Source organism: Stagnimonas aquatica, from assembly GCF_003730135.1.
In the GTDB taxonomy this organism is placed as follows: domain Bacteria; phylum Pseudomonadota; class Gammaproteobacteria; order Nevskiales; family Nevskiaceae; genus Stagnimonas; species Stagnimonas aquatica.
Genome location: NZ_RJVO01000005.1, coordinates 112734 through 169735, shown reverse-complemented (window position 1 = coordinate 169735; position 57002 = coordinate 112734). Strand labels below are relative to the sequence as shown.

Annotated in this window: 43 protein-coding genes, 1 tRNA gene and 2 riboswitches (2 of these 46 cut by a window edge); of the genes, 18 read left to right on the top strand and 26 right to left on the bottom strand. The window is 68.5% G+C overall.

Going from position 1 to position 57002, the window contains the following annotated elements:
* From ED208_RS12035 to ED208_RS12020, 4 genes are all read left to right on the top strand, one after another.
* Nucleotides 1-472 carry the 3' portion of a WecB/TagA/CpsF family glycosyltransferase gene (locus tag ED208_RS12035; protein WP_123212153.1) on the top strand. 272 nt of this gene lie to the left of the window's left edge, so 472 of the gene's 744 nt are visible here — the last part of the coding sequence; its start codon lies off the left edge, out of view; it ends in the stop codon at nucleotides 470-472.
* A gap of 67 nt (nucleotides 473-539) precedes the next feature.
* Nucleotides 540-1919: an undecaprenyl-phosphate glucose phosphotransferase gene (locus ED208_RS12030; protein ID WP_123212152.1), complete on the top strand. Its 1380-nt coding sequence runs from the start codon at nucleotides 540-542 to the stop codon at nucleotides 1917-1919.
* A gap of 287 nt (nucleotides 1920-2206) precedes the next feature.
* On the top strand, nucleotides 2207-3142 hold the full coding sequence (locus ED208_RS12025) for a glycosyltransferase family 2 protein (protein WP_123212151.1): 936 nt from the start codon (nucleotides 2207-2209) through the stop codon (nucleotides 3140-3142).
* Between the two features lie 4 nt (nucleotides 3143-3146).
* Nucleotides 3147-4355 (top strand): porin family protein, encoded by a 1209-nt coding sequence (locus tag ED208_RS12020; RefSeq protein ID WP_158608534.1) that lies wholly within the window; start codon nucleotides 3147-3149, stop codon nucleotides 4353-4355.
* 6 nt (nucleotides 4356-4361) lie between these two features.
* Here ED208_RS12020 and ED208_RS12015 read toward each other — a convergent pair whose 3' ends face one another.
* The 7 genes from ED208_RS12015 to ED208_RS11990 all read right to left on the bottom strand — a co-directional run bounded on the left by ED208_RS12015 (nucleotide 4362) and on the right by ED208_RS11990 (nucleotide 12276).
* Entirely contained in the window at nucleotides 4362-5732 is a 1371-nt protein-coding gene (locus ED208_RS12015) for an HmuY family protein (RefSeq protein WP_123212149.1), read from the bottom strand.
* Nucleotides 5729-7699, bottom strand: coding sequence for a TonB-dependent receptor plug domain-containing protein (locus tag ED208_RS12010; RefSeq protein WP_123212148.1), 1971 nt, complete (start codon nucleotides 7697-7699; stop codon nucleotides 5729-5731). The genes ED208_RS12015 and ED208_RS12010 overlap by 4 nt, the downstream gene beginning before the upstream one ends.
* Nucleotides 7689-7835, bottom strand: a complete 147-nt coding sequence (locus ED208_RS17345) for a hypothetical protein (protein ID WP_158608533.1) — start codon at nucleotides 7833-7835, stop codon at nucleotides 7689-7691. Before ED208_RS17345 ends, ED208_RS12010 begins: the two co-directional genes overlap by 11 nt.
* Nucleotides 7832-8569 (bottom strand): HugZ family pyridoxamine 5'-phosphate oxidase, encoded by a 738-nt coding sequence (locus tag ED208_RS12005; protein ID WP_123212147.1) that lies wholly within the window; start codon nucleotides 8567-8569, stop codon nucleotides 7832-7834. The genes ED208_RS17345 and ED208_RS12005 overlap by 4 nt, the downstream gene beginning before the upstream one ends.
* Nucleotides 8570-8877: 308 nt before the next feature.
* Nucleotides 8878-10278, bottom strand: a complete 1401-nt coding sequence (locus ED208_RS12000) for a multicopper oxidase family protein (RefSeq protein WP_123212242.1) — start codon at nucleotides 10276-10278, stop codon at nucleotides 8878-8880.
* Nucleotides 10278-11732, bottom strand: coding sequence for a TolC family protein (locus tag ED208_RS11995; RefSeq protein WP_123212146.1), 1455 nt, complete (start codon nucleotides 11730-11732; stop codon nucleotides 10278-10280). The genes ED208_RS12000 and ED208_RS11995 overlap by 1 nt, the downstream gene beginning before the upstream one ends.
* A 130-nt stretch (nucleotides 11733-11862) precedes the next feature.
* On the bottom strand, nucleotides 11863-12276 hold the full coding sequence (locus ED208_RS11990; RefSeq protein ID WP_123212145.1) for a hypothetical protein: 414 nt from the start codon (nucleotides 12274-12276) through the stop codon (nucleotides 11863-11865).
* A 61-nt stretch (nucleotides 12277-12337) separates the two neighbouring features.
* On the opposite strand from ED208_RS11990, the gene ED208_RS11985 reads away from it, so the two are divergent.
* On the top strand, nucleotides 12338-13045 hold the full coding sequence (locus ED208_RS11985) for an LOG family protein (protein WP_123212144.1): 708 nt from the start codon (nucleotides 12338-12340) through the stop codon (nucleotides 13043-13045).
* Between the two features lie 31 nt (nucleotides 13046-13076).
* Here the strand turns inward: ED208_RS11985 and ED208_RS11980 are convergent, their stop codons facing one another.
* On the bottom strand, nucleotides 13077-13334 hold the full coding sequence (locus ED208_RS11980; RefSeq protein ID WP_123212143.1) for a hypothetical protein: 258 nt from the start codon (nucleotides 13332-13334) through the stop codon (nucleotides 13077-13079).
* Nucleotides 13335-13409: 75 nt separating this feature from the next.
* Complete coding sequence (locus ED208_RS11975) at nucleotides 13410-14036, bottom strand: TIGR04282 family arsenosugar biosynthesis glycosyltransferase (protein ID WP_123212142.1); 627 nt, start codon at nucleotides 14034-14036, stop codon at nucleotides 13410-13412.
* A gap of 290 nt (nucleotides 14037-14326) precedes the next feature.
* On the opposite strand from ED208_RS11975, the gene ED208_RS11970 reads away from it, so the two are divergent.
* A tRNA-Ala gene (locus ED208_RS11970) sits at nucleotides 14327-14402 on the top strand.
* A 61-nt stretch (nucleotides 14403-14463) separates the two neighbouring features.
* Here the strand turns inward: ED208_RS11970 and ED208_RS11965 are convergent.
* The 8 genes from ED208_RS11965 to argA all read right to left on the bottom strand — a co-directional run bounded on the left by ED208_RS11965 (nucleotide 14464) and on the right by argA (nucleotide 25642).
* Complete coding sequence (locus ED208_RS11965; RefSeq protein ID WP_123212141.1) at nucleotides 14464-14997, bottom strand: hypothetical protein; 534 nt, start codon at nucleotides 14995-14997, stop codon at nucleotides 14464-14466.
* A gap of 55 nt (nucleotides 14998-15052) precedes the next feature.
* On the bottom strand, nucleotides 15053-18361 hold the full coding sequence (locus tag ED208_RS17720; protein WP_123212140.1) for a UvrD-helicase domain-containing protein: 3309 nt from the start codon (nucleotides 18359-18361) through the stop codon (nucleotides 15053-15055).
* Between the two features lie 117 nt (nucleotides 18362-18478).
* A complete protein-coding gene (locus ED208_RS11955) occupies nucleotides 18479-21235 on the bottom strand; it encodes a PD-(D/E)XK nuclease family protein (protein ID WP_123212139.1) in 2757 nt (918 codons plus the stop codon).
* 16 nt (nucleotides 21236-21251) lie between these two features.
* Nucleotides 21252-21575, bottom strand: a complete 324-nt coding sequence (gene fdxA / locus ED208_RS11950) for a ferredoxin FdxA (RefSeq protein ID WP_123212138.1) — start codon at nucleotides 21573-21575, stop codon at nucleotides 21252-21254.
* Between the two features lie 117 nt (nucleotides 21576-21692).
* Complete coding sequence (locus ED208_RS11945; protein WP_123212137.1) at nucleotides 21693-22415, bottom strand: 16S rRNA (uracil(1498)-N(3))-methyltransferase; 723 nt, start codon at nucleotides 22413-22415, stop codon at nucleotides 21693-21695.
* Nucleotides 22412-23815 (bottom strand): adenosylmethionine--8-amino-7-oxononanoate transaminase, encoded by a 1404-nt coding sequence (gene bioA, locus ED208_RS11940; protein WP_123212136.1) that lies wholly within the window; start codon nucleotides 23813-23815, stop codon nucleotides 22412-22414. Before bioA ends, ED208_RS11945 begins: the two co-directional genes overlap by 4 nt.
* A complete protein-coding gene (locus ED208_RS11935; protein ID WP_148044749.1) occupies nucleotides 23808-24314 on the bottom strand; it encodes a hypothetical protein in 507 nt (168 codons plus the stop codon). Before ED208_RS11935 ends, bioA begins: the two co-directional genes overlap by 8 nt.
* A gap of 8 nt (nucleotides 24315-24322) precedes the next feature.
* A complete protein-coding gene (gene argA / locus ED208_RS11930) occupies nucleotides 24323-25642 on the bottom strand; it encodes an amino-acid N-acetyltransferase (protein WP_123212134.1) in 1320 nt (439 codons plus the stop codon).
* Nucleotides 25643-25726: 84 nt separating this feature from the next.
* On the opposite strand from argA, the gene ED208_RS11925 reads away from it, so the two are divergent.
* Genes ED208_RS11925 through ED208_RS11910 form a run of 4 tightly spaced genes read left to right on the top strand, consistent with a single transcriptional unit; the run spans nucleotide 25727 to nucleotide 30056 of the window.
* Nucleotides 25727-26284: a UPF0149 family protein gene (locus tag ED208_RS11925; protein ID WP_123212133.1), complete on the top strand. Its 558-nt coding sequence runs from the start codon at nucleotides 25727-25729 to the stop codon at nucleotides 26282-26284.
* Nucleotides 26285-26305: 21 nt separating this feature from the next.
* Nucleotides 26306-27643: a Xaa-Pro aminopeptidase gene (pepP, locus tag ED208_RS11920; RefSeq protein ID WP_123212132.1), complete on the top strand. Its 1338-nt coding sequence runs from the start codon at nucleotides 26306-26308 to the stop codon at nucleotides 27641-27643.
* Between the two features lie 32 nt (nucleotides 27644-27675).
* A complete protein-coding gene (gene ubiH, locus ED208_RS11915) occupies nucleotides 27676-28887 on the top strand; it encodes a 2-octaprenyl-6-methoxyphenyl hydroxylase (RefSeq protein ID WP_123212131.1) in 1212 nt (403 codons plus the stop codon).
* Nucleotides 28884-30056, top strand: coding sequence for an FAD-dependent monooxygenase (locus tag ED208_RS11910; protein WP_123212130.1), 1173 nt, complete (start codon nucleotides 28884-28886; stop codon nucleotides 30054-30056). The genes ubiH and ED208_RS11910 overlap by 4 nt, the downstream gene beginning before the upstream one ends.
* Before the next feature lie 15 nt (nucleotides 30057-30071).
* Here the strand turns inward: ED208_RS11910 and ED208_RS11905 are convergent, their stop codons facing one another.
* From ED208_RS11905 to ED208_RS11880, 5 genes are read right to left on the bottom strand one after another with little or no spacing between them, the layout of a single operon-like run.
* Nucleotides 30072-31259 carry a glycosyltransferase gene (locus ED208_RS11905; RefSeq protein WP_123212129.1) on the bottom strand — a complete coding sequence of 396 codons (1188 nt, stop codon included), beginning with the start codon at nucleotides 31257-31259 and terminating at the stop codon, nucleotides 30072-30074.
* A gap of 5 nt (nucleotides 31260-31264) precedes the next feature.
* Nucleotides 31265-32029 (bottom strand): SapC family protein, encoded by a 765-nt coding sequence (locus ED208_RS11900; RefSeq protein ID WP_123212128.1) that lies wholly within the window; start codon nucleotides 32027-32029, stop codon nucleotides 31265-31267.
* A 6-nt stretch (nucleotides 32030-32035) separates the two neighbouring features.
* Nucleotides 32036-33091, bottom strand: a complete 1056-nt coding sequence (locus ED208_RS17340) for a FecR family protein (protein WP_158608532.1) — start codon at nucleotides 33089-33091, stop codon at nucleotides 32036-32038.
* 16 nt (nucleotides 33092-33107) lie between these two features.
* Complete coding sequence (locus tag ED208_RS11885; RefSeq protein ID WP_123212125.1) at nucleotides 33108-40841, bottom strand: two-partner secretion domain-containing protein; 7734 nt, start codon at nucleotides 40839-40841, stop codon at nucleotides 33108-33110.
* Nucleotides 40842-40852: 11 nt separating this feature from the next.
* The gene (locus tag ED208_RS11880; protein WP_158608531.1) at nucleotides 40853-42469 is read right to left on the bottom strand and encodes a ShlB/FhaC/HecB family hemolysin secretion/activation protein; all 1617 of its coding nucleotides are present in this window, start codon (nucleotides 42467-42469) and stop codon (nucleotides 40853-40855) included.
* A 278-nt stretch (nucleotides 42470-42747) separates the two neighbouring features.
* Nucleotides 42748-42837, top strand: a riboswitch (glycine riboswitch).
* A 1-nt stretch (nucleotide 42838) separates the two neighbouring features.
* Nucleotides 42839-42905: riboswitch (glycine riboswitch) on the top strand.
* Nucleotides 42906-42933: 28 nt separating this feature from the next.
* Here ED208_RS11880 and gcvT point away from each other — a divergent pair.
* Genes gcvT through ED208_RS11840 form a run of 8 tightly spaced genes read left to right on the top strand, consistent with a single transcriptional unit; the run spans nucleotide 42934 to nucleotide 50009 of the window.
* Nucleotides 42934-44016 carry a glycine cleavage system aminomethyltransferase GcvT gene (gcvT, locus tag ED208_RS11875; protein ID WP_123212123.1) on the top strand — a complete coding sequence of 361 codons (1083 nt, stop codon included), beginning with the start codon at nucleotides 42934-42936 and terminating at the stop codon, nucleotides 44014-44016.
* A 37-nt stretch (nucleotides 44017-44053) separates the two neighbouring features.
* Nucleotides 44054-44443 (top strand): glycine cleavage system protein GcvH, encoded by a 390-nt coding sequence (gene gcvH, locus ED208_RS11870; protein ID WP_123212122.1) that lies wholly within the window; start codon nucleotides 44054-44056, stop codon nucleotides 44441-44443.
* Nucleotides 44444-44482: 39 nt separating this feature from the next.
* Nucleotides 44483-45844, top strand: coding sequence for an aminomethyl-transferring glycine dehydrogenase subunit GcvPA (gene gcvPA, locus ED208_RS11865; protein ID WP_123212121.1), 1362 nt, complete (start codon nucleotides 44483-44485; stop codon nucleotides 45842-45844).
* Between the two features lie 24 nt (nucleotides 45845-45868).
* Nucleotides 45869-46369, top strand: a complete 501-nt coding sequence (gene tpx, locus ED208_RS11860) for a thiol peroxidase (protein WP_123212120.1) — start codon at nucleotides 45869-45871, stop codon at nucleotides 46367-46369.
* A gap of 9 nt (nucleotides 46370-46378) precedes the next feature.
* On the top strand, nucleotides 46379-47869 hold the full coding sequence (gene gcvPB / locus ED208_RS11855) for an aminomethyl-transferring glycine dehydrogenase subunit GcvPB (protein ID WP_123212119.1): 1491 nt from the start codon (nucleotides 46379-46381) through the stop codon (nucleotides 47867-47869).
* Nucleotides 47869-48228, top strand: a complete 360-nt coding sequence (locus tag ED208_RS11850) for a diacylglycerol kinase (protein WP_123212118.1) — start codon at nucleotides 47869-47871, stop codon at nucleotides 48226-48228. Before gcvPB ends, ED208_RS11850 begins: the two co-directional genes overlap by 1 nt.
* Before the next feature lie 18 nt (nucleotides 48229-48246).
* A complete protein-coding gene (locus ED208_RS11845) occupies nucleotides 48247-49182 on the top strand; it encodes a carbohydrate kinase family protein (RefSeq protein ID WP_123212117.1) in 936 nt (311 codons plus the stop codon).
* Between the two features lie 26 nt (nucleotides 49183-49208).
* Complete coding sequence (locus tag ED208_RS11840) at nucleotides 49209-50009, top strand: DUF547 domain-containing protein (protein WP_199720606.1); 801 nt, start codon at nucleotides 49209-49211, stop codon at nucleotides 50007-50009.
* 16 nt (nucleotides 50010-50025) lie between these two features.
* On the opposite strand, the gene ED208_RS11835 is transcribed toward ED208_RS11840, so the two are convergent.
* The 4 genes from ED208_RS11835 to nuoL form a co-directional block, all read right to left on the bottom strand.
* Nucleotides 50026-52464: a penicillin acylase family protein gene (locus tag ED208_RS11835; protein ID WP_123212116.1), complete on the bottom strand. Its 2439-nt coding sequence runs from the start codon at nucleotides 52462-52464 to the stop codon at nucleotides 50026-50028.
* A gap of 144 nt (nucleotides 52465-52608) precedes the next feature.
* Nucleotides 52609-54060, bottom strand: coding sequence for an NADH-quinone oxidoreductase subunit NuoN (nuoN, locus tag ED208_RS11830; protein ID WP_123212240.1), 1452 nt, complete (start codon nucleotides 54058-54060; stop codon nucleotides 52609-52611).
* Nucleotides 54061-54071: 11 nt separating this feature from the next.
* On the bottom strand, nucleotides 54072-55655 hold the full coding sequence (nuoM, locus tag ED208_RS11825) for an NADH-quinone oxidoreductase subunit M (RefSeq protein WP_123212115.1): 1584 nt from the start codon (nucleotides 55653-55655) through the stop codon (nucleotides 54072-54074).
* Nucleotides 55656-55662: 7 nt separating this feature from the next.
* Nucleotides 55663-57002, bottom strand: the 3' portion of a protein-coding gene (nuoL, locus tag ED208_RS11820; RefSeq protein ID WP_123212114.1) for an NADH-quinone oxidoreductase subunit L. The gene runs 571 nt beyond the window's last position; 1340 of the gene's 1911 nt are visible here — the last part of the coding sequence; the start codon falls outside the window, past its right edge; the stop codon is at nucleotides 55663-55665.

The following is a 57002-nucleotide window of genomic DNA, read 5'->3' as shown; positions in this document are numbered from 1 at the left end:
CGAAAGGCTGGCCGCCCGGGGCGCGAAGTTCTACTTCCTGGGTGGGCCGCCGGGCGTGGCCGCCGCCGCCGCCGAGGTGCTGCGCGGCCGTCTGCCTGGCATCCAGGTGGTCGGCGCCCGCGACGGCTTCTTCAGCGACGACGAGGCGGTTCTGGCCGAGATCAACGCCTCCGGCGCCGACATCCTCATCGTCGGCACCGGCGCTCCCCGCCAGGAGCTGTGGCTGAACCGCTACCGCGACCGCCTGCAGCCGCAATACCGCTGGGGCGTGGGCGCGTTGTTCACCTGGATCTCGGGCCATCAGGCGCGGGCGCCGATGCTGTTCCAGAAGCTGTATCTGGAATGGTTCTGGCGCCTGCTGCACGAGCCGCAGCGGCTGTTCGTGCGCTACTTCGTACACGACCTGCCGTTCCTGCTCAGCCTGCCGCTGAAGGGCGTCAAGGCGGTGCCCGGCAGCCCGGAGCGGCCCTGAGAGATGCGACCAGCCTCAGGTCACAAGGCATAATCCCCAGCGCTCCAATTCCCAGCCCCTCGCGTCCGTGAACTCCAGTTCCAGCCAGCATGCTGCGTTCCTCAACGGCGCCGCCTACGCCCTGGCCGTCAGCCTGTACCTGTACCTGCTGGCCTGGGGCTACGGACAGCCCTTCGACGCGCCCTATCAGTTGCTGCAACTGATCGCCGGCGTGCTCAGCTTCCTGCTGCTGCGCCGCCACGACCTGATCGCGCCCTGGCATCCCGGCCAGGCCGGCAGCACCGGCACCCGGGTGCTGATCGACTGGGGCTGGATCGTTGCGCTGCTGCTGTTCCTCGGCTTTTTCAGCCGCAGCGCCGAGGACTTCTCGCGGGTGGTGCTGTTCAGCTGGTTCCTGACCACGCCGCTGCTGCTGCTGGGTCTGCACCTGCTGGCTGCCGCCGTCGCCCGGCGCATGGTCCCGGAGCTGGCTCAGGGGCGCAGCACGGTGATCGTGTTCGCCAACGATTCCGCCCGAGTGCTGGCCGAGAAGCTGGCGCGCGCCAGCGGCTACCGGCTGATCGGCTACTTCGACGACCGTGACGAGGTGCGTACCGGCGGCGGCATTCCCGGTGTGCCGCTGCTCGGCAAGGCGCGCGATGCCGCCCAGTACGTCAAGGATCACGGCGTGCAGGTGGTGTTCGTGGTGCTGCCGGACTCCGGCTCGCGGCGCGCCCTGCAATCGCTGGACGAACTGGGCGACACCACCGCCTCGCTCTACTACGTGCCGGACTTCTTCGTGTTCTCGATGCTCAAGGCCAAGCTCGGCGAGTTCGAGGGCGTGCCGGTGCTGCAACTCGCCGAGACGCCGTTCTACGGCGCCGACGGCCTGCTCAAGCGGGTGTTCGACATCGTCTTCGGCATCCTCGCCCTGATCGCGCTGACGCCGGTGCTGATCGGCATCGCCATCGCGGTGAAGCTGTCCTCGCCCGGCCCGGTGCTGTTCAAGCAGGTGCGCTACGGCCTCAACGGCCAGCGCTTCGAGGTCTACAAGTTCCGCTCGATGGTGGTCAATAACGAGGCCGACACCAAGCAGGCCAGCCGCAACGACAACCGCATCACCCGCGTCGGCGCGATCATCCGCAAGACCTCGCTCGACGAGCTGCCGCAGTTCTGGAACGTGGTGAAGGGCGAGATGAGCGTGGTCGGCCCGCGCCCGCACCCGGTGGCGCTCAACGAAAGCTCGCGCAAGGAAGTGAAGCGCTACATGCTGCGCCACAAGGTCAAACCTGGCGTCACCGGCTGGGCGCAGGTCAACGGCCTGCGTGGCGAGACCGCCAACATCGAGCTGATGGAAGAGCGCATCCGCTTCGACCTCGAATACATCCGCAACTGGTCGCCGCTGTTCGATCTCAAGATCATCGTGCGTACGGTGGTGCTGGTGTTCCGCGACGACATGGCCTTCTGAGCCGTGAATAAACCTACTGCGCTGCCCGCTCGCGTGTTTGGCTTAAGCCGCCCCTTCGGCGCGGCCCTCGTGCCAAACACCATGCGGTGCTCGCAATCCTCACGCACCGCGGCCGCGACACGGCGTCGCGCAGCGTGGGTGCGGGAGCGGCTGCGCATGCCTGCTCCCACCCAAGGGCCGCTACGCGGTCGCTGGGTCGCAGGCATGGTGCGCTGCGGTTGCTGCGCTCCTATTCGTTGCGAGCGGACATGCTCGCTACGGTTTCTTCACGACTCAGAGCGCAAAGCATGAGCGAAATGCCCCTCCAGCCCGGCCGGCGCATCGTGCCGCTGGTCATCATCATGCCGGTGCGCGACGAGCAGAAGTACCTGCGCCTCACGCTGGAGTCGCTGGCGGCGCAGAGCTGGCAGCCGCAGGAGGTGATCGTCGTCGATGACGGCTCCACCGATGCCACGCCGGACATCGTCCGCGAGTTCGCCGCCGCGCATCCCTGGATCCGGTTGGTGAAGCGCGACAACCGTGGCTTCCGCCAGGTCGGCAAGGGCGTGGTGGTGACCTTCGACTACGGCCGCACGCAGATTCAGAATCCCGACTGGCGCTACATCACCAAGCTCGACGGCGACATGTCGTTCGGGCCGCGCTACATCGAGAAGGTACTTGGCAAGCTGGAGGCAGACCCCAAGCTCGCCGCCTGCTCGGGCAAGGTGTTCCGGCCCGAGGGTGATGGCTATGTCGAAGAGTTCATGCTCGACGACATGGTTGCCGGCCAGTTCAAGATGTACCGGCGCGAGGCGTTCGAGGCCATCGGCGGTTTCCGCCAGACCATCCTCTGGGACACGCTGGACTGGCACATGTGCCGGATGAAGGGCTGGAAGACGCTGTCGTTCCACGATCCGGAGGCGCGGCTGATCCACCACCGCATCATGGGTTCCTCCGACAAGAACGTGTACAAGGGCCGCGTGCGCCAGGGCCGTGGCAACTGGTTTGCCGGTTATCACCCGCTGTACATGCTCGCGTCGGGCGTCTTCCGCATGCGCGAGCAGCCCTATGTGATCGGTGGGCTGATCCTGATCGGCGCTTACTTCCACAGCCTGCTGCGCGGCGACCCGCAGTTCGACGAGGGCGACTTCCGCCAGCAGTTGCATGCCTGGCAACTGAGCCAGCTCAAGAGCCTGCCGCGCCGCCTGTTGCGTGGCCATGTTGCCGGCGAGCAGCGGGACTAGCTCCGTGCGCCCAAGCGCCAGTAGCGCCTGGGTGCTTGCCGCCCTGCTGGTGGCGCCCGCCCCGGCATGGGCGCTGAGTCTGGAGCTGAAGCCGTCCGTGCACGCGGAGCTGCGCTATGACGACAACATCTTCCGCGCCTCCGAGACCCCCAGCGCCGGTGCGGCCAGCAAGGTCGGCGATGCGCTGAGCCAATACGGCGCCGGCGCCCGCCTGACGCTGCGCCACAGCCTGCAAAGCCTGGAGCTGCGTGGCGAGTTCGACCAGGTGGACTACCGCGAGCAGAGCCAGCTCGATCACCAGCGCTACCGCCTGGCCGCCGAGGCCAGGCTCGCCTATGGCTCCGACTGGCGTGCCGATCTCAAGGCCGAGCGCCAGCGGCGGCTGGAGAACTTTGCCTACCGCGACGACACCCAGCCCGGTTTCGTGCGTCTGGACAACGCGAGCGCCGAGCTGCGCTACGCCCTGACACCGCGCTGGAGCGCCAGCGCCAAGGCCGACCGTTACGCCAGCCGCGCCAGCCTGCTCAGCTCGCAGGACTACGACCTCACCGAGACCGGCGTCGAAGCCGGCGGCCAGTACCGGCGCGATGGCTATTCGTCGCTGGGTCTGTATCTGCGTCAGGTGGAAGGCGAGTTCCCCAACCGCGTGGTGGTCGCCGGCGACGGCCGCGAGAAGGACTACAGGCAGCGCTCGCTGATCCTGCGCGCCGGCTACACGCCCAGCGGCCTCTCCGATCTCGCCGCCCAGCTCGGCTACACCCAGCGCCGTCACACGCAGGCGGATGTCGAGGATTTCTCCGGCTTCACCGGGCGGCTGGCCTACAGCCGCCGGCTTTCCGGGCGCACGCGGCTGAAGGCGGAGGTCTATCGCGATCTTTTCTACGTGGAAGAGGTGAACGCCAACTACGTCGAGAACCTGGGTCTGAGCCTGAGCGCCGACTGGCGCTATTCCGTCAAGCTGGCACTGGCCGCCGCGCTGGAGCGCGTGCAGTCCGACTACCGGGGTAGCAGCGGCATTGCCAGCCTTGGTGAGGCGCGAAGCGACGACCTGCTGCGCCTCAGCCTGGGCGCCGACTACCAGCCGTTCTACCGCTTCAGCATCCTGCCCGAGTACCGCTACGAGCGACGCGGCTCCAACGCGCTCAACAGCGACTACCGCGACAGCATCGTCGGCATCGATTTCAGCTATCGCTACGGCGCCGCCTGGGACTAGCCTCGGTCAGGGCGCCGCCACCGGCGCGTACTCCAGCGAGGGATGCGCCGAGCTGCCGCTGCCGTCGTAGTAGCCGAGCATGCGCAGCTTCCAGTACTGGCCATCGCGGCCGCGCAGCACATAGACCACCTCGCGCGGCGAGATGTAGTGCATGCCCTTGCCGTCGTTGCAGAAGCCCGAGTAGTAGTACCAGCCGTGATCGCCGTTGATGCCGCCGCAGGCGGCGTCACCGCTGCGCTCGGCGGCGGGGTAGGTGACGAAGGCAAGCGCGCCCTCGGCGTCGCTGTGATAGCTGCTGTCGGTCACTGTCGGCGCCTGCACGCGCGCCGCCCAGTCATCGCGCAGTCCGTCGTGCAGCAGCACGCTGCCGCTGCCGGACACACCGCTGTTGAGCTTCAGATCGCTGCGCTTGAGCGCGATGTCCCAGCCCAGCGGATCATTGCCAGGGTTGCTGGGGACGACCTGCGTATGGTTGGCCAGGTCGAGATGCACCCAGGCGTCCTCGTCGCTGGCATCGACGGCCACCGTGTAGCCGCTGCCGCTGGCGGCGAATTGCGCGCGGCCAAGTGGCGCCACCGGACTGTCGGCGCCGCCGCAGGCATTGCCGGGAATTTCCAGGAACTCGTATTGCGGATGGCCGGTCGCGCCGCCAGCCCCGGTGTAGCCGAGCAGGCGCAGCTTGTAGTAGCGGCATTCGACCGTGCGCAGCACATAGGCGACGTTGCCGCGCGCGCTGATCTCCGAGCCGGCGGCGAGGCCGCTGTTGCGATACCAGCCGTAGTCGCCGGCGCCGGTCGCGGTGCTGGGTTCCTGGTCGGCTTCGGGATAGCTGTTCATCGCGTAGGCCACACCCGCCGTGGGATCGGTGACCGGCAGCCCCAGGGACTGCAACAACTGCAGCAGGGCGACCAGCGCACCCAGTTCACTGGTGCTGGCGTCGGTCTGGTAGCTCACCGCCGTGGTGGTCGGCGCGGCGCTGACGCTGTCGAAGGGATAGCGGCTGCCCTCGGCGCTCTTGTCGCCGTAGACGATCACCGCCTGGCCACCGGGCGGTGTGCCGGAGACGCCGCCGTTGAGCTTGATCTCCGGCCCCCGGTGGGCGAGGTCCCATTCGTCGCTGGCCTCGGGACTGGCCGGAAACACCTGGGTCTGGCTGTCGAGGTCGATGTAGATCCAGTCGCTGCCGCTGGCATCGACGCTGGCGTGGTAGAGCCCGCTGTCGGTCTTGCTGAAGACCACTTGCGGGCCGCCCGGACCGGGCAGGGCCTCGGCCGGGGTTTCCGGCTCCTCGACGGTCTTGTCCGGCGAGATGTCGCCGGCGCAGGCGACCAGCAAGAGGCTCAGGGCGGAGAGCAGGGAGGCGGGGGTGTGTTTCATTCAAAACTCCAGCGGAGTTCCAGATAGGCGTTGCGCGGCGCGATGGGCAGGAAGCGCACATCGCCCTCGTCCAGCAGGTTCTCGACGCCGACGGCGAGCCGCCAGTGCTCCCAGGCCTTGAGTTCGGCGCGGGCATCGAACAGGGCGTAGTCGCTGGCGACACCGGCGCCGGTGGGCGCGCCGCCGGTGTCCAGCTCGACGCCGAATACCCGCTTGCCGATCCAGACGCCGCGCAACTGCCAGGCGCTGCTCGCGCGTTCGTAGCGCAGGGCGGCGTTGGCGCGGTGGCGGGCGCGGCCGCTCAGTGCCTCGCCGCTGTCCTCGTCGCGGCTGCGCAGGTAGCCGTAGCCGAGTTGCAGCTCCAGCGGCTGCCAGGGCCGCCAGCGGCCTTGCAGGTCGAGACCGTTGAGCGTCGCGCGGGCGACGTTGACGTAGCTGAAGACGATGGGTGGGCCGCTCTCGGTCTGCACCACGTCGATCAGGTCGCTGACCCGGTTGTGATAGGCAGACAGGCTCAGGTTGAGGCGGGCGCTGGGCAGCCAGGTGAGCCCCAGGTTGTAGCCGCTGCTGCGCTCCGGTTGCAGATCGGGATTGCCGTCGACGCGGTAGCCGACTGCGGCATTGCTGAAGCGCAGCAGCAGTTGCTTGAAGTCCGGCGCGCGGTAGCCGCGCCCGTAGCCGGCGCGCAGGAACCAGTCCGACGCGAAGTCCCAGCGCAGCGCCAGCTTGGGCGAGAGCTGCGAGCCGAACTGCGAGTCGCGGTCGTAGCGCAGGCCGGGCACCAGGCGCAGGGTTTCCGAGTAGCGCCAGTCGTCCTGTAGGTACAGCGACTGGCGGTCGCGCTCGCCTTTCTGGGCGAGACGGTCGGCGTCGAGCTGTTCCAGCGAGGTCTCCGCACCCAGGCTGAAGCCGTGCGCGCCCAGGCGGTGGTCGTACTGCGCGCCCAGCGAGCCAAGCTGGTTGAGGGTTTCCTCGTCAAGATCGTTGCTGCCGTCGCCGCCGCGCTGCTGTTGGAGGAACTGGTCGAAGTAGCGGTTGTAGTAGAGGTCCAGCGCCAGTTGTCGTCCGGCGCCGAAGTCGTAGCGCGGCGCCAGGCCGGTGCGGATGTCCTCGACGCGTTTGCGGGTGTCGTAGACCCGGCCGCCGGTGCCGGCGTCGATGCGGTGGCTGTCGTCCAGCGCCCAGCTCCCGCTCAGGCCGAGGCTGGCGCGCTCGCTGAACTGCCAGTCCGCCTCGCTGCCGGCGAAGCGGGTTTCGCCCTCGATGCCATCGGTGCTGGCGGTGGATTCGTCGAGGTCGTAGGGCGCGATCTTGAAGTAGCCGGCATTGCTGTGGCCGCGCAGCGCGCCCAGCGTCCAGCCAGCGTTGCCGAGCAGCTCACGGTTCTCGCCGCTGTCGATGCGCGCGCTCAGCGTGCCGCCGGGGCGGCCGTCGCGGCGGGTGATGATGTTGACCACGCCACCCATGGCGTCGGCGCCGTAGAGCGCGGAGGACGGGCCCTTGACGATCTCCACCCGCTCGATGGCGTCCAGCTGCAGGCGGCTGAGGTCGATGGCGCCGTTGATGCGGCCGATCATCCGCCGGCCGTCGACCAGCACCAGGATCTGGTCCGAGGCCAGGCCCTGGATCTCGATGCTGGTGCCACGGCCGGCGACCCGGCTGACGTAGACGCCACCCTCGCGCTCCAGCAACTCGGCCAGATCGCGGGCGCCGCTGTTGGCGATCTGCCGGGCGCCGATCAGTTGCACTTCCACCGGGCTGCGGCTGAGCGGCTGCTCGGTGCGGGTGCCGGTGACCACCACCGGGTCCAGCTCGACGCTGTGGACCCTGCGCTCGCCAGGATCGGCGGGCGCGGCGGCCTCCGGCGCCAGGGCCTGCACCGGAATCGCCTCGCGGTCGCTCCCCGTTTGCGCCGAGGCGGCGGAGCAGAGGGCCAGCAGCAGGCAGGAAGCATGGCTAAATCGCATCGCTGTTCATCCACCAGGCCAGTGCCAGTGGCACGGTCAGCCAGAGCAGGCCCTTGATCAGAAAAAACCAGAAGCCGAGCTGCGCCAGGCGGCGCAGATCCTCGCGGCTGGGGCGGCGCAAGGCGGGGGCTTTCATGCACCCGCGCCGACGGTCTCGCGGGCACGCTTGGCGAGGGCGACCAGGGCCATCCGCACTTCGGTGGCGGTTTCCACCGGGGTATCGAAGCCGATGCGCAGCAGGCGCTTGCCGATACGCAGCTCGAAACCTTCGGCGTCGATGCCGGCGATCTGCGGCTGCTCGTCGCCGGCCAGCGGGAAGCCGTGGAGGCGGCAGTAGTCGCGCATTGCCTCGACATGGTCGGCGTTCATGTGCGCGGCCATGCCGTCCTCGCCACGACCGGCGAAGGGATTGGCGCGGCAGAAGGTCTCGGCGCTGATCCAGTGGATGCGGCCGAAGCCACCGATGTAGCGCACCCGCACCGGCTCGATGCGGAAGAAGCGGAAGTCGTGCTGCGCGTGGTAGGCGCGCGACTGCGGATAGCGACGCTCGTAGCGGGCCTGGGCGATCTCCAGTTCCTCGGCCGGCACCGGCCGGGCGTCGCCGAGGATGGTGACGCGGCCGGCGGCCTGGGCATCGTCGCCGCCCTCGGCCAGGGTCAGCGAGACGCGACTGTCGGCGAGGATGTTCCTGGTGTGCTGGGCGATGTCGCTGATCAGGATCACCGGCCGGCCCTGGGCGTCGCTGGCGTAGGGGGTGATCGAGCCGAAGGGGTAGCCGGGCACGTCCAGCGAGATGGTGGACAGCACGCCCTCGGTGCAACGGGCGTAGAGGGCGCGGGCAAGCGGGGCGGATTCGGCGGAGCTGCTCATGGATGTCGGCGGGTGGGGTGGTGGCACGGCTGACCCACGGCCGACGGTCTCGACGGTCAGCGGTAGGGCGGGGCGGAAATACGGTAGTGATTCACAAATCTAAATGCAAATTAGGTGCATTAAATAAACCACAAACCGATTCTTTCCCCGGTAGCCGCTCGGTTCTTGTGCCGGCTGCGATCAACCTGCGCCTGGGCAGCGCCTGGGATGCAATCAGGCTGCGCCGCTGGCCGGCGGCGTCTCGGTCCCGGCTCGCCGCCGCAACGCCGTGGCGACCAGCCGGGATCTGCTTGCGGCGAAGCGGCGGCCTAGCCTCCGTGTCGACGGTGCGCGGCGTGCGGATCCGCTTGCAGGACCTCCGCCGGCGCGGTCAGCGCCACAGTCCGGCGAACCGGACTGCCGAAATCCGGGTCGCTGGAGATGCGGCGCGCCTGCTCCCTGGCCGGACTGCGGTACCAGCCCGGATCGCGGTAGTCGCCCGGCGCGAGGTCGTCGCGCACCTTGATGAGGGTGAACATGCCGCCCATTTCCAGCGGCCCCAGCGGGCCTTCGCCGGTCATCATCGGCAGGGTGTTGTCCGGGCCCGGCAGCATGCCCATCGCGACGTGGCCGCCGTGTTCGGACATGCCGTCCTTGCCCATCGCCATGTAGCCGGGCAGCAGCTTGCGGATCTCGTCCTCGACGCCCGACTGATCGACGCCGATGGCATTGGGAATTTCGTGCCCCATCGGCCCCATGGTGTGGTGCGACATGTGGCAGTGCAGCGCCCAGTCGCCGGGCACGGCGACGAACTCCAGATCGCGGACCTGGCCGACGCCAACGATCTCGGTCACCTCGCGCCGCCACTGCGCGCGCGGCCAGCGGCCGCCATCGCCGCCGGTCACCTCGAAGCGCACCCCGTGCATGTGGATGGGGTGGTTCCACATCGACAGATTGCCGACGCGGACGCGCACCCGCTCGCCACTGCGCGCCACCAGCGGCTCGATGGCGGGGAAGGTCTTGGAATTGAAGGTCCAGAGGTCGAAGTTCTGCATCACCGAGGGGTCGGGCCGCGAGGTGCCCGGATGCAGCGCCCAGTTGTGCATGAGGAAGGCGTAGTCGCGGTCAATCGCTTCGCGCTGGCGCGGGTGGACGATGAACAGGCCCATCATGCCCATCGCGATCTGGGTCATCTCGTCGGCATGCGGGTGGTACATATGGCTGCCGTGCTGGCGCAGGCTGAACTCGTAGACGTAGGTCTCGCCCGGCTGGATGTGCCGCTGGCTCAGGCCGCCGACCCCGTCCATGCCGCTGGGCAGCAGGATGCCGTGCCAGTGCACGGTGGTCGGCTCACCCAGGCGGTTGGTGACGTAGATACGCACGCGGTCACCTTCCACCGCCTCGATGGTCGGGCCGGGCGTGCTGCCGTTGTAGCCCCAGCACTTGGCCACCGAGCCGGGCGCGAACTCGTGCTCGACCTCCTCGGCGACCAGGTGGAACTCCTTGACGCCGTTGACCAGCTTGTAAGGCAGTGTCCAGCCGTTGAGCGTGCGTACCGGGGTGTAGCTGCCGTCGGGCCTGCTTGGCGGAAGCGGCGCCGATGCCGGCTCGTCGGCCTTAGGGATCGAAGTGTGCGGATGCGCGGGGGGGTCGGCGGCGCGGGCGAGGCCGCTGGCGGCGAGGGCGGCGGAGCCCCAGCCGAGTCGGGACAGCAGATGGCGGCGCGAAATCATGGCGCGTCTCCGTGGTGATGGGCGTGGGAGGTTTCGTCGGGGATGCCGGCGCCGGGCAAGCCGCTGCCGGCGTCCACCCGTGCCTCGGTCTTCGTCTCGGGCTCCGGCAGGCGGCGGCCAATGGCACGGCTCAAGGCACTGCGCGCCAGCCAGTAGTCGCGCACCGCGTCCAGATAAGCGCCATAGGCCGCGTACTCCTGTTGCTTGGCCAGCAGCAGGTCGAAGGCGCCGACCAGCATGTAGTTGAGCTCGCGCTGGGTCTGCGCCACCACCGCCTCGCGCTGCGGGATCAGCTCCTCGCGCAGCCTGCGCAGTCGGCGCTGCGCCGACTGCCACTCGGCGTAAGCGGTGCCGACCTCCTGCTGCACGTCCAGCTCGCTGGCGCGCAGTGCCGCTTCGGCACTGGCGAGCTGGGCCTGCGCCTGGGCCTTGCGGCCGCTACCCCAGTTGAACAGCGGCAACTGCCAGGACAGGCCGGGACCGAGCAGGCGGCTGCCATCGGTTTCGCGCTCGTACTCGGCGCCCATTTCCAGCGGCCCCAGCAGGCGCTCGCGCCGCTCCAGGCCGGTCGCGAGCTGCACGCTATCGAGCCGCCGCCTGGCCGCCGCCAGGTCGAGCCGGGAATCAGCGGCGAGTTGCAGTAACTCCGGTAGCGTCAGGTTCTGCTCGGGGGGGGGCGGCAGGCCGGGCGCCAGCGTCCAGCCCTGATGGTCGGCGGTCAGCCCCATGCGCCGTTGCAGCCGGCCGCGCGCGGTACTGGCTTCGGCGCTGGCGGTCTCGGCATCCAGGGCGGCCTGGCTGGCGGCGGCCTGTTCGGCGGCCAGCGCGCGCCGGCTCAGGTTGCCGGCCTCGAAATAGCGCTGCGCCAGATCGGCGGAGGCGCGGGCCGCGCGGGCAATCGCCTGGCGCATGGCGGCGGCCTGCTCGGCACCGGCCGACTGATACCAGGCCGCTTCCGCCGCATAGGCGATGCCCAGGGTCTGGTCGGCGACCTCCAGCTTGGCGGTCTCGAAGCGCGCGCTGGCAAGGCGGCTGCGGATGGGCAGGAACAGGAGTTCGGTGAAGTTGAACGCCAGGCCCAGGCTCAGTTGCGGGCGGATCGCCGCCGGATCGTCGGAACTCAGACGCGCCGCGCTGAGCACGGGGTTGGACAGCCGGGCGGCGTCATAGACCTCGGCGGCGGCGAAGCCGAGGCTGGCGAGGTTGTGGCTCAGCTCGGGGCTGTTGAGCAGGGCCAGGCTGACCGCGTCGTCCGGCTGCAGCGGCTGGCTCAGCAGCCGCGACTGGAGTTGGCGGAGGTCGCCGCTGGTCTGGGGCAGGCCGCGCGCGGCGGTGGTTTCGGCGACCGCGGCGCGGCCCCAGTCGCTGGGCAGGCTGGCACAACTGGCCAGGCCCGCAGCCAGCAGGGCCGCGCACAGACGGCCATGAGAAAGGACGTGAAAAGTGGACAAGGCAAGACTCCATCACAGAGAACACCGCTGCCTCGGGCAGCGGGATGGAGCGGCGGGCGGGGATCAGAAGCGGCACAGCCCAGTCCCAGTTGCCTGGAGGCTGCACGCAGGACGCCGCCGGCCGCGGCGCTCAGGCGGTCTTGGGGTCCGGCGGTCGCAGCTGCCTGCCCTGGTGGGCTGGCAAGGGTTCGGAACTGCCCTGGATGGCGGCGAGCCGGTCGCGTGGTGGCTGTGGCAGCCAGGGACTGAACGCCAGGGGCAGGGCCATGCCGCCACCCGGCATGCAGTGGTTGGCGGCGCAGGGGCAGCCGCAGTGACAACCGGGCTGTCCGGTTGACGGGGCGTCGGTCTGACTTCCGGTGGCCGCCGCAGGGTGGTGATCGCCGTGACCCATGCTGGCGTGATCCATGCTCTCCGTGGCGGCGGTGGCCGTCGTGGCGGATTGCGCATGCCGGCATTCAGGCGCCGCCGCGCGCGCGATGCCCGGCAGGGCCAGCAGATGGCTGGTCAGCAGGCAGAGCAGCAGGAGGCGGCGCAGGAACATGAGGGCGGGGCGGCGAGTCTGTCCCCTAGACTCTACGCCTCTCCACGAGTTCCCGGCCAGCATGAAACTGATCAAGGCGTACCAGAACAATGCCTTTCTCAACGGCGAGGACGCCCGCACCGTGCGCATCCTCTGCGAGTACCTGGAGCCGCTGTCACGACTTCAGCGCGAGGGTGTGAGCCGCGCCGTCGTCGCCTTCGGCTCCGCGCGGCTGCGTCCGCAGACGGCGGACGCCCGGGATCGCGACTGGTTCCGCCAGGCCGCCGACCTCGGCGAGCGCCTGGCGGCCTGGACCTGCGAGAAGCACGCGGTCGATCAGCGCTACCACCTGGTGACCGGCGGCGGCCCCGGGATCATGGAGGCCTTCCAGGAAGGCGGCGCCCGCATCGACCGCCGGCTCAACGTCGGTATGGGTATCTCGCTGCCCTTCGAGCAACACGGCAATCCCTACCTCGATGCGCCGCTGGCCTTCGAGTTCCACTACTTCTTCATGCGCAAGTTCTGGTTCATGAACCTGGCCAAGGCGGTGGTCGCCTTTCCGGGCGGCTTCGGCACCCTGGACGAGCTGTTCGAGGTGCTGACCCTGGTGCAGACGCGCAAGGCCGAGCCGATGCCCATCGTGCTCTTCGGGCGCGAATACTGGGAGGAGGTGCTGAATCTGCCGCTGCTGGCGCGGCGCGGACTGATCTCGGAGCAGGACCTGGAGCTGTTCCGGGTGATCGACAGCGTCGAGGAAGCCTACGGCTATCTGACTGCGGCGCTGGACTGAAAAGGGCCGCCAGTGGCGGCCCTGCGAGCGGCTAGCGGCGGCCGGGACGCGGCCGTTCCTCGCGGAACAGATAGGACTCGAGATCCTGATCGACCAGTTTCTTCAGTTCGCGCGCTTCGCGGTACTTCTCGACATCGCGCCAATCGCGGCGGGCCTCGCCGGTGGCCGGGTCGATGTCCGGCACATCCTCGGAGTACGACTCCTCGCCGACGAAGTCGTCGTAGGTCTTGGCCACAGCCTCGGCGGCGGCCTTGGCTTCCTTGGCTTTCTTGCTGGGACGTCCTGCCATGACGGTCGGGGCTGGTCTGATGAACGAAACGGGCGCGTTTTTAGCAGTCTTTCCCCTTAAAGGGAAGTCCGTTCGTCACTGCGGCCGTTCTGGATGAAATTTGTTCACCAGTGGCGCCAGCTCTCCGGCCCGGCGCGCACGTCGCCAGTCCGCCGGGGTATCGAAGTCTGCGCGCGCCGGGCCCAGCTCCCGGGTCCGGCCGACCCGCCGCAGGCGGCGCAGGGTCTGGGCGCGCTCGCGGCCGCTGCTCCAGGCGATGCCGGCTAGCGAGGGCAGGGGGCGGCGCGCGCCGATCAGACCATAGCCGCCGTCCGGGGCCGGGATCAGCAGGTAGTCGCAGTCCGCCAGCGCCGCCGCCGCGCGCCGCAGATCGTCCGGTTCCAGCGCCCAGGCGTCGGAGCCGAGCAGCAGCGCTGGCCCTGTGGCCAGCGCGCGGCGCATCTTCGCGCCCAGATCGCCTGGCCCCTGGCGCGCCAGCCGCAAGCCCCAGCGGCGTTGGCAGGCATGGAAATGCGGATGCCGGCTGTCCGGCGCGCAGCAGAGCGTCAGCATTTCGGTGCCGAAGGCCGCAGCCGCAGTCGCTAGCGCCCGCTCCAGCAGCCGCCGCTGCACCCAGGCAGCGCCGCGCGCACCCAGGCGCGGGATCAGCCGGGTCTTGCAGCGGCCTGGCACCGGCGCACGGGCGAACACCAGGACTCTCATTCGCGGTGTCGCCGTGGAACCGGCTTCAGGACAAAGGCTGGCCTTGCGATGAACAGGCGACGCATGGGGGCACCGGTAGCGCTACTGCGGGATTCTTGGTTTTGACGGCAGGATGGTAAGCGGCCTGCGCCCAGGCTAGAGCGGACGGTCTGACGCCTCTCCCCGCAGCCACGAAGGGGCAGGTGAAACTGGAAAACCCTGTGGTATTATCGCGCCCCTTCTGGCAGTTGGCTCTGGATTTTTCGGGCTCAAGCTGGTGGGGATCGCCGCAAGGCGGTTTGCGTCAGTGGGGGGCGGTAGCTCAGCTGGGAGAGCGTCGCGTTCGCAATGCGAAGGTCGGGAGTTCGATCCTCCTCCGCTCCACCAAACGCAGATATCAGAAGTAATTTAAAGGCCTCGCCGAAGCGGGGCCTTTTCGTTTTTAGCTTCAGCTGAGGGTAGAGGCTTCAGTGGGCTCGGGGTTGACCAAGGATTGCAGCGCGCGCACCGCCAGGGTGTAGGCATCCAGCAGATTGCGGCGCAGATACAGCCGATAGCCGCCGAAGAACAGCGCGATGTCGTCTTCGAAGTCGCTGCCCCGCAGTGTGCCGTCGATCTTCACCGCCTCCGGCACCAGCCCAACGACCAGGGCGAAGGAAAATTTGTTGCGCTCGAAGAATTCCTGACCAGCAGAAACATGGCAGGCGGCGTCTCGGCATCTGGCAACCAGTTCGGTGACATCCGGCACCGATGTCCAGGCCGGCAGGTGATCGGCCAGCGTGATGCGCAGGCCCATCGCATCCGCCTTCTGCAACATGTCGTTGATATAAATGAGCAGCTCGGTGATCGCGGATTTGAACAGCGGACTCTTGACGCCGTCGCTGGTGAGAATGCCGCTGGTTCTGACTTCCTCGATGCGCAGGAAGCTGATGCTGAGCTCTTGCTTGGTGAACCAGGACATCGGTTCCTTGGACTGCGTCATGTCGCCTCGGTGCGGGAATGTGGACGCCGCAGTCTGCGGACTTTCCCCCACATGCTCAAGCGCTAGGATCCAACGGCAGCCACTGTGCCTTGGGCGTCCAGATCACCCCGGCCAGCACTGGGCGGCCGGGCCAGAGGCGCCGCACTGCGTCGACGTAGCGCAGCAACTGCTCGCGGGCGCCTTCCAGCACGCTGGCGGCGTCGCCGGTGCGGTGGGTCTTGTAGTCCAGCACCCAGAGCCGCTCGCCGTCATCGACCAGACGGTCGATCACGTTCATCTGCAGGCCCTCGTCGCCGAGCACCGGTAGGCTGACCTCGTTCCAGGCGCGCAAGCCGGGTGCGAAGTGCGCCTGCAAGGCGGGCGCGGTGAGCACCGCCTCGGCCTCGGCCAGCGCCGCTGCGTACAGGGACGGGGCGATGGCGGTGCCCAACTGGCTGGCGACTCTGACCGGCAGCCGCGCGCGATCAACCTCCCCCGGCGTGCTCAAGGCTTGCAGCAGCGCGTGCACCAGTTGCCCGCGCAGCACCGCCTCGGGCGCGATGGCGAGACTGCTGTCGGTGGCGGGTTTCTGCGCCCGCAGGGGACGCAGCAGGGCGGGATCCAGGCGCTCGGTCGAGCTGCTGGCCGGCAGCTCCTGCACTGCAGGTGCCTGCCCGCGGCTGTAGTGCAGCAACTGCGGCGGCGTGTCGGCGGAATCGTTGGCGGCGGCGGTGAGCGCCTGTGCGGCGGCCCGGCAGCGGGCATGCCAGCTGTCCTCGGCCTCGCCGCGCGCCGGCGCGAAGCCGGAGACGAACAGGTACTGCCGGGCGCGGGTCAGCGCCACGTAGAGCAGGTTGAGATCCTCGCGCTGCTCGCGCGCCTGCTCAGCGTCGACGAGCGCTTGCGAGAGCGGGTCGCGGTCGTTCTTGCTGCCGGTGAGTACCACCAGGCCGGGGCGTTCGGCGCCGATGGGCCATTCGATGCGCCAGCCGGCGCGCGCCGCGCGGGCCCCGGGCGCGGTGTTGACCAGGAACACCGCCGGTGCCTCCAGACCCTTGGCCGCGTGCACGGTCATCACCCGCACGCGCGCCTCGCCGCCCGCCGGCGGCGCCTCGTCGGGGGCGGCGTCGCCGCGCAGGCCGGCGCAGTGGCGCAGGAAGCCGGCGAGGGTGGGATAGCGGCCGTGATCGCTGTCCAGCGCCAGTTGCAGCAGCGCGGCGAGATTGGCGGCGACCGCGCTGTCCTGCGGACGGGCGGCGCGGCAGCGGCGGACCAGATCGCCCTCGTCGGCGATGCGGTCGAGCAGATCGTGTGGCGGCAGCCGTCGCGCCAGCCCGCGCCAGCGGCTCAGCAGGCGCTGCGCGCGCGCCAGCGCCGGTCGCTCCAGGCAGTCGTCGAGAGTGGCGAACCAGGTCTGCTTGGCGTCCTCGGCGCGACGGGCGAGGGCCAGCAGGTCGTGGTCATCGACCGAGAACAGCGGCGAGCGCAGCGCCTGCGCCAGCTCCAGGTCGCGGTGCGGCGCGTCCAGCACGGCGAGCAGGGCGAGCAGGTCCTGCGCCAGCGCGGTGTCCAGCAGGGTGCCACGGGTGGCACTGAGATAAGGGATGCCGGCCGCGCCGAGGGCGCGTTCCAGGGCGCCGAGATGGCGGCGCTGGCGCGCCAGCACCATCACGTCGCCGTAATGCAGCGGGCGGCTGGCGCCGTCGCGGCCGGTGACCGGGGTGCGTGCCGCGATCAGGGCCTGGATGCGCGTCGCCACCCACTCGCCCTCCTGCGCGGCGCGACGGTCTTCGCCGGTCTCGCGCGGCGTGGTCAGTGGATTGCGCAGGCCGCCATCGTTGTCCGGGCTGTCGCGCTCCCCGGCCGCAAACAGCGGCATCACTTCCACCGCGCCGTACAGACCTTCGCGCCGGGTCTCGTGCGCGTCGAAGCCGATGCGCGCGCCGGCCTCGCCGAGGAACAGGGTGTTGGCGAAGTCGATGATCGCCGGCGCGCTGCGCTGCGAGGCATTGAGCGGCAGGCGCACCGCCGCCAGTTGCTGCTCCAGCGTCTGCGCCGCCAGCTCCAGCAACTGCGGCTCGGCGCGGCGGAAGCCGTAGATGCTCTGCTTGGCGTCGCCGACCACGAAGGCGCTGCGGCCGCGCGTGGGGTCGGCGGCAAACTCGTCGAGGATGGGCTTCAGCAGCCGCCATTGCAGCGGGCTGGTGTCCTGGAACTCGTCGAGCAGCAGGTGCTCGATGCGGGCGTCGAGCTTGTAGCGCACCCACTCGGCCTGCTCGGCGCTGCTCAGCAGACGGCAGGTCTGCCATTCCAACTCGGGGAACAGCAGCGCGTTGGCGCGGCGCAGGATCTCGTCCAGCGCCGTCATCGCCGCCAGGCCCAGCGTCAGCGCGGCGCGCGTGCGGCGGTAGGTGCTGTGCCGGCGCAGCGCCTCCAGGCTCAGGCCCAGGGCTTCGAGCAGGGCGGCGTGATGGTCGAGCGCGGTGGCGGCCTGCTGCTCGGTGTAGCGCTTTTTCGGCGGCTTGAAGCTGTAGGGGGCGCTGCCATCCTTCTTGTAGAGCGCCGTTAGCAAGGCGGCCAGCCGCTCGGGTCCTTGCAATTCGTGGGCGCCGGCCAGCGCCGCCGCCTTCACGTACTGGGTGTCGCCCAGCTCCTGCAAAAGGCCGTGCAGCATGCTGATGCGAAAGCCGCAGCTCGCGGCGTCGACGGCGCCGTACGGGTCTTCGTCGGCGCTGTAGGGCAGGCGCGTGGCGAGCGCGGTGGAGAGCGTTTCCAGCGGCGCTTCGCTGCCCTCGGTTGCCGCCCAGAGTTCGGCACGGCGTTGCAAGAGGCCGCGCAGCAGCTCGCGCAGCTCCCATTCGCCGACGCCTTCTTGGGCCAGTACGTCCAGCGCCTGCGCCTCGGCGCTGTCTGGCGCGCGGTGCAGACGGGCCAGGACCTGCTCGATGGCCTGGGCCAGGTATTCGTCCTCGCGCTCGGCGAGCGTGAAGCCGGCCGGTACGCCGGCCTCCAGCGGAAAGCGGCCGAGCAGTTCCTGGCAGAAGGCGTGCAGGGTGCTGGCGCGCAGCGGCAGCTCGGCGTGTACGTAGTCCTCGAACAGGGCACGCGCGCGCTGTCGGTGGGCGTCGTCGTCCGGCGCCTGCAACTCGGCGAGCGCGGCGCTCAGGCCGGCCTCGTCGGCATAGGCCAGCTCTTCGAGACGGGCGACCACGCGCTCGCGCATTTCCGCCGCCGCCTTGCGAGTGAAGGTGAGCGCGAGGATGCCGCCCGGCACGGCGCCGGCCAGCAGCAGGCGGACGATGCGGCCGGTGAGCGTCCAGGTCTTGCCGGTGCCGGCGCTGGCCAGCACTGCGCTGCTGCGGCTGGGGTCGAGGGCGGGATTCATGATCCGAACCTCGCGGTCGTGGTAGCTGTCTCTGCCTTCCCTGGCGCGGCTTCAACTGCTTCGATAAACCCCGGCCCGTGCATCCCTGCACGGGCGCGAACGGGCATGGACAGCCATTCAAGGCTGTCCATGAAAACCCCCGTTCGCCCAGTCGCCGCGCCGACAGACGCCGAAAAATTCGCATCGCTCGCAGACGCTGTCGGCGCCATTGGCTGGCAGCGGCGCGCCGTTGCGCAGGCTGGACGAAAGCACTTGCAGGCGCTCGCTGATCGAAAACGCCAAGTCTTGCAGTGGCTCGCCGTCGAGGCCGGCGCTCTTCTGCTCCTTGAGGTTCCAGTACTCGATCTGGGTCACCGGCTCGGTGAGCAGGCTGTAGTGACTCAACTGCACCGCCTCGCCGGCGAGCATGGCCTTGCGGCTGGGCGTGAGGCCGGTCTTGTGGTCGATGACCCGCTTGCGCAGACCTTCGTCTTCCAGGCGGTCGGCGCGGCCGCGCAGGCGCCAGCCGTCGCGCAGGGTGTCGAGGTCCTTTTCGACGCTCACCACCGCCCCGGGCCACTCGCAGAGCTGCTCCGCCAGCCAGGGGATGGCGGCGCCAAACTCGCTGCGCCAGAGCCGCGCCAGCGGCCGCGCCGCCAGATCGGCGGCGAACACCGCGTCGGCGAGCGCGTGCAGGTGCTGCTCGATGGCCGGCAGGGCGGCAGCGTCGCGCGGGCCGTCCCAGGGCGGCGGCAGGCCCGGCACCGCCTCCTCGAAGGCGCGCAGCAGGCGGTGCACGCGGTCGCCGTAGTCGCGGCGGTCCACCGGCGCATCGGGCGCTTCGAGTAGCTCCAGGCCCAGGGCGTAGCGGGCGTGGAAGGCGTAGGGGCAGTCGATCAGGGTCTGGTGGCCGCGCGCCGACAGCGCCCGCTCCCACAGCGGCGCGGTGGCGGCGGGCGCCGGTGGCGCCAGGTTGGCGTCCGGCAATGCCGACTCGGCGGCGATCTCGGCCAGCGGCGCGCGCGCGGCCAGGGCGCGGTCCTGCGCCAGCGGCGTGCCCGCCGCCGCCGCAAAGGCTGCCAGCGCCGCCAGCGCCGGATGCAGTTGCGCGGTTTCGCCGGCCTCGCCAGGGGCGTAGATCAGCCGCACCTGGGGGGCGGCTTCCAGCAGCCGGCGCAGCCGCGCCAGCCCCAGGGCCTGGCGTTCGGCGGCCGTGGTCAGGCCCAGTTCGCGGCGCACGCTGCGGTTGAAAAAAGGCGCCTGGCCGCCCTCGGCGAGCAGGGCCGGGGTGGCGCCGAGCAGGATCAGCGCATCCGCGCGCAGGCCCTGGGTCTGCGCCAGCGTCAGCAGTTGCACCCGCGATTGCGGATCGCCGGTGTTGAAGCTGGCGTCTTCCAGCGCTGCGTCGAGCAGGGCGCGGAAGGCCGGCCAACTGGGGCTGAGGCCGGTGCCGGCCAGGGCCTCGCGCAGCTCGCTCAGGCGCTCCAGCACCCGCGCGCCGGCGGGGTCGGCCGCAAGGCCCGACGCCAGGCCGCTGGCTTCCAGGCTGGCGAGCAGGCCATCGGCATGCACCGGCGCCGGATGCGGGCCGCGCAGGCTCTCCAACTTCTGGCCGGCGGCGACCAGACGGTCCCAGCGCGCCCGCTCGGCGGGGCTGTCCATCAGCGCGCGCCAGCGCGCCGCGCCGCCGCCGACTTTCTGGGCATAGGCGCGCGGCTCCAGGCTCTCGGCCCAGGCCTCGCCGTCTTCGAGCAGGCCGGACTTGAGCACCGCCATCAGCGATGGATAGGGGAAATCGGCGTCCAGGCAGCTCAGCCAGGCGTCCAGGCTGGCGGCGGCGCGGCTGGTGGCCAGCGCCCAGCCGCCACGGTCGGCGAGGCTCAAGCCCGCCCGCTCCAGCCGCGCGCGCAGGCGCCGCGCCTGGCGGCGGTCCTCGCAGACCACCGCTACCCGGCGGGCGCCGGCGAGCAGAGCCTCGCGCACCGCCAGATCGGCGATCTGCGCCTCGTGCTCGGCCTCGGCGGCTTCCACCAGGGCGAGGTCGCCGGCTGCGGCCGCGTTCAGCGCCAGGGCGCGTTCGCGGGCCAAACCTTCGCTGGCATAGGCGGCGTCGAGCAATAGGCCGCGCGGGCTGTTGTTTTCGGCATCCAGCAACTGCGGGCTCTGCCCGAGTTGATCGGCCAGACGGCGCAGCGCCAGGCCGTCTCGACCGTCGAGCCTGCCCTGGCTGAGCAGGCGGGCACCGCCGCGCGCCAGCAGCGGCGCGATGGCGGCAGCCTCGGCCGGCTTCAGGGCATCGAAGCCCAGGAACCACAAGGGGTGTTCAGCGGGCCACTGTGCCAGCGTCGCCGCCAGCGCCTGGCGCTGGGCGACGGCCGGCGCGCGCGTGCCCAGTTCCTCGCGGAAGGCGCGGTGCAGGCGGTGCACGATCTGCGCCTCGCGCGACAGCGCCGCCAGCGGCCGATCGGCGCCGTAGCCGCGCTGCAGCAGCGCTTCCAGCGCCGCCTCGTCGTCCGGCAGCGCGGCCTGCTGCTGTTCCAGCTCCTCGAACAGGGCGTAGAGCGCGTCGGCCACCCGCAGCGGCGTCTGCCCGGGGAACAGGAAGCGGAACCGCGCCACCGCCTCGGCCAGGCGCAGCCGGCAGGCCAGTGGCGACGCCGCTTCCGGGCTGACAGCCAATTGATGGAGGCCGAGGATGCGCGGCGCCAGCAGCGCGCCGCCACTGGCGCGGGTCAGGCTGCGCAGCAAGGGCGGCGTCAGCGCCGGGCTGGCGACCACCAGCGTGAGGGCGCTGAGATCGGGCAGACGCGCGCCGGGTTCGGCGAGGATCAGCCCGGCGGCGGCTTCGGGGAAGTCCGCGCCGGGCGGCAGCAGCAGGAAGGGCGCGTCGGTCATGACGACGCGCGGGGCACTACCGCTCCAGCAGCGCCAGCTTGTTGGGCTTGCCGTCCCATTCCTTGGCGTCGGCGGGGATGCCACGGCGCTCGGTGATCACCGGCCAGCTCTTGGCCAGCTCGGCGTTGAGCGGCTTGAACTGCAACTCGTGTTCCTTGAGATCGTCCTCGGCCTTGATCGCATTGGCCGGGCACTCGGGCTCGCAGAGCGTGCAGTCGATGCATTCCTCGGGGTCGATCACCAGGAAGTTCGGGCCTTCGTGGAAGCAGTCCACGGGGCAGACTTCCACGCAGTCCGTGTATTTGCACTTGATGCAGTTTTCGACGACGACGAAGGTCATTGCAGCGGCTCGGTGTAGCTTCGAAAGGTCGCGCATTTTACGGCAGCGATGGCCCGGGGCCCAAACCCGCATCCGGACGAGGCGCCGGGCCTGGTCCGAGCGGGGTCAATCGCGGCCTCAGCCGAGGTCGCCGTGCAGGCTCAGCAGGGCGGCCAGCAGGGCCACCGGCGCGGTCTCGGTACGCAGGATGCGTGGCCCCAGCGCCAGCCGCTGCCAGCCGTGGCGGTCGGCGAGCGCCAGCTCGGCCTCGTCGAAGCCGCCTTCCGGGCCGATCAGGGCGGTGACGGTCTCGGCCCGGGCCAGCGCCGACAGCCGGGTCTGGCCGCCGGGCGCCAGGATCAGCTTGAGGCCGGGCCGTTCGCCGGCGACGAAGTTCTCGAAGCGCTCGGGTGCGGCCACGGTGGGCAGGCGGGTGCGGCCGGATTGCTCGGCGGCGCCGGTCACCACGCCGCGCCAGTGCTCGATCTTCTTCTCCCAGCGCTCGCCGTCGAGCTTGACCACCCCGCGCGCCGACAGCAGCGGCAGGAAACCGGTGGCGCCCAGTTCGGTGGCCTTCTGCAGGGCGTAGTCCATGCGCTCGCCCTTGGAGACGCACTGGGCGATGCTCACCGTGATCGGCGCTTCGCGATCAATCGGGTCGTGGCTCAGTACCCGCAGGCTGGCCGAGCGCCGGGCGACCGCTTCCAGCACCGCGCCATATTCGCCGCCCTCGCCATTGAACACGGTCAGGCGCTCGCCATTGCCCATGCGCAGCACCTGCACGAGGTGGCGCACCGCCTCCTCCGGTAGCTCCAGCAGCGCGCCGACGGCGAGCGGCTGTGGCAGGTAGACGCGGGTCATGCCGGGTCGCGGGTGGCGACGTCCACCGCCTCGCAGAGCACCTCGCACATCTTCTGGGCGTCCTTGGCGCTGATCGCGTAGGGCGGCATCAGGTAGAGCACATTGCCCAGCGGCCGCAGCACCACGCCCTTCTCCAGCGCATGCCGGTAGGCGCGCAGGCCGCGCCGCTCGCTGGCGGGAAAGTCTTCGCGCTTGGCGACATTGCGCACCATCTCCACCGCCAGGATCAACCCGGTCTGGCGCACCTCGGCGACGTGGCGGTGCGTGCGCAACTCGGCGGTGTGCGCCCACAGGAGCTGCGCCAGCACGGCGTTGGCGGAGAGCGCATTGGTCTCCTCGAACAGGCTCAGCGAGGCCAGGCCGGCGCGGCAGGCCAGCGGGTTGCCGGTGTAGCTGTGGCTGTGCAGAAAGGCCTTGTAGGCGGCGTAGTCGGCGTAGAAGGCCTGGTAGATCTCCTCGCGGGTCATCACCGCCGCCAGCGGCAGGGTGCCGCCGGTGAGGCCCTTGGACAGGCACATGAAGTCCGGGGTGATGCCGCGCTTGGCGCCCCGGCCGTAGACCGCCGGCGGCGCCTGCTCGCAGGCGAAGAAGCTGCCGGTGCGGCCGAAGCCGACCGCGATCTCGTCGGCGATCAGATGCACGCCGAACTCGTCGCAGGCCTGGCGCGCCAGGGTCAGGTATAGCGGGTGGTACATGCGCATGCCGCCGGCGCACTGCACGAGGGGTTCCAGAATCAGCGCGCAGACCTCGTCGGCGTGCCGTTCCAGCACCAGCCGCAAGTGCTCGAACTGGCGGCGGCTGTGATCCTCCCAGCTCTGGCCGGGGGTGCGCGTGTAGCAGTCGGGCGAGGGCACGAAGATCGGTTGCAGCAGCAGCGGCGCATAGCTGTCGCGGTACATGCTCGGGCCGCCCACCGCCAGCGCACCCAGGGTCTCGCCGTGATAGCTGTTGCTGAGCGCGATGAAGCGCTGCTTGTTCGGCTTGCCCAGGTTCTGCCAGTAGTGAAAGCTCATCTTCAGCGCCGCTTCCACCGCGCTGGAACCGTTGTCGGTGTAGAAGCAGCGCGGCAGGCCGCTCCGCGCCGCCAGTTGCTCAGCGAGGAGGATGCCCGGCTCGTGGGTGAAGCCGGCGAAGATCACGTGGTCCAGCGTGTCTAGCTGCTGCTTGAGCGCGCCGACGATGGTCGGGTGGCGATGGCCCCAGAGGTTGGTCCACCAACTGCTCACCGCGTCGAGGTAACGCTTGCCCTCGTAGTCCTCCAGCCAGACGCCCTCGGCGCGGGCGATGGGGATCAGCGGCAGCTCGGACTCGTGGTCCTTCATCTGCGTACAGGGCTGCCACACATGCGCCAGCGAGCGGGCGCGCCAATCGGCGTTGGACGTAGACGCTGGGCTACTCATGGCTGAACACGTGGTCTGGATCGAATCGGAATCTTCTGAAGGCTTCCAACCTCAGAAGCCAGGCAAAATACGGGACCTCGTCCGCCAAGGCATCGGCCAGAGGGTGTACGGCAACTAAGCCAGCCGAGTGGGTGAAATAGCGGCCATCAGTCACCGCGCGGAGGATGGTATCGCCTACCGGGAACTGGCCGTCGTAAATGTGATGAACCGACCATGACCTGCCCACCGCTGTCCTGGTTGGGCGCTCCCCTCCTGCGAGCAGGAAGGCTGCGATTGCGGGGCCGTTGGATCGCGAGTCGGGCGCGACCTTTGCGGCTCTCAGTTTGGCTTTCAGCTCATCCGAGTACGTGTGGTAAGGGATTCTTACGATTCCCGGCATGAGCAAGAGAGCCTCCCGCGGCCACCGGATGAAGTGATCGCGCTTTTCCCAAACCTGGTCTGCAACGGCCATCACATCCGGTGCCGTTTGCCGGCGCAGCAGATCAAATGGGACTTGCATCGGCCGCTCTAGAGAGTCTTCACCAGTACGATGGAATTGCGCCGGTAGTTGTAGATGCGCTGTTTCTGCACCGGCAGGTCTTCGATCCGGCCTTCGACGAAGCCGTGCTCCAGAAACCAGTGCTCGGTGGTGGTGGTGAGCGCGAAGATCTGCTTCAAGCCCTGCTGGCGGGCGGTGTCCTCGGCGCGCTTGAGCAGGGCTTCGGCGCGGCCCTCGCCACGGTAGTCGCTGTGCACGGCGACGCAGGAGAACTCGCCCATGCTCTTGGCCGGGAAGGGGAACAGCGCGCAGCAGGCGATCACCAGGCCGTCGCGCACCATCACGTCGAACTGGCCGATCTCGAGTTCGAGCTGCTCGCGCGAGCGCGGCACCAGCACGCCGGCGTCCTCCAGCGGTTTGATCAGCGCCAGGATGCCGCCGACATCCTCGATGCTGGCCTCGCGCACCGCCTCGTAATGGGCGTCGGTGTAGACCATCAGGCCGACGCCGTCGCGGGTGTAGAGCTCGCGCAGCAGCGCGCCTTCCTCGGCGGCACCGACCAGATGGGTACGCTTGACGCCGCCACGGCCGGCGGCCAGCGCGGCGGCGAGGTGGGCGCGGTCGCGGTCGGCGAGCGCGGCGGTTTCGAACAGGCGCGTCGCCTCGCCTAGCGAGAGCTGACCGGCGTCGCCGGTGTCGGCCGCGAGTTTCCAGTCGTCCGGGTTGGAATTGACCAGGAACACCAGCTTGTCGGCGGAGAGTTCCATGGCCACCGCCGTGGCGATGTCCTCGTAGCGCAGGTTGAAGATTTCGCCGGTGGGCGAGTAGCCGGTGTTGCTGACCAGGGCGATGCGACCCTGATCCAGAACCTGGCGGATGCTCTCGGCATCCACCCGCCGTACCTCGCCGGTGTAGAGATGGTCGATGCCGTTGCGCACGCCCACCGGCTTGGCGACGATCCAGTTGCCGCCCGCGACCTTGATCCGCGCGCCGCCCATCGGGGTGGACGCCAGCGAGGTCGAGAGCTTGGCCTCGATGGCCATGCGCAGGCTGCCGGCGGCGTCGAGCACGCATTGCAGGGTGTCGGCATCGGTGATGCGCAGGCTGCCCTGGTGTTTGGACTCGATGCCCTGACGCCGCAGGCGTTGCTCGATCTGCGGCCGCGCGCCGTGCACCAGCACCAGCTTGACGCCCAGGCTGTGCAGCAGGGCGATGTCGTAGAGGAAATGCTCGAAGTCCTCGCGCTCGCAGATCTCGCCGCCGAAGGCGAGCACGAACACCCGGTCCACGTGCGCGTGCACGTACGGAGCGGCGGCGCGCAGGGCGCGGACGAATTCGGCGGGATTCATGGCTCGCGGATTATAGGGGCGCCGGGGCTGCCGCCGGCCCTCGCATCGTCGGGAGAGCGTTGGGGTGGTCGCTATAATCTCGGCATGTCCGATCTTTCTCCCCACCAGGCGCTCGGCGCCCTGCTGCAGCGTGCCGGTTTCGACCAGGACGCCAGCGAATTCCACGGCGCCCTCTGCGGCGCGCTCTGTGTCCGGCTGCCGGCCGACATCGACCCCTTGCAGTTGCTGGAACGGGTCAGCAGCGAGCCGCCGGCGCCGGAGACCCGCTCGCCCCTGCTGAGCCTGCGCGACGCCACCTTGCGCGAGCTGGCCGCCCCCGACTCCGGCATCCGCCTGCTGCTGCCCGAGGACGAGCTGCCGCTGAGCCAGCGCGCGCGGGCGCTGGGCCAGTGGTGCGAGGGCTTCCTGCTGGGGCTGGCCAGCCGGGGCGGGCTCAACCTGCGCCAGGCCTCGCCGGAGGTGCGCGAGGTGGTGGAAGACCTCACACAGTTCACCCGCGCCGAGTTCGACGAGGGCGACAACGCCGAGGTCGAGGAAGAGGCCTACGCCGAACTCGTCGAGTACGTGCGGGTCGGATTGCAACTGGTGTTCATGGAGCTGGCGCCGCGCCAGCCCGCCGCCAACGACCAGACCATCCATTGAGCCGCCGCACAGGACCCTGTCATGCGCCCCAACGATCACCAGTTGACTGAATACGCCAGCCGCCGTGCCGAGCTGATGCGCCGCATCGGCGCCGACGGCGTTGCCATCATCCCCAGCGCCTCGGAAGTCACCCGCGCCCGCGACACCCAGTACCGCTTCCGCCAGGACGCCGACTTCGCCTACCTCACCGGCTTCACCGAGCCGGATGCGGCGGCGGTGCTGGCGCCGGGCCGCAAGGACGCCGAGGGCAACCTGGCCGAGTTCATCCTGTTCGTGCGGCCGCGCAATGCCGAGCGGGAGATCTGGGACGGCCGCCGCTACGGCCCGGAAGGCGCGGTGAGCCTGTTCGGCGCCCACGAGGCGCGCTCCATCGAGGATCTGGAGACCGAGCTTCCCCGCCTGCTGGCCGGCCGCGAGACCGTGCACTACACCCTGGGTGAGTACCCGGCGCTGGACCCGAAGATCATCGCGGCGGTCAAGCACATCCGCGATGTCTCCCGACGTGGCGCTGCCGCGCCGCACACCATCGTCGCGCTGGAGCAGACGCTGCACGAGATGCGGCTGATCAAGCGTCCGGCCGAGATCGAGTTGCAGCGCACTGCCTGCGAGGTGAGTGCCGCCGCCCATGTGCGCGCCATGCGCGCTACCAAGCCCGGTCGCAACGAGTGGGAGATCGCCGCCGAGATTCACGCCGAGTTCGTGCTCAACGACTGCGAGCCCGGCTACGGCACCATCTGCGGCGGCGGCGATAACGCCTGCATCCTGCACTACACCGAGAACAACGCGCCGCTCAAGGACGGCGAGCTGCTGCTGATCGACGCGGGCGCCGAGTACCGTGGCTACACCGGCGACATCACCCGCAGCTTTCCCATCAACGGCAAGTTCAGCGCCGCCCAGCGCGCGGTCTACGAGGTGGTGCTGGCGGCGCAGAAGGCGGCCATCGCCGAACTCACGGTCGGCAATCTCGCCAGCCGTCCGCACGAGGTGGCGATCCGCGTGCTCACCGACGGCATGGTGCGCTTGGGCCTGCTCCAGGGCGAGGTGGACGAGCTGATCCGCAGCGAGCGCCACAAGCAGTTCTACATGCACGGCACCGGCCATTGGCTGGGCATGGATGTGCACGATGTCGGCCGCTACAAGCTGGCCGGCGCCTACCGGCATTTCCAGGCCGGCATGGTCATGACCGTCGAGCCCGGCCTCTACATCGCGCCCGGCACCCCTGACGTGCCCAGCGAGTACTGGGGCATCGGCATCCGCATCGAGGACGACGTGCTGGTGACCGAGCAGGGTCCCGAGGTGCTGACCGCCGGCGTGCCCAAGGAAATCGACGAGATCGAGGAGCTGATGGCCACGGCCTAGTCTTCGACGGCAGCCCGGGACCCGTTATAGCCATGCAGGCGGATCGCTACGACATTGCCATCGTCGGCGGCGGCCTGGTCGGCGCCAGTCTGGCGCTGGCCCTGGCCGACACGCCCTTGCGTCTGGTGCTGATCGAGGCCGCCGCGCCGCCGGCCAGCGCGCCGAGCTGGGACGAGCGCTGTATCGCCCTCAACGACGCCAGCCACCAGATCTTCGGCCGCTACGGCGTCTGGGACGCGCTGGCGCCGCAGACGGCGACGATCACCGCCACCCACATCTCCGAGCGCGGCCGCTTCGGCGTCACCCGTTTCAGCGCCGCCGAGGCCGGCCTTGCCGCGCTCGGCCACAACACCCCGCTGCGCGCTCTGGGCGCCGAACTGATGAGGCGGGTGCAGGCCCAGTCCAACCTGCGCTTCCTCTGCCCGGCACGGTTGCAGACGCTGCAACTGGGCGAGCAGACGGTGGAGCTGCGTCTGGACTCCGGCGAGGCCCTGCGCGCCCGCCTGGTGGTGGCCGCCGACGGCGCCGGCTCGGCGGTGCGCCAGCTGTTGGGCTACGCCGCCGAACGCCGCGACTACCAGCAGACCGCGCTGGTTACCGCCGTGCGGACACAGCGCGACCCGGCCGGCGTCGCCTACGAGCGCTTCACGCCGGAGGGGCCGTTCGCGCTGCTGCCCAAGCCACGCCTGGCCGACGACCGCGAGCCGGGCTATCCCTGCTCGCTGATCTGGACGCTGCCCAGCGAGCGCGCCGAGGCCATGCAGGCGCTGCGGGAGGCAGAGTTCCTGCGCGCGGCTGAAGACTGCTTCGGCGAGCGCCTGGGCCGCTTCCTGAGCCTGGGCCGGCGCCTGCCGCACCCGCTGCAACGCAGCCTCGCCGAGCAGCTCACCGCGCCCCGGGTGGTGTTCTGCGGCAATGCCGCGCAGAGCCTGCATCCGGTGGCGGCGCAGGGTTTCAACCTGGGTCTGCGCGATGTCGCCGCGCTGGCCGAACGCTTGCAGGCCTGTGCCCTGGCCGGCGGCGATCCAGGCGAGGCGGCGGGGCTCGCCGCCTACGCCGCCGCGCGCGCCGCCGATCGCCAGCGCACCGCCGAGTTCACCGACCGCCTGGTGCGGCTGTTCTCCAATCGCATCCCGCTGCTGTCCGGCCTGCGCCATCTGGGTCTGCTGGCGCTGGATCTGACGCCGCCACTCAAGGAAAGCGTGCTGCGCCAGAACCTCGGGCACCGGGGCCTGACGGCATGAGCGGCTACGACGCCGACATCCTGATCGCCGGCGGCGGTCCGATTGGACTGGCCGCCGCCATCGCCTTGCAGCGCGCCGGCTTCACGGTGCGGCTGATCGAGCGCAGCCCGCAGGCCCCGAGCTTCGATTCCAACCAGACCGATGCCCGCGTCTATGCACTGGCGCCGGCCTCGCTGGATTTTCTCGACCGGCTGGACGCTGGCGAGCCCCTGCGTGCGCTGCGCCACTGCCCATACCGGGCAATGCGGGTCTGGGATCAACATCCGGAGCGTCCGCTGCGCTTCGACGCCGCCGAGGCGGGCGCTGAACACCTGGGCGCCATCGTCGAGCATGCCGCGCTGGCTGCCGCGCTCTGGCAGGCGCTGCCGCCTGGCATCACCGAGTTGGGAGCGGAGATCGTCGCGGCGAAAACCGAAGAGGGGCAGGCGGAACTGGGCCTGGCCGATGGCCGCGTTTTGCGTGGCCGTCTGCTGCTGGCCGCCGATGGACCGGATTCGCCCTTGCGGGCGCGGCTGGAGATTCCCACCGTCGGCTGGTCCTATCAACAGCAGGCCCTGGTTTGCCACTTGCGCACCGCGCTGCCGCATGCCGGCACCGCCTGGCAACGCTTCCTGCCCGGCGGTCCGCTGGCCTTGCTGCCGCTGGCCGATGGCCGGGTGTCGCTGGTCTGGTCCTGTGACAAGGCACTAGCCACCGAGTTGTTGGCGCTCTCCGATGCCGACTTCGCGCTGCGCCTGAGCGTCGCCAGCCAGGGCGTGCTGGGGGCGCTGTCGGAGCCGACACCGCGCCGCGTCTTTCCGCTACGCCTGCTGCACGCGCAGGACTATCACGCCCCCGGTCTGGTGCTGGTCGGCGATGCCGCGCATGTGGTGCATCCGCTGGCCGGTCAGGGCCTCAACCTGGGGCTGGCCGATGTCGCCACCCTCACCGCAAGCCTGGCGGCGGCGCGCGACGCCGGTCGCGGCTGGTGGCGGCCGCGTACCCTGGCGGCCTATGCGCGGCAGCGCAAGGCCGAGAACCTGGAGATGCTGGCGCTGACCGACGGCCTCAAGCGCCTGTTCGGCAACGAGCAGGCCAGCCTGCGCGCCCTGCGCAATCTCGGCTTGGGCTTGGTAAACCGCCTGCCGCTGGCGAAGCCGGCCCTGTTGGCGCGGGCGCTGGGCCGCTAGCCCCTTCGTCCCGAACTACAACCGCTGCAGCCAGTCGTCCGCCCAGTCTTCGAGGATGCGGCTGCGGTCCTGCGCCGCGTAACGCAGCGCGAAGGTTTCGGCGGCTTGGCGCAGGGCGCGGTCTTCCAGCAGGCTTTGCAGCGCGCCTGCATGGTCTTGGCCGGTGCTCTGCGGCAATACCCGCGCCGCACCCAGGGCCTCTGCCCGCCGCGCCACCAGCTGGCGTTCGACATTAGTGGGGATCAAAAGGCAAGGCTTGCCGGCCAGCAGCATCTCGGCGGTGCTGCCGTGCGGCGCGTAGCCAACGTAGGCATCGCAGTCGGCCGCCACCTGGCGCAGGTGCGCCGGGCTGTCGGACACCACCAGGCCGGGGCGCAGATAGGCCTTGAGCCGCGCCGGGTCGAGGTCGCCGACATGCACCAGCACCTGCGCCTTCAGGTTCTTCAGTGCCAGCAACAGTTCGTGCAGACCGGGAAAGGGGCGCAGATAGGCGAATACCCGCTTCTCCGGGCGTGGCCCCCAGCGGACCGGCAGGCCCTGCGAGAAGTCCGGCTGGCCCAGGTAGGGGATGGGGCGTGCTAGCGCGTAGTGATCGAGCTCCGGGTAGCTGAGCAGGGCGGGGTGGGCGCGCCGAAGCAGGCTGGCTAGGTCCGGCAAGGGCGCGCTGCCCAGTTCGTCCAGAGCGCCGTTGAGCACCCCGAGAACGATGGCCTCGTTGCGGCGCAACAGTGGTTCGCCCACGCCCTGCTCCGGAAAGAAGGCCGGCAACGGGGTCTGCGCCGGCGGTTGCACAAAGCCGGTGCCCAGGGTCGCCGCCGGCACTTGCAGGCTGCCGGCGGCGGCCAGCGCGGTCGGGGCATGTACTGCCACCACGGCGTCGATGGAAAGTGACTGCAGCAGCGTCCGCCAGGCCTGGAGGCGTCCGGTCAGGCCGGCGACGCTGTCGAAGCCGCAGTTGTGCAGCAGGCTGGCGTAGCTGAGTTGCAGCTTGACCGGGCGCTGCGGCGGACCCAGCAGCAGCGGCGCCTGTAGCAGGTCCAGGCTCTCGTCGCCCAGCGCGCGGCGGGCGGATTGCAGATCGCGCAGGGCCAGGAACACCCGGTGACCACGTTGGCGCAGGGCGGCGGCCAGTAGACGCATCGGCATCAGATGACCGAGGCCGGCGCCCAGCTCCCAGGCCAGCAGGATGCGGCGCGCCGCCACCGGCTTCAGCCCGGCGCCGCGTCGGCGGCGTCTTGCTCCAGGGCGTAGTCCATCAGCCGGGCGAAGTTTTCCAGCGACAGCAGATGGGCGTAGATCGCGCGCAGCTCGTTCTTGCGCATCAGGGTGCGCAGGTCGCGGCCGGGAACCGCTTGCAGGCGCTCTTCGTCCACGCGGAACAGGCCCTGGAGGCGCATGCGCTGGCCCTGGCGGGGCAGGGCCAGTGCGTCGAACGGGGTCAACAGGCCCAGGGCCTCCATGCGCCGGCACAGTACCCGGGTTTGCAGGCGGGCGCCTTCGATGGCTTCCAGCAGGCGCTGGGTCTGCTGCCAGGCCTCGGAGGGGCTGCCGTCGGCGGCGAACAGCGGCGTGCCGCCGCGTGCCAGCTTCTCTTCCTCGACGCAGACCAGGCGTTGCGGCGCGCCCTCCGGCTGGGGAATCTCGGCAATGCAGAAGGGGTAGCGACGCACCGTCGCCGGCACATAGCTGTGGCGGCGCCACTGGCCTAGTGCGTTGACGAACAGGTTCTGGCGGCTGCGCAGGCCCAGCACCGCCACCGGCGCGAACTCGCCGCTGTCCTCGTCGCGCACAAAGGCGATGGGGTAGTCGGCGGCGGCCTTGGCAAACTCCGGGGCGTTGAGATGCACGGCATTCAGCTGCGCACACCACTGGAACTGCTCAGCGGCCGGCAGTCCCAGGGTCCCATGCCGCTGGCGGTCCAGCGGCACGAGCTTGCCGTAGCCCGGCGGCGCCAGGAATTGCAGAGCGGCCATGGGGTGCTATTCGGTGCCGCAGGATTCCGGATTGAGATCCTGGTCGTTGCGCTCGGTGCTCGGCGGGCTGTCGGTCTCGGTGATGCTGCCGTCCTCGCCGACGATGCGGGTGCTGCCCGGGGTTTGCAGGTCTTCGGCGGTCTTGGTCTGGATGGCGATCTTGCCCTCCTCGACCGTGGTCACCAGGATGGTCTCGCCGGCTTTTGCGTCACGCCCGGCGGCGCGCAACTTGGCGAGGATTTCCTCGCGATCACTGCAATCGCCCTGGCAGAGGCGGGCGCTATAGCGAGTGCCGCGGATACCGATGGTGGCCACCGGCGTGCTGACCCGGTAGTCCTCGTGGTTGGCCTTGCCGATCAGGCCGCTGACCGAACGGAAGCCGCCCTTGAGTAGGCGGAAGAAGGCACGCGAGGTCTCCCCCGTTTCCGCAGGCACGGTGGCCACTTGCACCGGCACCGGCGTGACCGGGGTGGCCGCCGCCGGAGGCTCGGCGGGAGTCGGCGTCGGGCTGGCAACCTGGGTCGCCGCCGCTTTCTGGGCGGACTGGAAGGCCTTCTTCACCGCCTTGCAGTTCTGCACCCGGATGAAGCAGAGGTTGCAGGCTTTGGAGTGATCGTTCTTGCTGGCGCGGCACTCCTTGCAAATCTGGCTGGCCGCGCAGGCCAGACCGACTTCTTCCTGGCTTGGGCCGTTGAATGCCGTCTTCACGGTGGCGGCGGGAGCCACTGGGGCCACCGGAGCCACGGCGGCCTTGGCAGCCGCGACCTGGGCCGGATCGACGTAACGGTAGTGCTCGATCTGAAAGCGGGTGCTGGGCCGCAGCAGAAAGAACGCGCCGTCAGCGAAGCGTAGGTTGACGTAACTGCCTGGGCCGGAGGTGATCAACTCGCCGGAGTAGACGGCATCTTCCTTGGTCAGGCTGCGGACTTCCCCGCTGACGCCCACGGCGGTGGCCTTGCCGGTGAGCATCACGACTTTCGCCGCCGCGTCGGCCGCCAAGGCCTGCGGGGCCGAAACCAGCGCCAGTACCAGGGCGAGAATCCAGTTGCGCATAGAGGTCATGGTCGGGTCCCGGTGATCAGATCGCATCGCACTGCTGCTGGGTATCGCCGCTATCGTCGCTGCTGACGCCGCCATGGCCCGGCAGGCTGCGGTCCGGCAGCAGCGGATTGCTGGCGCGCTCGGCGTCGGACGGCGGACCGGCCGGCGAGAAGTCGGAGCTGACCAGCACCAGGTCCTTGGCGCCCGCACTGCGGATGTCTTCCGGCACGCCGGTATCGACCCGGCCCAGGACCACCACGCGGCCGTTGGTGCTGATCTTGTCGGCGCCCGAGACCTTGCCCCCGGTCAGGAAGATGTAGTTGGTGCCGGTGCCGGCATTAAGGGCCTTGCCGGCAGGGCCACCGTTGCCGTCCAGCAGGAAGATATCGCCGGAGTAATTGTTGCTGCCGATGGCCAGGCTGCGTGCGAAGCGCGCGAAGCTGAGATCGCTGATGCCCAGCGGCGCGCGGTCGTCGGTGGGGATCACCTGCAGGAACAGGTCGCTGGCGCCGCGCACCGTGCCATTGAAGGTGAAGTCGCTGGAGTCGAACAGCAGGTAGTGCGCCGAGCCGCTGATCGCGCCGAGCGTCAGGAACTGCGAGGCGACGAAGCTGGCATTGGGCCCCGAGGACGGCCGCAGATCGGCGTTGGTCCCGGTCAGTGCCTCGATCAGGCCCTCGTCGTCGCCGAACGGCGCCGCGCCGGAGCCGAAGCTGAAACTGGCGAGCCCGAAGTCGAGAATCTTGCCGCGCGCGCCGAAGCCATTGGCGCTGATCTGCACTGCGCTCGGAGTGGTGACCGAGTCGGCCTCGATGCGCACGATGTTGCCTTCGATACTGCCGCCATCCAGGGTCACCAGCCCGACGCCACCGAGCAGCCGGACATCACCGCCAGCCAGTTCGGCATTGCGCAAGGTCAGGCCGGCACCCTTGAGTTCGATGCTGCCGGCCGGAATGCTGGTCAGCGCCTTGCCGCCGCTGGCCTCAAGGTTATTGCTGACCAGTAGGCGGGAATTCTCGACGCTGACCGCACCCTTGCCGTGCAACTGGAGATTAACGCCGCGCAGCAGGCTGTCGTTGCTGATGGCCACGCTGCCGCCCGAGGAGCTCAGGCTGAGGCTGCCGCTGCTATCGGCCTGGGAGCCGTCGATAGTCAGCAGGCCGGTGCTGCCGATGGTGATGGCCGAGCCGGACTGGGCGCTGCCGCCTTCGATAGTGACCGTCTTGCCCGTCAAGTTGAGCGTGCCGCCCCGCAGCACGGAGTGGTTGTTGATCCGCAGCGTATTGCCACTGGTAATGCCCAGGCTGGCGGCTTCGATCAAGGTATTCGAGACCTTGACCAAACTTCCGCTCAGGGTCGCACCAGCGCCCGTGGTCAGATTGCCGCCGTCCAGATTGAGGGCGTTCTGCGCGGCGAGTGTCAGGCTGCCGCCGGACAGAGCGCCGGAGCCGAGCGTGATGGTGTTGGCCGCCAGATGCGCGGCGCCAGTGGCCGACAGGACATAGCCGGCCAGATTGATGCTGTTGGCCGCAACCAACTCCAGGCCGCCGGTCGAGCTGAGGGAAAGCAGGTCGGTGCTGCCGATGGCCCCGGCATGGATCACGAGACCGCCGGTGCCGGCGGCGACGTGGAGCGCGCCGGCATTGCCAAAGGCTCCGGCCGTGCTGAGCGAGACGGTGTTGCCGCTGAGGCTGCCGCCGAGGCTAAGAGACTCGCTGTTGCTCAGACTAAGGATGTCGCCAGCCTGCAGACTCAACGCGCCACCGACCGAAGTCCTGCCCAACATCAGATCGTCGGCTGCAATAGCGCTGAGATCGCCAGTTGCTGTAATGCGGGCCTGGCGGGTATCGATCACATTGCCGCGGAGTTGGACGTTGTGGCCATTCAGTTCGCTGTCGTTGCCGATGACCACGCTGTCGCTGGAGGCGGTCAGGCTCAGGTTTCCGCTACTGTCGATTCGAGCGCTGTCGATCTTCAGCAGGCTGGCGCTACCCAGGCTGATGGCGGAGCCGGACAACAGGCTGCCGCCTTCAATGGCGATGGATTTGCCCATCAGACTGAGAGCGCTGCTCCGCAGTTCAGAGCTGCCGATGAGCAGAGCGTCGCCACTGCTAATGTTCAGTGTGGTGGCCCCAATCTGCGCGTTGCTGAGCGTGACGGAGTCGCCGCGCAGTGTCGCGTCGTTACCAATGACGAGGCTGCTGCCGGCGAGATTAAGTGCGTTTTGAGCGGTCAGCGCTAGGCTGCCACCTGTGAGCGATCCGGCACCGAGACTGATGCTGCTGGCATCCATGCTCGCTGTACCATTGACCTGCAGCGTATAGGCAGCCAGGTTGATGCTGTTCGCTACCAGTCGCATATCGCCGGCTGAGTGGAGGGTGAGCAGGCCGCCACTGGTGACGCTGCCGGCGTTGATGGCAAGGCCGCCGGTGTTAGCGGTGACGCTGATCGCGCCAGTGTTGCTAAAGTTGCCGCCGACAACGAATGCGACGGTGTGGCCGACCAACTCGCTGCTATCGCCGATGGCGACACTGCCATCGGAGGAAGTCAGATTCAGGTTGCCGCTGCTATGGATTCGAGAGGTATTGATCTTCAGCAGGCCAGCGCCGCCAAGATTGATGTTGGAGCCGAATAGGCGACTGTCATCTTCGATAATCAGGACGCCGTCACTGGTGATGTCTAGATTGGCGGCATCAATCTGCGCGATGCTGACCGTGACCGAGTTGCCGCTCAGGCTTGTGCCGTTGTTGCTGGTGAGATCGCTCCCGGTCAGGCTGAGTGTGCTCTGGGCAACTAGCTTGAGGCTGTCGCCTAGCAGCGAACCGCCACCCAGGCTGATGGTGTTGGCTTCTAGCCTCACTGCACCATCAGCCGACAAGGTGTAGTTCGATAGATTGATGTCGTCCGCCACCAGTTGCAGACTGCCGGCCGAGCCGAGGAAGAGCAGGCCGGCGTTCCCGGCGCTGTCGATGCTGCCTGCATCTATGCTGAGACTACCGCTTCCGGCTACGATGACAAGCCCGCTGGCATTACTGAATTTGCCATCGGTTCTGAGCAGGACGGTGCCACCGCTGAGATTGCCGCTGAGGCTGAGAGACTCGCTGTTGCTCAGAGTCAGGACCGCGCCAGCGGAGACGGTGCCGATCTCCAGGCCGGTGCTGGCCGTGGCGGTGAAATCTCCGCCGGCCGAGAACTGTCCGGCGCCGGCTTCAATCTGTTGTCCATTAAGTTGAATGTCGGCGGAGCCCGAGGTGTTCACGGCGAAGCCGCAGTCTGCGATCTCGGCATAGCAGGTCCGCGAGGATGATCCCAGCAGGTCCGACAGCAAGGGCTCGGTATCGAGCGTGTCGGCGAGATTGATCCGGTTGTCCGGGGTTACCGTGAACGGATGCTCGAACTGCTCCACCAGATCGCGCAGCGACTGGCGGATGTCGCCATTGGCGCCGGCATCGAGGCGGACATCGCCGTCGGAGATCAGATTGAGTCCGCCGATGTCCACTTCTGTGCCGCCGATCACGGTAAGCCCGCCGTCGACGATCCGCACCGGGCTACCGGTACTGGTTCCCAGGCGGATCGCGGCCAGTCCCAGATCCAGGTTGACGGGATCGCTGGTGACCGTGGGGCTGTTGGATTCGATGTGCCCGGTGGCGGCATCAATCCGCACGTCGCCGGTGATGACGGCGTCGGCGGAGTCGATGAGCAGCCCGGCAATCAGGGTGCCGCGAATGTCGACGCCCTGGTTCAGTCGTAGCGACTCGGTGTTGACCTGGAGTCCGGTGCGGCCGCCGACCAGCACACTGTGGGTATCCGGCAAGGTCGGGGGCAGGGGATCGGAGTAGCCGAGGAAGCTCAGGTCTTCGCGCAGGTAGGCCGGCGTGCTGCCATCGGGGCGGCCGTCCAGGCGGACCGCGCCGTCGACCACGGCGCTGGCATAGCTGTTGATGCCCGCCTCGGCGGACAGACCGCTGACATTCAGCTCGCCGCCGATGTGCAGACTGTCGGCGCCTTCGAAGGAAATGCCGGCGAGGCCGGCGGTGGCCGCCTGAACGCTGCCGCCCAGGGTTTCGACCGCGTGGTTGCCGCTGATCTGCCGACGCAGCTGGTAGCTGTCGACCGCGCCGCTGGTCGGGTTGCTGGCCTCGTAGTACTCCCGCTGCACGTTTACGTAATAGCCGTAGTCGTAGGCCAGGCCGGTTTCGCCGAACACCTCGCCCTGCGCGGCATTCACCCGCACGCCGGCGAGATTGACCTGATCGGCCCAGACCTCGCCCTGCGCGGCACCGACGCCGTTGAGGCGGAGATCGCCGCCCAGGCTCAGGCTGCCGGCGGCCGCATCCTGCAGGTAGCCGCCGTACTGCGGGTTCTCGACGTCATAGGGCACGAACTCACCGCCGACCACCCGGAAGCTCGCCGCGCCCCAGTGCAGGTAGGGCGAGGGGCTGGCTTCGTCGAACTGGGTCACGACCGGCGCATTGATCAGAGACGGACGCAGGAACAGCCCATAGCTGTCAAAGCCGCGTCCGCCATAGGCGTAGTCGTAATAGTCGCCGTCGACCACATAGCCCAGGCCCTCGACGTCGATGGAGCCCCGCACCAGCTGGGTGCCGAGCAAGGCGTCGGCGACGCGGATGCTGCCGCCGTTGGCAGCCTGCAGGCTCAGGCTGGCCTCGCGGCCGCCGACGCGCACCCTGCCGTTATAGAGCTGGCTGGCCTGCTCTCCGCCGGCGCGGCTGGTGATGAACTCCGCCTGCGCCTGCGAGATGTTGTCCCGGTAGACGACATTGCCGTCGGCATCGGTGACGGTGTGGCTGGCTTCGGCCAGGTATTCGGTCTGGGTGTTGACGCCGATGTGGCTCTGCACCAGCACCGAGGAGCCGTAGGAGGCGGATTCGGGATTGCTGTCGGTGCCGATTTCCAGGCTGCCGGCGGAAATCCGCGCCAGGGCGTTGGGGCCGCGGACGTTCAGATAGCCCAGGCTGACCTTGAAGTCCTCCGAGGCCAGGCCGCTGCCGAGTCCATTGGTGGCGAAGGTGTTGGTGTTGTAGTTGGCAAACTCGCCGATCTCGGCGGTGGCGTTGCCGAACAGGACGGTCTCGGTCAGCGGATCGTTGCAGTCGCAGTTGTCGGTGCGGATGTACTCGGCAACGAAGGAGTGCACCTTCAGGCCGTCAGAGAGCGTCACTGCGCCGGTGCCGCGGATCAGGGCATGGGCATCGCCGTAGCCATAGACCTCGACCTTGCCCAGACTGACCGTACCGGCGCTGGCATGCGAGCCGGGGTTGATGAGCAGGGCCGCCGAAGCCGCCGACAGGGTCTCGTTGCCGCCATAGCTGGCATACAGCAGCGGCGTGTAGCTCTCGACACGGATGTCGCCGATGTCGATGTTTCCGTCGGCGGCGAGCAGGGCGGACGCCGCAGGTTGGTAGCCGAGCAGGTTGTAGCCCAGGCGTGGCGGCAGGCCTTCCACCCCGCTTTCGGCGGCGCGCACCCCGATCGAGCCGACCGAGATATTGCCGCCCGAAGTCTGGTAACTGTCGGTTTGCGGGTCGTAGGTCGAGGTCTGGTAGGCATCGGCCTGCAGTCGGGCAGCGCCGTGCTGGGACACCGCCTGGATGCTGCCGTCGATGTCGATGCTGCCGGCGTTGGCGGCCAGGTCGATGCTGACGTCGCCATCGCCGACGGCAACGAGGTTGCCGCTGCTGCGGATCGAGTCGCCGTAGATGCTGAGGTAGTCGTGGGCGGAGACGACATCGCCGTAGCCGCTGTTGGCGCCCAGCTGGATGGCGCCGGCGGCGCTGATGTAGACGCCGTTGCCGGCATGCACCTGATCGACCACCAGATCGCCCGGCTGGGCGCTGCCGCCGTAGCCACCGTAGCCGCTTTCGTGGGCGTAGAGCTCGATGTAGCCGGCTGCGGTGTAGTCACCGCCACCGCTCAGGTTGCCGGCGCTGGCGGTGACCGAAATTTCCCCGGCGCTGTCGAGCAGGCCGGAGAGTTCCAGCGACTGGCCGGTGAGATGGATGCCGTAGGCGGTGGAGCGCAGCGTCTGGCCGGCGGCCAGCGAGATGTTTCCGCTGGTGCTGACCTGAATCTCGCCGGCACTGAGGTTGCCGAGGCCGATGTCGCCGTAAGCGCTCAGGTTTGCATAGCCATCGGCGCCTAGATCGACCGTGCTGCCCAGCACGATGTTGCCACCGGCATTGAGGTTGAGATTGAGACTGTCGCCGCCGCTGCTGCTGTCGAAAATCTTGTCGTTGAGGAAGATGCCGCCAGCGGCATCGAGCGTCAGCGTCCCGTGTCCGGTGCCGTTGTAGTCCAGCGCCGTGAGCAGGCGGATGTCGCCGTTCTGGCTGCCGCTGCCGCCGGTGCTGACGGTGACGCTGGTGCCACCGCTCAGAGCACTGGTGATCAGATTGACGCCGAGCTGGGCGTTGTCACTGTTTGCTTCGAAGGGGTTGCTGCTGCTGATGCCGCCGTAGCCATTGCCGGCGACGATGTCGATGTCCTGCGGGTCGATCAGCCAATCACCGCCGGTGGCGCCGCTCAGTTGCGGGACCTGGGTGACGGTGAGCAGGCCGTGGCTAGAGGTTTCCACGAAGCCGCCGTCGCCGCCCTGGCCGGCGCCCCGGGCCGACAGCAGGCCGGCCAGCACCGAATGATCCTGCGAATAGGCGGCAATACGGCCGCCATCACCCTGCACCGTGGCGTCGGCGCGCACGGTGGCGGCCTCGGCCAGATACAGACGTTCGGCCTGAACCAGGCCTTCGCCACCCTGGATGCCGCCGCCGAGGCGGATTTCGCCGCCGCCCTGGGCGCCGGAGGCGTCGATCAGGCCGGCCTCGATGCGGATGTCACGGTCGCCGAGCACCTGGATGCTGCCGCCAACCGAGGTCGTGCTGCTGGCGTCGAGATTGCCGGTGTTGACGACATTGCCGCCAGCGCCGAGCAGCACGATCTCGCCGTTCTCCTCGGCGACACCGGTGGCGCGGATCAGGCCGCTGTTGTTGACCACGTCGCGCACCAGGCCGCGCGCGACGTTTGCCGACATCAGAACCCGGCCGCCGTCGGCCAGCAGCTGACCGCTGTTGGCGACGCCGGCCGCCTGCGACAGCGCGGCGCCGTCGACGCGGTAGTTGATCAGGCCGTCGCCGGCCAGATCCAGGGTCATCGCCGAGCCGGAGGCCAGCACGATGTCGCCCAGCCGGGCCTGGATCAGGCCGCTGTTGCGGGCGCTGTCACCGGCCAGTACCACGAAGCCGCCGTCGGCGGCGCTGATCTGGCCCTGGTTGACCACGCCGGCGCCGCTGCCATTGCCGGCCAATACGTAGCGGCCGTTGAGGAAATCGGCGTCGGAGATGTCCAGCGTGCTGGCGACCAGACCGGCAACATCCACCCGGCTGCCGGCGCCGAACATCACGCCCTGGGTATTGATCAGGAACACCCGGCCATTGGCCGAGATGTTGCCGAGGATTTCGCTGGGGCTGCCGCCGACGATACGGTTGAGGATGGCGGCCGAGGCCGAGGGCTGCACGAACTGCACCAGCTCCTGCCCGCCGACGTTGAACTGCTGCCAGTTGACCACCGCGGTCTGGCTGTTCTGCTGCACCAGGGTGGTGAGCGCGTCCGGCTGGCCGATGTTGACCTGACCGGCGATCACCGTGCCGCCGGTGGGGCCGGCCAGGGCCAGGGCCGGCGTCAGTACCGGCGCCAGCGCCAGCCAGCGGCGGTACACCAGGGGCGCGCGCAGCGGATTGAGGCGGAGCTTGGTCATGCGGAATCTCCTTAAAACTGGACGGCGAGCGTGCCGTAGACGCGCCCGCTGTCCTTGCCGTCGCCGACCGGGGTGTCGTCCCTGGGGGTGGCGTAATCGAGCTTGAGGCTGACCCGGTCCATCACCGCGTCGGCACCGACGCCGACGCTGGCCAGCGTGGGTTCCGGGGTGCTGCCACTGGGGTCACGCGAGCGCACCCGGCCAGCGTCCACGAACACCCGTGGCGTCAGAACCAGCTTGCCCAGGGCAAACGGGCGGCGCAGGGTGAGGGAGCCCAGGTAGCCCCAGTCGCCACGGGCCTCGGAAGGCGCGTGGCCGCGGATCGTGGTCGGGCCGCCGATAGACAGCTGCTGGGTGTCCGGTAGCGGATCGGGCGAGTAGACGAACAGGCCGTGCGCGACCAGCTGGATCTGCTTGGCGATGGGCTGGATGTGCTGGCCGTCCAACTCCAGGCGGATGCGCTGGGAGTTGCGGTCGTTGGCGTCGGCCTTCTGGAAGTTGCTGCCCAGGCTGGCCACCAGCTGGCTGACGGCGCCGCCCCGGTACAGGTGGGTGTAGACGCCGCCCAGCTCCAGCAGCGTCAGTTCGGTGGCGCGCAGCGGCACGCCGGAGAAATCGGTATCGGCCTTGGTGTCCGAGATCGCCGCGCTCAGGCTCAGTTGGTCGGCGCCAGCACGCAGCACCGGCACTTCCAACTCCACCCGGCCATTGCGGTTGCTGCCAGCCACGCCTTGAAAGCCGCCGCCCAGCTCGAATTTGGCGTAGCCATAGCTGAACTTGAGCCGGCTGCCCTGCCAGCCGGTGGGCAGCGAGTAGCCGATCAGGCCGTATTCCAGAAGATCGTTGGAGGAACGCAGGCCCAGCAGGCTGAGCTGGTCGCCGATCCGCAGCGGGTTGTTGAGGTCCACCTGTACGCCGAAACGGGTTTCGCCGGCCGTATCGCGGCCGCTGTTGTCGATGAAGAACGAGCCCTGGTAGGGGGTCTCCTTGCCTTGCACGACGATGTCGGTACTGCCGTAGCTTTCGCCGGGGCGCAGCACCGCCCGGGCGTCCAGGCCGGGCAGGGCGTCGATGTCGCGCAGCCCGTCTTCGAAGGAAGCGCCACGGTAGACCTGGCCGGCAGTGCCGGCCAGATAGACATCGAGGTCGGCCGGGCGGTAGCCCTTCAGTCCTTCATAGACGACCTTGCCGACCCGGCCTTCGAGGATTTCCAGTTGCACCACGCCGTCGCTGATCTTCTGTGCCGGCAGTTGGGCCGAAGCCAGGGTATAGCCGGCCTCGACGTAGTGGCTGGTGATGCGGTCGGCGGCTTCGTAGAGCTGGATCAGACTGACCGGCTTGCCGAGATAGTCGGCGACCAGCGCCGCCAGTTGCGCATCGCTGAACAGGGTGTTGCCGCTGAACTGGAAACGCTGGACGGTGAGGGTCTTGCCCTCCGACCCCGGCGGGGCCTCGGCGCGCGGCGGCGGCACCGGCGAGGACAGCGGTTCGGGCGCCTGCAGCTCCGGGGCACGCTTGAGCGTGTCGGAAATCGCCCCGGCGGTTAGCGGGTCTGCCGCCTGAGCCAGGGTGGCAAATAGACTGACGGGGACCAATACCGGTGCCCAGACGCGCGACGCGACTCCCATGCTTCTTCTCCTCAAGTGCGCTGGAATCATGCAGCGCTGGTCCCAAGATTTACTATAGCCGACGCAGGGGAGGCGTCCATGCAGCTTCCGTGAACCGGGACACGTCCCACAGGGCCTGGTTGGCGGCGCTGCTGCTTGGCGGCCCGAATCGCGCGGTCGCGGGGCCGGCGAGGTCTTTCCGCCCGCCCTGGCCGAGGCCTGCCCTGTGCCCTCCCCGGGAGCGGCGGTAGGCAGCGCGGTTTCCTGCTCGCCAGCGTCGTTCCGGCCGCTTACACTGAGCGCCGCACGCGAGAGAGACCGGCCCTGGGCCGGCACCGAAGGCGCAAATCCGCCCGGAATCGCTCAGGTAAAAGGATCGCGTGCGATCCACACTCTGGAGAGAGCCGCCGCTGCGGCCACCGAAGGCGCCCTAACGCTCAGGTAAAAGGACAGAGGGGCGGCGTATCACTGCCTCGGACGCCGCCATGCTCAACAAGACCGCCCTGCATTCCGCCCACCAGCAATTGGGGGCTCGCCTCGTTGACTTCGCCGGCTGGGAAATGCCGATCCAGTACACCTCCCAGCTCGACGAGCACCACGCGGTGCGGCAGTCGGCGGGCATGTTCGATGTCACCCACATGTTGGCCATCGACCTGCACGGCACCCGGGTGCGCGAGTTCCTGCGCCGGCTGCTCGCCAACGACGTGGCCAAGCTCGGGCTGCCCGGCAAGGCGCTGTATAGCTGCATGCTGCGTGAAGACGCCGGCATCATCGACGACCTGATCGTCTATTTCCTGCGCGAGGACTGGTTCCGCCTGGTGGTCAACGCCGGCACCGCCGACAAGGACCTGGCCTGGATCTGCCAGCAGGCCCAGGACTTCGGGGTGGAGGTCCAACCCCGTCGCGATCTCGGCATCCTCGCCGTGCAGGGCCCGCAGGCGCGCGCCGCCGTGCTCAAGCACCTGCCGGCTGGCCTCGCGGCTCAGGCGCAGGCGCTGGTGGTGTTCCAGGCCGCCCACGAGGGTGAGCTGTTCGTCGGCCGCACCGGTTATACCGGCGAGGACGGTTTCGAGCTGATCCTGCCGCAGGCCGAGTTGGTCGCGCTCTGGCAGAAGTTGCTGGCTGACGGCGTCAAGCCCGCTGGGCTCGGCGCTCGCGACACCCTGCGCCTGGAAGCCGGCATGAACCTCTACGGCCAGGACATGGACGAGTCCAAGCATCCGCTCGAATCCGGGCTGGGCTGGACCGTGGCCTGGGAGCCGGCCGAGCGCGACTTCATCGGCCGTGGCGCCCTGGAGGCCCTGCGCGGCAAGTCCGCGCACAAGTTCGTGGCGCTGGTGCTGGAAGGCCGTGGCGTGGTTCGCGCGCACATGAAGGTTCGCTATGCCAACGGCGCTGTCGGCGAGACCACCAGCGGCGGCTTCTCGCCGACCATGAAGGCCTCCATCGCCATGGCCCGGGTAGAGTCCGGGGCCGAGGGCGCGGTGGAGGTGGAGATTCGCGGCGCCTGGGTTCCGGCCCGGGTGGTGAAGCCGCCGTTTGTCCGCAACGGCAAGATTCTGGTTTAAACGCGATTGCATCTTTCAATCTTTTCTGGAGATTCCCATGAGCAACATCCCGACTGAACTCAAGTACGCCAAGTCCCACGAATGGGTGAAGTTGCAGGCCGATGGCACGGTGGTGATCGGCATCACCGACCACGCCCAGAACGCGCTCGGCGATCTGGTGTTCGTGGAAACCCCGAAAGTGGGCCGCAAGCTGGCGGCGGGCGAGTCCTGCGCGGTGGTGGAGTCGGTGAAGGCCGCCTCCGATGTCTACGCGCCCATCGCCGGTGAGGTCACCGACGCCAATGCGGCTCTGGCCAACTCGCCCGAGATTCTCAACACCGACCCCTACGAGGCCGGCTGGATGTGGAAGCAGACGGTGACCAATCCGGGCGAGCTGGAAGTGCTGCTCGACGCCGCCGGTTACGAGAAGGTCATCGCCGCGCTCTAAGCGCGCGCATTCCGCTTCCCCTCATTTCGTAGAGCATCCATGCCGTTCATTCCCCACACCGACGCCGACGTCAAGGACATGCTGGCCGCCATCGGCGCGCCCAGCATCGACGCGCTGTTTGGCGAAATCCCCCCTGAGTTGCAGTGCAAGGGCCTCACCCAGGTGCCGGAAGGCCTGTCAGAAATGGCGGTCAGCCAGTTGATGCGCGCGCGCGCCGCGCAGGACCGCATGGCGCTCAACTTCATCGGCGCCGGGGCCTACGAGCACCACATCCCGGCGGCGGTCTGGGAGATCACCACCCGTGGCGAGTTCTACTCGGCCTACACCCCGTACCAGGCCGAGGCCAGCCAGGGCACGCTGACGGTGCTCTACGAGTACCAGACGATGATGACCGAGCTGACCGGCATGGACGTCTCCAACGCCTCGATGTACGACGGCGCCTCGGCGCTGGCCGAGGCGCTGCTGATGGCGGTGCGCTGCAATACCGTCAACACCAGTGGCAAGGTGCTGGTGCCGAAGAACCTGCACCCGTACTACGGCGAGGTGGTCAACAGCATCACCCACGCCCAGGGCATCCGGCAGGCGGCGGTCGACTACGACGCCAAGACTGGCCAGACCAGCCTGGAGGCGCTCAAGGCCTACGAGGGCGTGAAGCCGACGGCGGTGGTGATCGCCCAGCCGAACTTCTTCGGCGCGCTGGAAGACGTCGATGCCCTCACCGACTGGGCGCATGCCCAGGGTGCGCTGGTGGTGGCGCTGGTCAACCCGACTTCGCTGGCGCTGCTCAAGCCGCCCAGCGAATGGGGCGCGAAGGGCGCCGACATCGTCTGCGGCGACGGTCAGCCGCTGGGTGCGCCGCTGTCCTCCGGCGGCCCCTATTACGGCTTCCTGACCTGCAAGCTGCCCTATGTGCGGCAGATGCCGGGCCGCATCATCGGCCGCACCGTCGATCTCGACGGCAAGCCTGGCTTCACGCTCACCCTGCAGGCGCGCGAGCAGCACATCCGCCGCAGCAAGGCGACCTCGAACATCTGCACCAACCAGGGTCTCTTGGTCACCGCCTCGACGATCTACATGTCGCTGCTCGGACCGGATGGTCTCGCCAAGGTCGCCAGCGCCAGCATGGCCAACACCGCCGCGCTGCTGGCGAAGCTGACCGCCATCCCTGGCGTCAGCCGGGTGTTCGATGCGCCGGTGTTCCACGAAGCGGTGATCCGCCTGCCCAAGCCGGTGGCGCCGGTGCTGGAAGCGCTTGCTGATGAAGGCGTGCTGGGCGGCTTTGATCTGTCCCGCCACAACCCGGAGCTGGGCAACGCCCTGCTGCTGTGCGTCACCGAAACCAAGTCCGAGGCGCAGCTGGACCGCTACGCCGATACCCTGCGCCGCCTGCTCGCGGCCTGAACAACACCATCACGGAGACAAGCAATGGCTACCGTCACCCTGCAAGGCCACCCGATCACCACCAATGGCGAACTCCCGGCGATCGGCAGTGAGGCCCCGGGCTTCCGTCTGGTCGGCGTCGGGCTCAAGGACCTCACGCTGCACGACTTCGCCGGCAAGCGGAAGATCCTCAACATCTTTCCTTCGGTGGATACCGGCACCTGCGCGATGTCGGTGCGCCAGTTCAACCAGAAGGCGGCCGGGCTCGCCAACGCCGTGGTGCTCTGCATCAGCGCCGACCTGCCGTTCGCCCAGAAGCGCTTCTGTGGCGCCGAAGGCATCGACAACGTGGTGATGCTGTCGCTGATGCGCGGCCGCAACTTCGCCAAGGACTACGGCCTGCTGCTCGAGCAGGGTCCGCTGGCCGGCCTCACCGCCCGCGCGGTGGTGGTGCTGGATGCCGATAACAAGGTGATCTACACCGAGCTGGTCGGCGAGATCGCCCATGAACCGAACTACGACGCGGCGCTGAAGTCGCTGGCCTGAGACTGAACGATGGAAAAGCTGATCTTTGAAATTTCCCGTGCCGGTCGTTCGGCCGATGCCCAGCACCCGCAGGTGGCGGTGGATGCCTCGGCGCTGCCGGAGGCGCTGCGCCGCAAGACCAAGCCGAAGCTGCCGGAAGTCTCCGAGCTGCAGGCGGTGCGTCACTTCACCCGGCTGTCGCGGCTGAACTTCAGCATCGACACCCACTTCTACCCGCTGGGCAGTTGCACCATGAAGTACAACCCGCGTGCCTGCAACACGCTGGCGATGCTGCCGGAATTCCTGGCGCGGCATCCGCTGGCGCCGGAATCGCACTCGCAGGGCTTCCTCGCCTGCATGTACGAGTTGCAGGAGATCCTCAAGGACGTCACCGGCATGGCCGGCGTCTCGCTGACGCCGATGGCCGGTGCGCAGGGCGAATTCGCCGGCGTGGCGATGATCCGCGCCTATCACCAGGCTCGTAACGACCTGGAGCGCACCGAGATTCTGGTGCCGGACGCCGCCCACGGCACCAACCCGGCGACGGCGGTACAGTGCGGCTGCACCGTGCGCGAGATTCCCACCAACGCCGAGGGCGACGTCGACATCGAGGCGCTGAAGGCGGCGGTCGGCCCGAAGACCGCCGGCATCATGCTCACCAACCCCTCGACGCTGGGCGTGTTCGAGCGCCGCATCAAGGAGATTGCCGGCATCGTCCACGAGGCCGGTGGCCTGCTCTATTACGACGGCGCCAACCTCAACGCCATCCTCGGCAAGGTGCGTCCGGGCGACATGGGCTTCGACGTCATCCACATGAACCTGCACAAGACCTTCTCGACGCCGCACGGCGGCGGTGGTCCGGGTGCCGGCGCGGTGGGTGTGTCGCAACGCCTGCTGCCGTTCATGCCGATCCCGGTGGTGGGCAAACGCCCCCACCCCAACCCTACCCCGCAGGCGGGGGAGGGAGCGGTCTTCTATCGCTGGCTGGACGAGCGCGATCTGCCGCAGACCATCGGTCGTCTGTCGGCGTTCATGGGCAATGCCGGCGTGCTGCTGCGCGCCTACGTCTACGCGCGCCTGCTCGGTCGCGAGGGCATGCACCGCGTCGGCGAGTACGCCACCCTCAATGCCAACTACCTGATGGCCCGCCTGCGCGATGCCGGCTTCGACCTGGCTTTCCCCAGCCGCCGTGCCTCGCACGAGTTCATCATCACCCTCAAGCGCCAGAAGAAGGAGATCGAGCTGACCGCGACCGATGTCGCCAAGCGTCTGCTCGACTACGGCTATCACGCGCCGACGGTGTACTTCCCGCTGCTGGTGCCCGAGTGCCTGCTGATCGAGCCGACCGAGACCGAGGACAAGGAGACCCTCGACAACTTCGTCGATGCCCTGATCAAGATCTGGGATGAGGCCAAGGCCGATATCCAGAAGGTGAAGGGCGCGCCCTACACCATGCCGGTGCGCCGCCTCGACGACGTGCGTGCCGTGCGGCAACTGGACGTGCGCTACCAGGCCGCCTGATGGCCGATGGCATCAAGGGCTGGGCGCGCCTGCTGCGCGCCACCCGGGTTTCCTACTGGGGCCTGGGCTGGGCGCTGCGGGAAGAGGAGGCGTTCCGCATCGAGTTGGCCCTGTGCCTCGTATTGGTTCCGGTGGCGCTCTGGCTGGGTGAAGGTGGCGTCGAGCGGGCTCTGTTGCTGATGAGTCTGTTCGCGGTGCTGATCACCGAGCTGCTCAACACCGCAGTGGAGGTGGTGGTGGACCGCATCGGCACCGAGCGTCACCCTTTGTCCGGTCGGGCGAAGGACTTGGGTTCCGCTGCGGTGCACTTATCTTTGCTGCAGGTCCCGGTGGTCTGGGGCCTGGTCCTATTCGGCTGATTACTACGAGAACAACGCATGTCTGCCCTCATCACCGGCTCTTTCGCCTACGACACGATCATGGTCTTCTCTGGCCAGTTCAAGAACGAGATCCTGCCGGACAAGGTGCACATGCTGAATGTGTCCTTCCTGGTGCCGAAGCTGCGCCGCGAGTTTGGCGGCTGCGCCGGCAACATTGCCTACAACCTCGCCCTGCTGGGCGGCAAGGCGTTGCCGATGGGCACGGTCGGCCATGATTTTGGCCCCTATGCCACCTGGATGGACAAGCACGGCCTCAGCCGCGCTTACGTCAAGGAGCTGCCGGACAACTACACCGCGCAGGCCTACATCACCACCGATCTCGACGACAACCAGATCACCGCCTTCCACCCGGGCGCGATGAACGAGGCGCATGTGCAGCCGGTGCCCCTGGACGCCGGCGTGAAGATCGGCACGGTCTCGCCGGATGGCCGCGAGGGCATGATCCAGCATGCCCGGCAGTTCGCCGAGGCGGGTATCCCCTTCCTGTTCGATCCCGGCCAGGGCCTGCCGATGTTCGGCGGCGATGACCTCAAGCGCTTCATCGAGCAGGCCAGCTACATGGCGGTCAACGACTACGAGGCCGAGCTGGTGATGGCGCGCACCGGCTGGAGCCTGGAGCAGATCGCCGAGCGTCTCGACGCGCTGATCGTCACCCGGGGCGCCAAGGGCGCGCACATCTACGCCGGCGACAAGACCCACGAGATTCCGGTCGCTCACGCCGAGTCGCTGGCTGACCCCACCGGCTGCGGCGACGCCTTCCGTGGCGGCCTGCTCTACGGCCTGGAGCGCGGCATGGACTGGGAGACCGCCGGCCGTATCGGCTCGCTGCTCGGCGCCTACAACATCGAGCGGCCCGGCACCCAGAACCACTACACCACGCTGGAAAAGTTCAAGCTGCGGTTCCAGAAGGAATTCCGCTACAGCTTCGACTGAGCGCCGAGGCGGTCAGGAGAGTCGCCATGATGCGCCAGGCCTGGCTGCTGGTTCTGTTGTGTAGCGCGCTCTGTTCCCCGCGCAGCTTGGCGCTCGACGACCGCTATTCGGCCTACGCCGGTCTGCTGCAAAGGCATGTGGAATGGACCCAGCAGGGACGGGCCAGTGCCGTCGACTATGCCGGCCTGCAAACCGAGCGCGGTCGGCTGCAGGCGGTGCTGGTGGAGTTCTCGGCGGTTTCCCGAGTCGAGTTCGAGGCCTGGAGCGCGCGCCAGCAGCAGGCCTTTCTGATCAATGCCTACAACGCCTACACGCTGGAGCTGGTGCTCGGTCGCTATCCGGCGCTGAAGTCGATCAAGGATCTGGGCGGGCTGTTCAGCTCGCCCTGGAAGCAGAAGTTCTTCCGCCTGCTCGGCGAGGAGCGAACGCTGGACTGGATCGAGCACGAGGTGCTCCGGCCGCGCTACCGCGATCCGCGCATCCACTTCGCCATCAACTGCGCCTCGGTGGGCTGCCCGGCGCTGCGCCCCGAGCCTTATCGCGCGGAACTGCTGGATGTGCAGCTCGACGACGGCCAGCGCCGCTTTCTCGGTGATCGCCGCCGCAACCGCTTTGACGCCGCCAGCGGCGTGCTCCGCCTGTCGCCGATCTTCAAGTGGTTCGGCGAAGACTTCGAGGCTGGTGCCGGGGGCTCGCTGCGCGCCTGGCTGGCGGCCCGCGCCAATCAGCTCGCCGAAGACGAATCCGCCCGCGCGCGTCTGCGCGCCGGCGAATTCCGCATCGACTTCGGCGATTACGACTGGTCGCTCAACGCCCTGCGGCGCTGAACGAGGCTTTGGAGCCTTACTCGCTGAGCCGGTAACGCTCGATGCGGTCCGCCTCGATTTCCGCCGGCTTGTAGGGCAGGCGGTGCCAGCGTTTCGCCGAGTACTCGCGGGTGTAGTCGCTGAAGTGCGGGTTGGCTGGGTCGGTGGACTGCGAATAGGTGATGAAGCCCTCGGCCAGCGCGCCCTGGCTGTTCCAGGTGACGGTCTGGATGTAGCTGTTGCCGTAGGCCACGTCATAGCCCTGCTCGGTCAGCGCGTCGCTGGAGGCGATGGTGAAAGCACCCTCGAAGAAGTCGCCGCCGAACACCGGGATGTCGCGCAGGATGCAGCAGGGGTGCTGCACCGAGCCCAGCGGGGCGTCGAAGGCGTAACCGCTGGCCTTGACCGCAGCGACCCCGGCGCTGAAGGCGGTCTTCACCGCGCGCTGGCTGGTGTTCAGATCGCGCGGGGTGTTGACCGGATCGTCGGCGGAAAACGGCACGCGCCAGAAGTTGCCACCCCGGTCCTCGCCAGCGGTCAGCGCGCGGAAGAACTCGCGCCAGACGAGTGCGCCCACCGAGTCGTGGTTGGCCGTGCCATCCCATTGCGCCAGCGCCGCGCAGGCGGCCGCCTCGTCGCCACTGGCGCTCGGGCAGATGTCGGCGAGCACATTGGCCAGGCCGTATTCGGCGGTCTTGATCTTGGCCGACAGCGTCACCTGCTGCAGCAGCGGCAGGGTGAACTTGGGCGCGCCCAGACCGTCGCTGCCGTCGAGACGGCGCTGCATCTGGGTGATCGCCTGCTGGGTGCGGTAGGAGCGGGCGGTTTCCTCGTCACCGATGATGCGGGCATAGCCGGTGAGCGGCTCGGCCGGGTTGGTCAGCCAGTAGCTGTCGTTGTTGTTGGCGACCCAGTCGTCGCGCAGCAACTTGGGGTGGTTGCCGGGGCCGAAGATGCCGGGCACCGGCGAGTCGGCGTCGCTGTCCCATTCGCAGTTGCCGCGCGAGCCATCGAGCACCGGCACGCCGGGCACCAGCAGTTGCACCACCTGATGGATGGGCAGCGCCTGGCAGAGCGTGATCTTGCTGTTCGGCACGTTCGGCACCACGCTCAGATCGCCGTAGTAGGCCTTGCCGCCGGGGCCGGTGGCGACGGTGTTGACCCAGGGGATGCCCATGATCTCGCCGTGCAGGCGGATGAATTCGTCCAGCGAGTTGGCCATGTTCCAGCTCGCGAACTGATTGATCAGGCGGTCGTTCTCGGCGTTGGCATCGCGGATGCTGTAGGCCTTCAGCGGTGTCCAGCCGAGCACCGGGATGCCGCTGGCTTCCAGCACCAGCATCGGCCCGTAGTGCGAGCGGTAGAGCGTGCGCTTTTCGGTGGAGAGTGAGCCGTCGGTTTCCTTCACCTGAATCTCAATCGGGATCTGCTGGATGTCGCGGAAGGCGCCGTCATAGAGGTACTGCATGGGGTTGAGCGGATTCAGCGTCAGCTCGTAGAGGCCGAAGTGGTAGGCGGCGGTGACCGTGTGGCTCCAGGCGAAGTGGTCGTTGAAGCCGATCAGGATCGCCGGCACGCCGTACAGCGAGGCGCCCATGGTGTCGATCTGGCCGGGCAGCTCCAGGTGCGAGAGATAGAGCCGCTCGGAGCCGGTCCAGGGGAAGTGCGGGTTGCCGAACAGCATGCTGGAGCCATCCTGGGTGGCGTCCTTGCCCAGCGCGTACATATTGCTGCCGAAGCGTTTGCCGCGCAGTTCGGTGAAGTAGCGGAAGGGGCCAGGGTCGGCCTTCAGGGCCGCCTGCTTCTGCGCCGGGGTCGGCTCCTTGAGCTTGGCGCTGCTCGTGCCAGGCAGGCCGCTGGCGCCGAGCGACAGCAGCGGCTTGGCATTGGCGATCTCCTTGATGAACACCGAGGAGGAGGCGATCAGCGCCAGCCGGTAATAGCGCCGGTACATATCGTCGGCGCTGATCTCGAACAGCCAGTCGGCCGAGGCGCAGGCGGCGTGGCGGCCGGGATGGGCGCCGGCCTTCAGCTCGCGGATGTAGCGGTTGTAGCCGTCGGCGAAGCCCTGGGTGACCTCCTTGAAGCTGGGCAGGGTGGTGTTGCGCGTGGGCGTGATCGCCTCGTCGCCGGCAGCCAGCTTCCAGAAGTAGTCGCTGTCGAGATTGTTGGCGGTGACGCCATTCGGGACGATGGTGTAGCTGCCGTTGCGGCCGAAGTACTTGGCGCGCTCGCCACGGATCGTGACCAGATCCTCCTGCAGGACGCAGAGGTTGTCCTCGGCGAAGGCGTAACCATAGCCGTAGCCGAGGCTGCCGAAGCTCGCCGCCTTGATGTGCGGGATGCCGAGGCTGGTGCGGGTGACGGTGACCTCGTACTTGCCACCGGCAGCGGTTTCGTTCGGTGGTTCGGAGCTGCCGCAGGCGGCCAGCAATACGGAAACCAGCAATAGGCCGGCGGCCTTGGCGTGAAGCATGAAGCTCTCCTCGGAAATTGTTGTTTTATGTTGCTGTCGCGCAGGCTAGCGCAGCCTGGCGCCGCGAGCCAGACGGGGGCGGTCGCGGCCAAAAAAAAGCCCGCCCTGCTCTGGCGCAGGGCGGGCTGGGGCCGACGTTGCGGTCTAGCGCAGCGCCAGCGTCGCGGAGCGGATCAGTTGCAGGAAGGGCTCCGGATAGACGCCGAGCACCAGCACCAGAGCCATCGCCGCCATCAGCATGGCGCCACCCGACTGTTGCACCCAGTTCAGCGGCTCGCTGACCCGCTCCCGCACCGGGATCGGCTGGAACATCATGATCATCACCCGCAGGTAGTAGTACAGACCGATGGCGCTGCCGGCGACCACCGCGCCCATCAGCAGCCATTGCCGGGTATCGACACCCACCGAGATCAGGTAGAACTTGCCGACGAAACCGGCGGTAAGCGGGATGCCCGCCAGCGACAGCAGCATCGTGGTCATGATCGACGACAGGTAGGGGCGCTTCCAGAACAGGCCGCGCAACTGCTCGATGTGCTCGACATCGCGGTCCTTCATCGGGCTCGACACCAGTGTCATCACCCCGAACACGCCGAGCGCGGTGACGATGTAGGTGAGCAGGAAGATGCCGGCCGCCTCGGTGGCGCGGCCACCGGAAGCCACCAGCGCCACCAGCAGATAGCCGAACTGCGCGATGGAGGAGTAGGCGAGGATGCGCTTGACGTTGTCCTGCCGCAGCGCCAGCAGGTTGCCGACCACCATCGAGGCCACCGCCACCCAGGTCAGGGCGTCCAGCGCCAGCGGATGCCGGAACAGGCCGATGTTGACGAACAGGCGGTAGACCACCACGAACATCGCGGCCTTCGACACCGTCGCCAGGAAGGCCGACACCGGTGCCGGCGCCGCCTCGTAGACATCCGAGGTCCACAGGTGGAAGGGCACCGCCGAGAGCTTGAAGGCGACGCCGGAGAGGATCATCGCCGCGCCGGCGAGCAGGATGCCGGGCCGGCCGGCGGAGAGCTTGGCGGCGATCTCGGCGAAGCCCAGCGCGCCGGTCTCGGCGTAGAGCAGGGCGATGCCGAACAGCATGAAGGCCGAGGCGGCGCCCGACAGCACCAGGTACTTCATGCCGCCTTCCAGCGCGCGGCTGTCGCGCACCGGATAGGCGACCATGGCGTAGAGCGGGATCGACAGCAGTTCCAGGCCGATGAAGAAGCTGGCGAAATGCCGCGAGCAGGCCATCACCAGGGCACCGAGGGTGGCCATAGCCAGCAGCAGGTAGAGCTCCTCGCGGTTACCGGCATAGCCTTCGAAGTAGGCATGGCAGAGCGTCAGCACGCCGAGCGCGGTGACCAGCAGCAGACCCATGTAGAAGATCGCGTAACCGTCGACGATCAGCAGCGGGGTCAGTTCGATAGGCTCGCCGTTGGCGGCCAGCAGCACCGGCCCTAGCGAAAGCAGCGCGAGGTTGAGGCCGATCACGGTCATCGCCGCCACCAGCCGGTGCTGGCGCTTGAAGGCGATGGTCAGCATCACCACCACGGTGGTGAGCGTGGCGAGGATCAGGGGCAGCAGCGCCGTGAGTTGTTGAGTGGTCATGGCGTGGTTCATCACGGAGCGGGGGCGGACAGCGCCGCAGTGGCGGCGGCCGGCTGGTACTGGAGCTCCACCGTCTTCATCGCCGTGGCGGAGGTGTTCAGCACCGGTTGCGGGTAGAGGCCAATGCCCAGCAGCAGCGCCATCAGCAGGCCCATCATCGCCAACTCGCGCTTGGAGAGGTCTTCCAGATGGGCGCCGTGACCATCGTCGCGCGGCTTACCGTGGAAGGCCTTCTGCACCAGGATCAGCGAGTACACCGCCGCCAGGATCAGGCCGGTGGCCGAGAGCACGGTGAACAGCGGCGCGACCTTGAAGCTGCCGGTGAGGATCAGGAACTCGCCGACGAAGTTGCCCAAACCCGGCAAGCCCAGCGAGGCGGCGCTGAAGAACAGCATGATCGGTGGCAGATAGGGCAGGCGCGCCCACAGGCCGCCCATCTTGGTGAGGTCGCGGGTGTGCAGGCGCTCGTAGATTTCACCGCAGAGGATGAACAATGCGCCGGCGGAAAGACCGTGCGCGATCATCTGGATCACCACACCCTGCAGCGCCTCGGTGGTGCCGGCATAGATGCCCAGTACCACGAAGCCCATGTGACTGATCGAGGTGTAAGCGATCAGGCGCTTGATGTCGGTCTGGCTGAACGCCACCACCGCGCCGTAGAGGATGCCCAGTACCGCGAACGACATCGCCACCGGTGCGAAGTCGCGCGAGGCCTCGGGGAAGAAGGGAATGCCGAAGCGCAGCAAGCCGTAGGCGGCGGTCTTCAGCAGGATACCGGCGAGGTCCACCGAACCGGCGGTGGGCGCCATGCCGTGGGCGTCCGGCAGCCAGGTGTGGAAGGGCACGATGGGCATCTTCACCGCGAAGGCGATGAAGAAGCCGAGCATCAGCCACCAGGCGATCTTCGGATCCAGCCCCTGCGCGGTGCTCAGCAGATCCATGTAGCCGAAGCTCCACACGCCGGTGCCCTGGTGGTGCAGGAACACCAGCGCCAGGATCGCCAGCAGCATGATCAGGCCGGAGAACTGGGTGAAGATGAAGAACTTGGTCGCGGCATAGATGCGGCTCTTGCCGCCCGGCATGCTGTGACCCCAGAGCGCGATGAGGAAATACATCGGCACCAGCATCATTTCCCAGAAGAAGAAGAACAGGAACATGTCCAGCGCCAGGAACACGCCCACCACACCGGCCAGATTCCACATCAGATTGAGGTGGAAGAAGCCGACGTAGCGGTCGATCTCGCGCCAGGAGCAGCCGATCGCCATCACGCCCAAGAGGTTGGTGAGGATCACCAGCAGCAGCGACAGGCCGTCGAGCCCGAGGTGGAAGCTGATGCCGAAGCTCGGAATCCACTCGGCCTTGTACTGCAACGCCCACTGCGGCGTGGTGCTAGGCGTGCCCAGGCTGTAGTCGCCGGTGAACCACAGCCACAGCGAGATGCCCAGCACGGTGAGCATGGTGAACAGCGCGATCCAGCGCGGCAGGGTGCGCGAATAGCGCTCGGCCTGCCAGCTCAGCCAGCCGCCGAGGAAGGGGAGGAACAGCAGCCAGACCAGGATGGTCGCGTTGGTCACGGGAGCGAGGTTGGTTTCCATGTCGGGCTCAGTGCAGGGCCACGGCGGCCAGCAGGGCGCAGGCACCGGCGCCGGCCACCAGGGCGTACCAGCGCAGCTTGCCGTTCTGGGTCAGGGCCAGCAGGCCGTTGGCGCCGGTGAGGCTCGCCGGGATCAGGCCGATGAACCAGTCGACGATATCGTTCTTGTTGATGTTCGCGGCCCAGACGAAGGGGCGCACGAACAGCCGGTCGTAGAGCCAGTCGAAGCCGAAGGCGCTCTTCCAGAACTGACCGATGTACTTGGTCAGCGCGCCGTTCTTGAGCGCCGCCGGGATGCCCGGCTTCTTCAGGAACAGGAACCAGCTCACCAGGATGCCGAGCAGCGACACCAGCACCGGCAGATAGGCGATCCAGGCCGGACCGTGGTCGCCCTCGGGGATGTGGGCCTCCGGCAGTACCGAGCCCAGCGGCAGGTGGATGAAGCCGCCGACGATGGCCAGCAGCAGCAGCACGCCGAGCGGGATGTGGTGGTCCAGGGTGTGGGCGCCGTGCGGATCGTCCTTCGGGCCCAGCCCGTGGTGCTCGTCGTGGCCATGCGTCGCCGGCTGCGAGCGCCAGCGCTCGGGGCCGAAGAAGGTGATGAAGATCAGCCGGAAGCTGTAGACCGAGGTCAGGAAGGCGCCGAACAGACCGGCCAGCCAGAGTTCGTGATGTCCGGTCAGGTAGGCCTGATGCAGGATCTCGTCCTTGGAGTAGAAGCCGGAGGTGAACGGGAAGGCGGTCAGCGCCAGGGTGCCGATCAGCATGCAGGCGAACACGAAGGGGATGTGCTTGCGCAGGCCGCCCATCTTGAAGATGTCCTGCTCGTGATGCATGGCCAGGATCACCGAGCCGGACGAGAGGAACAGCAGCGCCTTGAAGAAGGCGTGCGTCATCAGGTGGAACACCGCCGGCTGATAGGCGCCGACGCCCTCGGCCAGGAACATGTAGCCGATCTGGCTCATGGTCGAGTAGGCGAGGATCTTCTTGATGTCGGTCTGCATCAGGGCGATGAAGCCGGCCATCAGCAGGGTGATCGCGCCAATCGCGCCCACGCATTGCAGGGCGAAGGGCGAGAGCTCGAACAGGGCGTGGGTGCGGGCGATCAGGTAGACGCCGGCGGTGACCATGGTGGCGGCGTGGATCAGCGCCGAGACTGGCGTCGGGCCTGCCATCGCGTCCGGCAGCCAGGTCTGCAGCGGCAACTGCGCCGACTTGCCGACCGCGCCGCCCAGCAGCAGCAGGGCGACCACGGTGGCGCCGGTGGCACCGACGCCGTTCACCACCGGCCAGGCGGCCGGCGCCAGAGTGGCGAGCTCCTGGATATTCAGCGTGCCGAACTCGCGGT

What these genes read in the sequence shown, in the direction of transcription:
- ED208_RS17720 (WP_123212140.1), bottom strand. Translation starts at nt 18,361, where the DNA reads ATGAATCCCGCCCTCGACCCCAGCCGCAGCAGCGCAGTGCTGGCCAGC.
- bioA (WP_123212136.1), bottom strand. Translation starts at nt 23,815, where the DNA reads ATGAGTAGCCCAGCGTCTACGTCCAACGCCGATTGGCGCGCCCGCTCG.
- ED208_RS11910 (WP_123212130.1), top strand. Translation starts at nt 28,884, where the DNA reads ATGAGCGGCTACGACGCCGACATCCTGATCGCCGGCGGCGGTCCGATT.
- ED208_RS11985 (WP_123212144.1), top strand. Translation starts at nt 12,338, where the DNA reads ATGAAACTGATCAAGGCGTACCAGAACAATGCCTTTCTCAACGGCGAG.
- ED208_RS11885 (WP_123212125.1), bottom strand. Translation starts at nt 40,841, where the DNA reads ATGACCAAGCTCCGCCTCAATCCGCTGCGCGCGCCCCTGGTGTACCGC.
- ED208_RS11945 (WP_123212137.1), bottom strand. Translation starts at nt 22,415, where the DNA reads ATGACCCGCGTCTACCTGCCACAGCCGCTCGCCGTCGGCGCGCTGCTG.
- ED208_RS11990 (WP_123212145.1), bottom strand. Translation starts at nt 12,276, where the DNA reads ATGTTCCTGCGCCGCCTCCTGCTGCTCTGCCTGCTGACCAGCCATCTG.
- ED208_RS11975 (WP_123212142.1), bottom strand. Translation starts at nt 14,036, where the DNA reads ATGAGAGTCCTGGTGTTCGCCCGTGCGCCGGTGCCAGGCCGCTGCAAG.
- ED208_RS11925 (WP_123212133.1), top strand. Translation starts at nt 25,727, where the DNA reads ATGTCCGATCTTTCTCCCCACCAGGCGCTCGGCGCCCTGCTGCAGCGT.
- ED208_RS11840 (WP_199720606.1), top strand. Translation starts at nt 49,209, where the DNA reads ATGATGCGCCAGGCCTGGCTGCTGGTTCTGTTGTGTAGCGCGCTCTGT.
- nuoN (WP_123212240.1), bottom strand. Translation starts at nt 54,060, where the DNA reads ATGACCACTCAACAACTCACGGCGCTGCTGCCCCTGATCCTCGCCACG.
- ED208_RS11845 (WP_123212117.1), top strand. Translation starts at nt 48,247, where the DNA reads ATGTCTGCCCTCATCACCGGCTCTTTCGCCTACGACACGATCATGGTC.
- gcvH (WP_123212122.1), top strand. Translation starts at nt 44,054, where the DNA reads ATGAGCAACATCCCGACTGAACTCAAGTACGCCAAGTCCCACGAATGG.
- ED208_RS11980 (WP_123212143.1), bottom strand. Translation starts at nt 13,334, where the DNA reads ATGGCAGGACGTCCCAGCAAGAAAGCCAAGGAAGCCAAGGCCGCCGCC.
- fdxA (WP_123212138.1), bottom strand. Translation starts at nt 21,575, where the DNA reads ATGACCTTCGTCGTCGTCGAAAACTGCATCAAGTGCAAATACACGGAC.
- ED208_RS12010 (WP_123212148.1), bottom strand. Translation starts at nt 7,699, where the DNA reads ATGCGATTTAGCCATGCTTCCTGCCTGCTGCTGGCCCTCTGCTCCGCC.
- ED208_RS12015 (WP_123212149.1), bottom strand. Translation starts at nt 5,732, where the DNA reads ATGAAACACACCCCCGCCTCCCTGCTCTCCGCCCTGAGCCTCTTGCTG.
- ED208_RS11935 (WP_148044749.1), bottom strand. Translation starts at nt 24,314, where the DNA reads ATGCAAGTCCCATTTGATCTGCTGCGCCGGCAAACGGCACCGGATGTG.
- ED208_RS11900 (WP_123212128.1), bottom strand. Translation starts at nt 32,029, where the DNA reads ATGGCCGCTCTGCAATTCCTGGCGCCGCCGGGCTACGGCAAGCTCGTG.
- pepP (WP_123212132.1), top strand. Translation starts at nt 26,306, where the DNA reads ATGCGCCCCAACGATCACCAGTTGACTGAATACGCCAGCCGCCGTGCC.
- ED208_RS11955 (WP_123212139.1), bottom strand. Translation starts at nt 21,235, where the DNA reads ATGACCGACGCGCCCTTCCTGCTGCTGCCGCCCGGCGCGGACTTCCCC.
- ED208_RS11835 (WP_123212116.1), bottom strand. Translation starts at nt 52,464, where the DNA reads ATGCTTCACGCCAAGGCCGCCGGCCTATTGCTGGTTTCCGTATTGCTG.
- ED208_RS12025 (WP_123212151.1), top strand. Translation starts at nt 2,207, where the DNA reads ATGAGCGAAATGCCCCTCCAGCCCGGCCGGCGCATCGTGCCGCTGGTC.
- ED208_RS17340 (WP_158608532.1), bottom strand. Translation starts at nt 33,091, where the DNA reads ATGACCTCTATGCGCAACTGGATTCTCGCCCTGGTACTGGCGCTGGTT.
- ED208_RS11965 (WP_123212141.1), bottom strand. Translation starts at nt 14,997, where the DNA reads ATGACGCAGTCCAAGGAACCGATGTCCTGGTTCACCAAGCAAGAGCTC.
- ED208_RS11880 (WP_158608531.1), bottom strand. Translation starts at nt 42,469, where the DNA reads ATGGGAGTCGCGTCGCGCGTCTGGGCACCGGTATTGGTCCCCGTCAGT.
- argA (WP_123212134.1), bottom strand. Translation starts at nt 25,642, where the DNA reads ATGAATCCCGCCGAATTCGTCCGCGCCCTGCGCGCCGCCGCTCCGTAC.
- ED208_RS12005 (WP_123212147.1), bottom strand. Translation starts at nt 8,569, where the DNA reads ATGAGCAGCTCCGCCGAATCCGCCCCGCTTGCCCGCGCCCTCTACGCC.
- gcvPA (WP_123212121.1), top strand. Translation starts at nt 44,483, where the DNA reads ATGCCGTTCATTCCCCACACCGACGCCGACGTCAAGGACATGCTGGCC.
- ubiH (WP_123212131.1), top strand. Translation starts at nt 27,676, where the DNA reads ATGCAGGCGGATCGCTACGACATTGCCATCGTCGGCGGCGGCCTGGTC.
- nuoM (WP_123212115.1), bottom strand. Translation starts at nt 55,655, where the DNA reads ATGGAAACCAACCTCGCTCCCGTGACCAACGCGACCATCCTGGTCTGG.
- tpx (WP_123212120.1), top strand. Translation starts at nt 45,869, where the DNA reads ATGGCTACCGTCACCCTGCAAGGCCACCCGATCACCACCAATGGCGAA.
- ED208_RS11850 (WP_123212118.1), top strand. Translation starts at nt 47,869, where the DNA reads ATGGCCGATGGCATCAAGGGCTGGGCGCGCCTGCTGCGCGCCACCCGG.
- gcvPB (WP_123212119.1), top strand. Translation starts at nt 46,379, where the DNA reads ATGGAAAAGCTGATCTTTGAAATTTCCCGTGCCGGTCGTTCGGCCGAT.
- gcvT (WP_123212123.1), top strand. Translation starts at nt 42,934, where the DNA reads ATGCTCAACAAGACCGCCCTGCATTCCGCCCACCAGCAATTGGGGGCT.
- ED208_RS17345 (WP_158608533.1), bottom strand. Translation starts at nt 7,835, where the DNA reads ATGAAAGCCCCCGCCTTGCGCCGCCCCAGCCGCGAGGATCTGCGCCGC.